We start from the raw sequence: 57,546 nt of genomic DNA, 5'->3' as shown, positions 1-57,546 counted from the left end.
CTTTTGCCGCTACTTTTTCTTCTTCTGTCGCATTCGGCGTATTATTAATAGCTTCTTTTTTTGCAGTTACAGCATCGTCAATTGCTTTTCTTGCTGCTGCTTTCTTAACCGTATCAGGAAGAATTCCAGAAATTATTGTAGTGTTGTTGGTGGTTGCTTCATCTACTGCGTTATTTGTAGTTGCAGCATCAATTGCAGCCTTTGCTTGTTTAGCCGCTTCATCAATTTTGACTAAAGCTACATCTTTCTCTTCTTGAGTAGCCTCATTGTTATTATTTACTAATGCCTTTTGATTTAAGACCGCTATATCAATCGATTGTTTAGCATCTGATTTTTTTACTATTTCTGGTTGAATATTATTAATTGCACTAATACCATGCGCTTGAAATTCATCAACACCATCATTTGTGGTAGATTGGTCTATGAGTCTGTCAGCTTTTCTAACTTCATCTGTTACCCTTTGAATTGCTGCATCTTTTTCTTCTTGTGTTGCATCACTCAATTGATTAATTAAAGCTTTTTTCGCTTCAGCTGCTTGTTCTATAGCCTTTTTACCATTTGCTTTTTTTGTAACAACCGCATCAATAGTATTAATAATATCTATACCATTAGTTTGCGCTTGATCTACATTATTGTTTGATGTAGCTTGATCAATTAAAGCTTTTGCTTTATTTGCTTCTTCAGTAGCTTTATTCATTGCTACCTCTTTTTCTTCTTGTGTCGCATCATAATGACCGTCAATGTATACTTTACGTTGGGTTAAAGCCGCTTCAATTGCTTGTTTAGCTTCATCTTTTTTAGTAGCGGTTACATTAATTAAATTGATTTGAGAGATACTGCTTTCTTTTAGTGGAGCGATATCATTACTAATAGTTAATTTATCAATTTCAGCTTTATTCTCGTTATATTTATTTTGTAATTTGGTTAAAGCAACTTGTTTTTCTTCAGTTGTAGCTTCAGTATTACTATTGATAACACTTTCTCTAGCTTTAGCTGCTTTATCTATATCAAATTTAGCTTTTGCTTTCTCTAAGTTTAATAATAAGTTATTGATTTCTGCTTGGTTCTTTCTATCGGTTAATGGTGTAGCATCTGTTTCATTTTTTACAACCTTTGCACTTGTGAGTGCTGATTGTAGATTGTTCCATGCTTCTGTAGAATAATTACTTTGATTAACCTGACCAAGTTCAGTTTCAATTTCACTTATTTTACTATTAATGGCATCTTTATACATATTGACAGTTACAGATTGCGTTGGAGCTATTGTACTACCTTGTCTTTGATCACTCTCAGTAATAATAAATTCATTATTACCACCATATCTTAAGTAGTTGTTGTCACCAGGTGTTTGCACAGCAAAGTCTCTTGAACCATTTTTACGGTTCATGTTAATACCTTCAGTTTGATAAATTAGATTCGCATTAAAATCCTTTTTAATTGGAACTGTAGTAGGTATTGATACAGTATAAGAAATATTTCGAGTAGTATCAGTATCTATTGGATTAATATTAAGCGTAAGTTCTCTAGTACCTTCATTAAATGTACCAGTTGCATTCTCAGCTGAGACAAAAGTCACCCCTTCAGGTAATACAACTTTATATTGTGTTTTGTTAGAACTAGAGTGACCTTTGTTCTCAATAGAAACTTTTAATTTAGCATTTACAACAGGTGAACTATCAGATGTAGAGTTAGCTTGGTATTCAGTTTGAACTGCACTCACTTTTAAATAAGCACCAGTATTAACAGAAACATCCGCAACTACACCACCACCAAAGTTATTAGGACCTTTAAGTAAACGATGTCCATTATAAGTGTCATGACTGACATTCACTAAAGACTCAAATTGTAATCTGATCCTTGAAATGTTTTCAGGTACATTAAAAACACCTTTAAAAATACCGAAAGCTTGGTTACTTGTTTTAGGCGTACCTTTATACAATAATGTTGATGGATTATTAGCATCATATATATACATGCGTGCACTATTAAACCCAGAAATATTACCTATTGAGGAACCTAAGTAATGAAATTGTAATTCAGAACCAGGTGTAACATCGATATCTTGATATATCGGTCCTACACTATTATCTGGTCTTCCGTAAGATAAATTATCGCTATACTTAGATAATACAGCACCAATTTTATTATTGGTCTTATCGAATGTGATATAAGTGTATGATGGTAAGACTTTTGGTCCCCATACTAATGGTATTTGTGTTTGTTGGCTATTGACTACTTTCCATCCAGGAATCTTACTTGCTTCATCCATTGCAGATTCTGTATTTGCTGTTGGAATTTCAGCTCCGTTAGATGTATCAGTAAAGTTACCGTTAACGACTTGACCTGAGTTTGTTTCATTAATAGCCATTGGGTCTTGTTGTGTTTGAGTATTTGAAGTTACATCATTAGCATCACGTTTCGCTCGTTTGTGAACTGTTGTCGCTTTACTATCCTTATTGGATTTATTATTCTCTAGAATTGGTTGATTTGTATCAACATTATTATCTTTATCTTTGTCAGATATTTCAGTGCTATTTATATTTTCTGAGCTATTTGTAGTTTGAGTTTTATTTGGAACTTCAGTAGTCTCACTAACAGCCTCTCTATTTAAAGTAGTATTATCATCTGTCTTAGATTCACTTTTAGATGAATCTTTAATAGCATCTGGTTGATGTTGATTTAAGTTTTCCGTATTTTTTGATTCAGTAATTTTTGGTTGAGCTAATTGACTATGCTCATCTAATTCAGCTGCATGTCCTGTGTGAGTGATAAATGCTAGAGTAGCAATCACTGTTGAGAACGTCCCAACTGTAAATTTACGTATACTGAATTTTTGTTTTTTAAATAGATTCATTAAATATCCTCCTTGTAGTCTGATCTTGATGTCTTTGATTTAATGAATTTGTCAAAATATAGTCTGTACACTATTTGACCACTTACGAAATTATTCTATCACTATTGATTATTGTACGCTAGTGTATATTTAATTATTCTTTTAAAAATATTATAAAATATGATCACAAAAAAAGAGACTGACATATTAGTCAGTGATATGCTCCCTTCAAAGTAGACATTGAAAAAATGAAAAACTTTGAAGGGAGCTTTTTTATGACAAGCCATCCTAAAGTAGATGTAGACTTACTACTATATATATTTCAAGAATATGAAAAAGGTGTTTCATTCCAGTATTTAATCGATACATTAAAAATAGATACTGAAGGAAAAGAGATTAAAAAACAATCTCCTAAATCTGAGGTGTATATCATGAAAGCAAGACAAACCACATTCGAAGAACGTGTCGCAATTGTTGAATATTACTTAAATCACAAACAATCTTATAGAGAAGTTGCAGAACACTTTAATATCACATACGGCCAAATTTATCAGTGGGTCCAAAAATATCAAGCTAATGGAAGTGATGGATTAGTAGATGGCCGTGGCAAAGGCAAACCGCAATCTATATTGACATCAGAAGAGCAAAAAGAAGCAGAAATCAGAGTATTAAAAGAACGTAATCGATTACTAGAAATGGAAAATAATGTTTTAAAAAAGTACAACGAATTAGAAAGGGAGATGATTCGTAAAGACAACAAATCACGTCGTACAAAACAAGCGAAACGTTAAAGAATCAATATCCGATTCGACAATTATGTCATGTATTAGGTATTTCTAGGTCAAGTTATTATAAGTGGTGCCATCGTAAACCTACTAAACGAGAAATGGACAATGAACAACTTAAACAAAACATTGAAACCATTTATCATAAGTATAAGGGCATATATGGATATCGCCGTGTTTATATCTATATTAGAAAATATTTAAATAAAAAAGTAAATTACAAACGTGTTTACCGTTTGATGAAAACACTCAAATTAGCTGCAGTAATACGATTTAAGCGCAAACCTTACCGTCGTTCAACACCACAAATTACAGCAGTCAATATACTCAATCGCCAATTTGAAGTTGCATCACCGAATACAACTTGGTTAACAGATGTCACAGAATTAAAATCAAAGATGGTCGTAAAATTTATCTAAGTGCTATTTATGATCTAGGGACTAAGCGAATTGTTAGCTATGAATTAGACTTATCTAATAATAATATGTTAGTTTTCAGCACATTGGAGAAAGCAGTCCAACAAGTTCAAAATACCAAAGGTATATTGTTTCAAAGTGACTGTGGTTTTCAGTATACTTCCAAGTTATTTAAATATAAGTTAGAACAAAACGGTATGTTTCATAGTATGTCTCGTGTTAGTAGATGTATAGATAGTGATCCTATGGTATGGGTTTGGGGGACGATTAAAAGTGAGATTTTCAAAGGCAACAAACGATTTATTTTTAATAATGTTGAAGAGGCAAAGCAACAAATAGAAAAATACATTCATTTCTTTAATACAGAAAGAATCACATTAAAAATGGCCGATTTTGTCTAAAAACAAAATCAACCATTCATTTTAATTATTTAATTGTCTACTTGACTGGGTGCAGTTCACAGCCTCTTAATGTTAATTAGATGCTATCAATAACTGTACCTTCAGTACCCCACTCATTCATGCCACCTTCAACATTAATAGCATGTACACCTTGATCTTCTAAATATTTTACAACTTTTGCACTACGCATTCCTGCGGCACAAATAATATAATATGTTTCACTTTTATTAAAATGATTTAAGTTGTCAGGAATTTGATCCATAGGAATTGTTTTAGCTCCAGGAATGACTCCCATTGTAGTTTCTTCATCTGTACGAACGTCCACAATATTCACTGGATTAGATTCTAATACTTTTTCTTTTAATTGATCTACTGTAATAGATTCCATTATTAAAACTCCTTATATTATTATTTTGCAACGATGTTAACAAGTTTTTGAGGGACTGCAATTACTTTTTTAATGTCTTTACCCTCAATCGATAGTTTAACATTTTCATCTTGTAATGCTAATGTTTCCATTTCATCTTTAGAAGTATCTTTAGGAATATTTAATTTTGCTCTTACTTTGCCGTTCACTTGTACTACAATTTCAACCTCTGAATCTACAAGTAATGATTCATCATATGTTGGCCATGGTTGATAAGTAATAGTGTCTTCATTACCTAAACGGTTCCATAATTCCTCACCAATATGTGGCGCAATTGGAGCCAGCATTTTTACAAAGCCTTCAGCATATGGTTGATAAATCGTTTCTGCTTTATAGCAATCATTAATAAATACCATTAATTGACTTATCGCAGTATTAAAGTTTAATGTGTTGAAGTCTTCTGTAACTTTTTTAACAGTTTGGTTATAAACTTTATCTAATCCATTATCATTATTTTCAACTATTTTATTTGATAATGAACCGTCTTCATTGATGAATAGTCTCCAAACACGGTCTAAGAAACGTCTTGAACCATCAAGACCATTTTCACTCCAGGCAATAGCTGCATCTAATGGTCCCATAAACATTTCATATAATCGCAATGTATCAGCACCGTGTGAATCTACAATATCATCTGGATTAACTACGTTGCCTTTAGACTTACTCATTTTCTCGTTACCTTCACCAAGTATCATACCTTGATTAAATAATTTTTGGAACGGCTCTTTAGTAGGTACTACACCTAAATCGTAAAGAACTTTGTGCCAGAATCTAGCATACAGTAAGTGAAGTACAGCATGTTCTACCCCACCAATGTATAAATCTACTGGTAACCAGTGTTTTAATTTTTCTGGGTCAGCTAACATATTACTATTATGAGGATCGATATATCTTAAGTAATACCAGCAACTTCCTGCCCATTGTGGCATAGTATTAGTTTCACGACGACCCTTCATGCCTGTCTTTTCATCAACAACATTCACAAACTCATCGATATTAGCTAATGGAGATTCACCTGTACCAGAAGGTTTAATCTCATCAGTTTCTGGTAGTAAAAGTGGTAATTCTTCTTCTGGAACTGTAGTCATAGTACCATCTTCCCAATGAATAACTGGTATTGGTTCACCCCAATAACGTTGTCTGCTGAATAGCCAATCTCTTAATTTATAATTTACTTTTTTCTCTCCAGCACCATTCGTTTCTAGTAATTCAATTGCTTTAGCAATAGCCGCTTCATTATCTAAACCATTAAGTTCTCCTGAGTTAACATGTTGACCTTCACCAGTATATGCCTCTTTTTGCACATTGCCGCCTTCAATTACTTCGATAATAGGTAAATCAAATTTAGTTGCAAACTCGTGATCACGTTCATCATGCGCGGGCACAGCCATGACTGCGCCTGTACCATAGCTAGAAAGTACATAATCCGCAATCCAAATTGGTAATTGCTCACCTGATAGTGGATTTATAGCATAAGCACCTGTGAAGACACCTGATTTATCTTTGGCTAAATCTGTTCGTTCAAGGTCAGATTTTTTAGATGCGTCTTCTTGATATTTTTTTACTTCTTCTAATTTATCTTCAGAAGTAATAACATTTACGAGATCATGTTCCGGACTTAATACTAAGAAAGTTGTACCGTAAATTGTATCTGGTCTCGTTGTAAACACATCAATACTAGCATCTTCATTTTCAATTTTAAAAGAAACACGCGCACCTTCTGAACGTCCAATCCAATTACGTTGCATGTCTTTAATAGATTCTGGCCAGTCAAGTTCATCTAAATCTTCTAATAATCGGTCAGCATATTCTGTAATTTTTAATACCCATTGCTTCATAGGTCGTCTATATACTGGATGTCCTCCACGTTCAGAAACTCCATCAACAACTTCTTCATTAGATAGAACAGTTCCTAACGCTGGACACCAGTTGACAGCAACTTCATCTACATAGGCTAAACCTTTATTATACAGTTGGATAAAAATCCATTGTGTCCATTTGTAATATTCAGGGTCAGTAGTATTTACCTCTCTATCCCAATCATAACTGAAACCTAATTCTTGTATTTGACGTTTAAAAGTTTGAATATTTTGCTTTGTAAATCCCCTAGGATCATTACCAGTATCTAATGCATATTGTTCGGCAGGTAATCCAAAAGCATCCCATCCCATTGGATGAAGTACATTATAACCTTGCATACGTTTATATCTAGACACAATATCAGTAGCTGTGTAACCTTCTGGATGCCCTACGTGTAAACCTGCTCCAGATGGATAAGGGAACATATCTAATGCATAAAATTTCTTTTGTCCTAGATTATCACTCGTTTTAAACGTTTTGTTGTCTGCCCAATAATTTTGCCATCTTTTCTCAATTTCCTTGTGATTATATCCCAAATCTTTTTCCTCCTATAAATAAAAAAACACCTCAAACTATTATTTATTAAAGGGACGACTTTTAGCCGCGGTACCACCCTAATTCACAAAAATTGTGCACTTTATAATAGTAAGAGATGTTTATAATTTAATCGAATAACGGTAAGTTCACTTAATTCTTAACACTAGTTCTCACCACCACTAGCTCTCTGATGAAAAGTACTTAAGTTACTACTCCAATACATTTTAATATTATGAGATTCAAGCACTAATTGCAAGTGGTAGTTACTATTTTGTTTAAACTCATGTATAAATAAAACTTCTATCTTGATTGTCGCGATTGTTTTCCTTTTGGCAGCCCTTTATCAAAGATTGAAAGGAAAATAATCCCTACAATTAATAAGAACATGATGCCAATGAACATCGCACTCATATTAAAGGTATCAACTAATACCCCACCTATTAATGGCCCAAATGCTTTACCAACAGTTGAAGCTGAATTTACGACACCTTGATATTGACCTTGTTTTCCTTCTGGTGCTAAATAATTAGCTATAGTTGGTACTGCTGGCCAAACAAACATTTCACCAAAAGTTAATATAATCATTCCTATTAAAAATACAGTAAATTGTTCGGCAAAACTAGTTACAAAGAATGAAAGCATAAAAATTAAAATACCAACTAACATTTGATATTTTAAATTACCTTTTAATAAAATAATTGCTGGTCTTATTAACGGTTGAGCAACTAAAATCATAATACCATTCACTGTCCATAATATACTGTATTGCGACATAGAAATATTTAATTCTTGAGTGAATGATGCAATTGTAGTTTCCCATTGAATGTAAGCAATCCAACAAATAGCAAACATTACACACAGTAGTAAGAGTGCAATGAAACGTTTTTTATTCTCTTTGCTATGGATATCTAGACTATCAGGTGTTCTGATTTTAGCATGATATTCAAGATTAAATTGAGTTATCGCTACAATTCCAAACAAGACGTACATAATCAAGTTTGCTAAGAAAATATAATTAAAGCTTAATTCCGCAACGAAACCACCCATAGCTGCACCGGTTGCTACACCAATATTTTGAGCTAAGTATATTGCATTGAAAGTCGTTCTCCCCCCGTTAGGCCAAACTGCACCAGCCATTGCATATATCGCGGGAACTATCATTCCGCCACCAAAACCTAACAATACTAACCAAACAGCATACCATGGCCATCCATGGAAGAAGTTTAAAAGCGTAGTACTGATTAAACATGTAACGGTACCGATCATAATTGTTCGATAACCACCTAATTTATCAAATAATGAACCTCCTAGTAAATTTCCGACTACCATTCCGAATGAATTAACCATTAGAACAATCGCAGCAATAGTCAGGCTCTTACCAAGCTCTTCTTTCATATAAATTGTGTTTAAAGGCCATAAAAAGCTAGAGCCAGTTATATTTAGCGCCATGCCTATAACTAGCCACCATACTGATCTAGGTATATTCATATTTTTAGTCCCCTCTTTATATTTTTGTTGAACTACATTAAACACTATAACATTAAAGTATGTTAAAATCTTTACTTAGAACTAAGTTAGATAGAAAGGAAAATGTGTTATGGGTAACTATTTCCCGTATGCCTTTGAAAATAAACGATATCATACATGGAATTACCATTTAAAAAATAAATTTGGTCAAAAGATTTTCAAAGTAGCACTTGATGGTGGATTTGACTGTCCTAACCGAGATGGCACAGTTGCACATGGTGGATGCACGTTCTGTTCAGCCGCAGGTAGCGGTGACTTTGCTGGTAACAGAGCTGATCCAATTGAAGTTCAATTTCAACAAATTAAAGATAGGATGCATGAAAAATGGAGTGAGGGTAAATATATTGCCTACTTCCAAGCTTTCACGAATACGCATGCACCAGTAGAAGTATTAAAAGAAAAGTATGAGCCTGTCTTAAAAGAAGAAGGTGTTGTAGGTTTATCTATAGCAACCAGACCAGATTGTTTACCTGATGATGTAGTAGAATACTTAGCCGAGTTAAATGAACGTACTTATTTATGGGTAGAATTAGGTTTACAAACTGTACATCAAGAAACTTCAGACTTAATTAACCGTGCTCATGATATGCAAACTTATTATGAAGGCGTTGCTAAATTAAGAAAACAAAACATTAATGTGTGTACTCATATTATTAATGGCTTACCTGGTGAAGACTATCAAATGATGATGGAAACTGCACGTGAAGTAGCTCAAATGGATGTTCAAGGCATTAAAATTCATTTACTTCATTTATTAAAAGGGACACCAATGGTTAAACAATATGAAAAAGGAATGCTTGAGTTTATGTCTCAAGAAGACTATACCAATCTAGTATGCGATCAATTAGAAATTTTACCACCTGAAATGATTATTCATCGAATTACTGGAGATGGTCCAATTGATTTAATGATTGGTCCTATGTGGAGTGTTAATAAATGGGAAGTTTTAAATGAAATTGATGATGAATTAGCACGACGTAACTCCTATCAGGGTAAACATTATACATCTGAGGTAAAGGTTAACTCATGAAATTAGAACGTATTCTCCCCTTTTCAAAAACGTTAATAAAAGATCATATTAAACAAGATAGTATTGTCATTGATGCTACTTGTGGGAATGGTAATGACACGTTGTTTCTTGCACAACAGGTTCCAAATGGTCATGTTTTTGGTTTAGATATACAAGACTCAGCAATTCAGTTAACTTTCGAAAAAGTAAAAGAATTTCATAATGTAACATTAATTCGTGATGGTCATGAAAACATTAAGAACCACATTGACATTAAATTTAAAGGTCAAATAGATGCAGCGATATTTAACCTTGGCTACTTACCTAAGGGTGATAAATCAATTGTTACGAGACCTGAAACTACAATAAAAGCAATTAATAACATTTTTGATTATTTAAGTGTTGAAGGTATTATCGTGTTAGTTATATACCATGGGCATGCTGAAGGAAAAATTGAACGAGATGCTTTATTAGATTTCTTAGAACATTTTGATCAAGAGAAAGCTCATATTCTTAAATATCAATTTATAAATCAAGTGAATCACGCGCCATTTATATGTGCGATTGAGAAACGCTAAACCTAACATCATACATCTTCTCTGACATAATTTTAAATAATATATAAAATCCACTCCATAGTTTAATTATGGAGTGGATTGTTTTGTCGAAAAATCTCTCTAAATTAAATTCAAAACAATATAAACTAAAACATCAAATCGATTAAATACGCATTAATGAGTTTAGACTATTTTCAAGTATTTCATATCGTTTCTTAATAGTAGAAGTAATAAAATTTAGTAGTTCATCTTTAAGTTCTTGCTTTTCTTTATTAAAATGAATAATTACAGTTCGTTCATCATCTAATGGTCTCTCTTTAAATATCCATTCAGATTGAACAAGTTTGTTATATGTACGTGTACGTTTATACGATTTAATATTAACGTAACTATCCATTTCTTTTAACGTCATGGACCCTTTGTCCCATAAAGTTAGTAAAATGAGAACCTCTTCTTTGGTCAAATCATAAGTTTCATAAATTACTTTAAAAATCGAATTGATTTCTTTACACACTTCTTCAAGCTGCAAAATCATAGAAACATTCTCGTCTGCTTGATTATTCATGTTGCTCCCTCCCTAAATAATTGTACACATCCCGATTAAATAATTATAGAATTAACTATCATTATATATTTACCCAATTATTCTCGTTGTAATTAAACAATTTATAATAACTCCAAAAAATTAACTTACATTAAAGCATATGTTAAATTACTTTAAATTTTTATTGGTAACTCAACTAAATATAATTAAAATTAAAAACATATAATATTTAAATTATATTATATTTTTACTTTAATTTAAAAGATGTTAACTTCTAAATATTGAATTATCTTTGTGCATTAATCAATTGCATTTCATATAATTGTTTATCAAAAAGGAGCCAGAACAGAATTCTCATCGAATTCTTAGTCCCAGCTCCTCAAGGATAACTAGAAATGAAGAAATATTATAAATCGTTTCTCAATTTGATCAATTACGACGAATTTGCGTTGTAGTCATGAAATATTACTTCATCACACACTCTGATTTTTAAACTTCTTCGATTTCTTCTTCATTTACTATAAAACCCATTGTATTCACACTATTATTTAAAAACGTCAACACGTAACGCATCACTTGATCACGTTCAGGTTCATTATGAATTTCATGATAGAAGCCTTCCCATACTTTAAAATAAAATTCATTAGTGTTTAAATTATTTTTAAGTTCATTGAATGAGCGTAATTCCAATAATTTATCTTCCGTTCCATACATTAGTAACATTGGCATAGATTGTATATCTTTGAAATGTTGAATTGTATCTTTCATTGTTTCCAACACAATGTTATACCACTTGTAGGTTACTTTTCTTAACATTAATCCATCTTGTTTTGTTTCTTCAATAACTTCATCATTACGCGTTAAATCTTTAGTTTCAATACCTAATTTGAATCGTGCGTCCTTAGAACCTTTACCTACATTTGAAATTAACATATTTTTACGTGTCTTATTATTTCTTTTAAATTCTAACAATGGAGAAAGGAGTAACATACCCTCGATAGGCAATTCTGTTTTTTCAAGTACATTTAATAATATTAATCCACCTAGTCCAACACCCATGACAAAAGTAGGAATCTTGTATTCATTAGCAATTCTAACCCATTCTATTAGTGTTTCATGATAGATATCAAAATGCTCAATTTGTCCCTTGTTTGCTCTAGAAGTTTGACCTTGACCAGGTAAATCACCCATTATAACGTGATAGCCATTACGTCTTAACATTGTAATGACGTATGCATATCTGCCAGTGTGTTCTAAAATGTTATGTACTATAACCACGACACCTTTAGCATCGTATTCAGTTTCCCATTTCCACATATGTATAATTCCTCTCTAACTTATATTTCAATAAATGTATTATATCAGATTATTGGTTTGGACTGGTGTAAATCTTAAAGACAAAGTGATTACAAATTTTAGTTCGATATTGTAATTATACCTTTTTTTATAGTATTCAGATAATTGAAAACGCTTTCTACAATCACCTATTCATGCTAAACTATTATTAAATTATAAGTTTTATGTAATATGGAGGAATGGGATATGTCACTTTTTAAGAATTTTTTTATTGCATTATCAAATAGCACTTATTTAAATGAAACAGCAAAAAAAGTAGGTCCTAAAATGGGTGCAAATAAAGTTGTGGCTGGTAATACTATCGAGCAATTAATTGACACAATTGAGAGACTCAACGATAAAAATATAGCAGTTACAGTTGATAATCTTGGCGAGTTTGTAGGAACGGTTGAAGAGGCTACTCAAGCTAAGAATGAAATTTTAGAAGTTATGCAAGCTATTAAAGATTATAATGTCGATGCTCATATGTCTGTAAAATTAAGTTCTCTTGGTGGTGAATTTGATACTGAGCTAGCTTATAATAATTTAAGAGAGATTCTACTTAAAGCCAACGAATTTGATAATATGCATATTAATATCGACACTGAAAAATATGACAGTTTACAGCAAATTGTTGAAGTGTTAGATAGACTTAAAGGGGAATTCAGAAACGTTGGAACAGTAATACAAGCTTACCTTTATGATGCAATTGACTTAATTGAAAAATATCCTAATTTGCGCTTAAGATTAGTTAAAGGTGCATATAAAGAAGATGAACAAATTGCATATCAAACTAAAGAAGAGATTGATGCAAATTATATAAAAATCATTGAGAAACGTCTTTTAAATGCGAAAAACTATACATCAATCGCTACACACGACGATCAAATAATTAACCACGTTAAACAATTTATTAAATCACATAATATTGATAGAGATCAATTTGAATTCCAAATGTTATACGGATTCCGTAGTGAATTAGCTGAGGATATTTCTCGTCAAGGATACCATTTCACAATTTATGTTCCTTATGGCAATGATTGGTTCGGTTACTTCATGCGTAGATTAGCTGAACGCCCTCAAAACCTTGCTCTTGCATATCAAGAATTTGTATCAACTAAAACATTGAAGAAAATTGGTCTTTTCACTAGCCTAGGCATTGGAGTTGCATTTATTATTTCTGGTTTTACAAGATTATTAAAAAGATAAAAAAATAAATCCTCGACACTGCTAGTGCTTTGTCGAGGATTTATTTTTTTAATTAAAATTGTTTTAATAAATTTGCCATTTCAATAGCACTTACTGATGCTTCAGCACCTTTATTACCCGCTTTAGTTCCAGCTCTTTCAACCGCTTGTTCAATACTTTCAGTGGTTAATACGCCAAATATAACTGGAATATCGCTTACATCATTCGCCTTTGATACTCCTTTAGCAACTTCATTACATACATAATCATAATGAGATGTTGCACCTCTAATTACACAACCTATAGTGATGACTGCGTCATATTCACCCTTCTGAGCTAGTTTTTTAGAAACTAAAGGAATTTCAAATGCACCAGGTACATAAGCAACATCTATATTACTATCTTCCACACCGTGACGAACAAGTGTATCTTTTGCACCATCTAATAAACGGTTCGTTATAAAATCATTAAATCGACTTACAACAATAGCTACTTTTAGATCTGTTCCTACCAATTTACCTTCAAAATTCATCTTTATTCCTCCTAAATTAAATGTCCCATTTTTATTTTTTTAGTATTCATATAATCATGATTATGTTCTGTTTCAGCTACAATAATTGGTGTGCGGTCCGCAACTTTAATACCATACTCAGATAATCCCTCAAATTTTTTAGGATTATTACTTAACAAATTCACTTGTTGTACATTGAAATAATTTAAAATTTGAGCTGCTATATGATAATCCCTCAAATCTTCGTCAAATCCTAAAGCTAGGTTGGCAGTTACTGTATCATGACCTCGTTCAATTAATTCGTATGCTCTTAATTTATTGATTAACCCTATGCCTCTTCCTTCTTGAGGCAAATAAATAATCATGCCACCATGCTCATTAATATATTTCATCGCTGATTCTAGTTGTGCACCACAATCACATCTTTGACTATGGAAAATATCCCCTGTTAAACATGCAGAATGAATACGCACATTTTCTGTGGTACGTGGTTCTCCTTTAGCAAGTACAACAATTTCTTCTTTAGTTAATGGTGATTCGAATCCATACATTTCAAAAGTTCCATGATCTGTCGGCATATTAACTTTTGCTTTTAACTCAACACTAGTGTCTTTGTCTTTTTGATAATTAACTAAACTTTCAATAGTAATCATTTTAAGACCATGTTGATGTTTAAACGCTTCTAGTTGTTCACCTTTAGCCATTGTCCCATCTTCATTCATGATCTCACATATAACACCTGCTGGAACTGCTTTCGTTAGTTTCGCTAAATCTACAGCTGCTTCTGTATGACCAGTACGTTCCAACACACCGTTTTCTTTAGCTATTAGTGGAAAAAGATGTCCAGGTTTATGGAAATCTTCAGGCCCAGATTCTGGATTAATTAAAGCACGTGCCGTTGCCATTCTATCAAATGCACTTATACCGGTTGATGTTGTAACGTGATCGATACTTACTGTGAAATTAGTTCCAAAACCATCCGTATTATGTTCTACCATAGGCAGGAGTTTAAGTTTGAGTGCCAAGTCTTTACTAATTGGTGCACAAATTAGCCCTCTACCTTCTTTAGCCATAAAATTAATAGTATTATCATTCATCCATTGTGTTATAGCTACAAGATCTCCTTCATTTTCACGATCCTCGTCATCTACAACAATAATACTTTCACCACGTTTTAAAGCATTTAATGCATCCATAATATCGTCAAATTCCATCTATAATTACGCCTCCTAAAAGCCAAATTCTCTTAACTTATCTAATGTAAGCTTTGACTCATTTCTACTTATCATTCGTTCAACATATTTAAAAAGAACATCCGTTTCTAAATGAACTTGGTCGCCATTTTGTTTAGAAGATAAAATCGTTGAACGTCTTGTTTCAGGTATTAAATGAATATCAAAACTATCATGTCGTAAATCGAAAATTGTTAAACTCACACCATCCACAGTGATTGAACCCTGTTTGACCATTTGATTAATGATATTTGTAGATGCTTTAATCGAAACTATCCTTGAATTAGGAGTTTCCTTAACTTGTGTTATAACACCTTTGTCATCAACATGACCTAAAACAAAATGACCTCCAAAACGTCCATTTCCTGACATTGCTCTTTCTAAGTTGACTTCATCATTTTTATTGATTTGAGATAGATATGTTTTATCTTCAGTACCTTTTATAACTTGAACAGAAAAATAATTCCTTGTGAAGTCAATCACTGTTAAGCAAGCTCCATTCACACTAATAGAGTCACCGATGTTCATGTCTTCTGTGATAGTTTGACAAGCTATATCCAATGTTCTAACCGATTGATGAGTACGAATATTTTTGACAGTACCTATTTCTTCAACAATACCTGTAAACATAAGTTGTCACTTCTTTCGCAAAATCATTTTTAAATTTTGATTAATTAACTCAGTAGAAGAAATTTCAAATTGAGTGGTTTCATTTAAATCAATAGTATCCGCAGTTTGAAAGAATTGATTTTTTCCAGAACCACCTATTATTTTCGGGGCGTAATAAATAATAAGTTGATTAATAAAATCAGTTTGGAGAAATTTGGAAGTTATACGAGGACCAGCTTCAATTAATAATGAACCAATACCTCGCTTATATATATCTGTAAGAATATCTTTTAAATCGCATTTATCTATACAGACAACCTTTATGTTTCGATTTGGACTTTCAAGCGTTTGATTTTCAGTGTAAATCCACACTTCACTCGACGAATCTTGAAAAAGTTGTTTCGTAAAGTCAACATTGCCACTTTTAGAAAGCACTATTCGGATTGGATTTTTACCATTTGGAATACGAGTCGTGTAAAGTGGGTTATCAGCATTAATTGTGCCATTTCCTGTCAACACAGCATCATGCGTATGTCTTAAATGATAGACATCTTGTTTGACTTCTGAATTAGTAATCCATTTACTCTGACCTAAATCTGTTGCTTGTTTACCGTCTAATGATACAGACACTTTCATCGTAATTTCAGGGATTTGCTCTGACTTAGCTTTAAAAAAGTCTTTATATAAGGCAGCTGCTTCTTCAGAGTATTGATGTTCTACATCAATCCCAGCTTGTTCTAAAATAGCGTCCCCTTCAGAAGGTAATGTCGTATCTTTAACAGCGTAAATAACTTTGCTTAGTCCAAATTCAATAATCTTGTTCACACATGGTGGTGTTGAGCCAAAGTGGGTACATGGTTCTAGCGAAATATAGATTGTGCCACCATTTGCTTCCTTTCCAGCCATATCAAGTGCTTGTACTTCCGCGTGCTTCTCACCTTGTTTTAGATGAGCACCGAGTCCAACTATTCGGCCGTTATTAACAACGACCGCACCAACTGGAGGATTGATACCCGTTTGTCCTTTAACCATTTGTGCGAGTTGTATAACGTATTTCATAAAATTACTCAATAAATCACCTCATAATCAAAACTCCCTATACCAATAAAGTGCTTAAAGGCATAGGGAGACCAAATATATTCAAATAAGCTTACAACATTAGTAAATGTGTATGCTAAATAACCATCATAATTATCAAATAATGACGACTCATTCTTTCTCCCATCCAGACTTTCACTGTCGGCTCTAGAATCTCACTAGATCAGCCATCAAAGTTATTACCTTTTACTTTGACAGGTCGCAGGCTTATATTACTGCCGGTTGGGAATTGCACCCCGCCCCGAAAGAATTCATATGAAATTGTGATTGTTTGAGTTAACGTAGTTTAATAACTACAACATTAATCATACGCTTATTGTTTAAAAATTACAAACCGTCAACGCTGCATATTATTTAACAGAGTAACTAATAATGGAATTTAGTTATTTAAGTGTAAATGTCTACATTATGAACTAAAATGGTCAAATTTACTTTGGTTTTCATATAAATAATTTACAGAATTGACCGCTTGATCAACGATCATCTTCACTCCATTACGCAATTTATTAACGCCATTAGTTACTTGCCCAATAGCTATCATATTGTTGAGAGTTCCATATCTTGGACTTATGACTTGATTGGTTTCTGGAATAATTTGTATACCTCCCATTGGATGTGGTTGAACAATTTGTCTGTTTTGTAGGTTAAGAATAAGCTGATCTTCCTCATCTAAATCTGATAAATGTGTTTTTGATCCAGTCGAATTAATAATGACATCATATTGATAATAATAATCATCATTGTTAAATTCCAATAAATAATGGTTGTCTTTATAAGTAATATCTTCTAATCCGCTTTTAACAATTAATGATTGATTATTTATTAAGTCTATAATTAACTCTGCAGTACGAGGTGGCATAGGGTTAGAATTTAATTGAATAATTTTTGAGAAACGTTTATCAAAGTCTTGCTGATCTTCTCGACTAAAGCTATTCCATATCCAGTTTAGATTTTCTTTAATATTTTCTATTAAACTTTGAAACACACCAATTTCATCAGGTCTATCAAGATCATACTGTAAATCTTGAATTGTATTTCCTGTGCGACGATATACTAGTTTCTCTAAATCAATATTATGATTCTTACATTCTAATTGGAATAATTCAAAAGCTAATTCTAAAGGTACATTTCCATAATATTGCGACTTCAATTCATTAAACTTTTGCTTAGTTAAATGTTTAAACTCAACATCTATCATATTTCCTCTAACACTAGGTAAATGTGCTGAGCGACTAGTCATAGTTATTGGTAATTTAGGATGATGTGTAGTCACGTATCTAACTACATCTAAACTGGCTAATCCAGTGCCTATAATTGCAATATCGTCTGATTGAGACACTTCATCTAATGTATTATATGTAGGATAAGGTGTTTGAATATAACCTTTATTCCCTTTTAGTTTATATGGATCATGATATGCGAATGTGCCAGTCGTTAAGAATATATAATCATACTCTTTCCATTCACTCATATCTTCTGAAGTACATACATAGTATGTTAATGTAGTCTCATCAATTTCTGAATTTGTAAAAATTTCGCGAACTGGATGCTTAATAATGGTTAAATTATCAAATAACAAGTCGTAGTTAGATAGGTATGACTTCATATAATGACCAAATACAAACCTCGGAAGATATTTAGGATTATCGAATTTAAATTCTGATTGCTCTTGATACCATTTCCAGAACTCTTCTTCATCATCCAAATTCAAACTCATTTGCTTAGTTGGCAAATTAATTAATAATTGGCTGCTGTCATTTTGAAAAGGTACACCCTGCCCCATATTCTTATCATGATCATATACATCAACCTCAAGATTTTTAAACGCTTCATTTTTGACTAATTGCCTTAGTACACTAACACCAGCTGTGCCCATCCCTATAATTGCTACACGCATATATTCATCATCCTTTTAATTTTCTCTAACAAGAATTTTTAATAATTTAATTATATCAATATCATAAATTGCTTAAAATAATTTATACTTATATGCACTTAACATTCTCCATTTTTCTTTATCCTATATTGATATGTTAATATTGAGTTAATGAGGTGAACTAAAATGAAATTTCTCTTAAAAGTTTTAGTAGTATTTGTTATAGCATTTAGTTGGATAACTCGAAAAAATAAAGCCAAATAAATGTTTGTGAACATAAAATATATTAAAGAAAAAGCCAACGTCATCACTTGCTTGAATCAGTGTGATCGTTGGCTTTAGTTTACTTACAATTATTTATTTTTGATGTTTATTATCATCTTTGTATACGTATAATTTAAAATATTTACCTTCTGTTTTCATCTCTTTATAGAAATCTGCGATAATTTGAGCATTACTTTCTGCCCATTTAATATCAGTAGCATATTGATGTTCACCTGGATTTTTAGGATTCCATCTCATACTGTATAGCGTATTTTGATCATCATGTGATAGGAAGTGTTGGTGAATAAAATCAGCACCACCTTTGATGGCTTTCTCTGGAGTATCCCAACCGTGTTTTTTTGCGTATTCTGAACCAGTTTTAATAGGATCACTATCGAGAGCACCTACACCATAGAAGTTATAATATTTTTTACCATCAATTTCTACACCCTTGGCTAATTCACTTTTAACTGAACCAGTTTCTAATAAAGCATGAGAAATTAAATAAACTTCATTCACATGTTTCTCTTTAGCAGCACTAATAAATGCATCAGTATGCTTTAATAACATAGGTCGATCGAATAACATACGCTTAATACGGTTTTCATCAATACCTTGATATTTAGATAAATCTAAAAATTGATACTTTTGTTTGTCATCATCAATGAACTTACTACTGTCCATTGCAGCTTTTATTTCATTATCTGAAGCATCTCTCCAAGCAGTATTATTCTTGTTAGAGACTTGTTGACTTGTGTAATTATCAATTTGTTTATCGGCAGCTTTATTTAGTGTAACGTTTAAATGCTCTACTTTTTCTTCTTCATTTACTTTTTTAAAGAATATTTGATCTGAAATCATAGTAAAGAAAATAAAACCTGCTGCGACTAAAACAATCAATAACCCCACTAGGCTAATAATTGAGCCTTTTTTGTGCTTCGTCATATTCACACCTCTTAGGTCAATGTTGTTTTTTCTTTAAAATCTTTATGATAATAAAGTTTAACATTATTAATTCTTATAAACAATTTTATACTTGCGATGTTACATATTCATAAAATAAAAGTAATCAAAATGAAACTTTGCAAAATAAAAAGTAATGAAACATATAGAATTTCATTACTTGATTCTCTAAAGCATAACTATTTATTGTTAGTTATCTTTGCGATAATCCATCATTATAAAACTAGCTGCTTGAGATCTATTCTTGTAATAATATTGATTTAAATCAACTGTTCCTTCTATTTCACCATCTCGATACATCATTTCATTTGTGAAATTGTTAATCATTACAAATTCAGAACGATCCCTAATTATGTCTAAATCATCATTTCTTGCAAAAAAATGCTCTAAATTTAAATGTGCGTAATCCAAATTTATACCTCCCACGTTACAAATTGACTAGAACTTAAATATATTTATGAATGTTAGGTATGTTCATAATTAATTGTCGCATTACTGAGTTACTTATGACTTAAACCATTATTTTGCATACTTTCATTATTCTATGTTTACTATTTAACACCCTTTTTTCAAATTACGCAAATGATAATTTAAATAAGTTAGTTTAAATTTTAGATATCCGGAAATTTTGTTTAAGTACTTAACCTAGGAGCGAATTCCAAGTACAATGAATTTTGATGACATATATCATAAATATCATAGAATTATTCATTATTTGTTAAAACGTTATTACGTCAAGTATAATTATGATGAATTTTATCAGTTATTGCTAATTAAACTGTGGCAATTATCTAAGAATTACAATAAGAATTCAAATATTTGTTTATCCTCTTATCTCTATCAACGGCTCAATTTTTACTTAATTGATTTATTTAGAAAAGAAAATGTAAAACCAGAAATAGTTGAAGTCGATAATTTACAAACTCCTCAAATTACTTCTATTAATACAGAGATAACTTTCTTCGACTATAATGACATTTCCAAAATTTTAAATGCACAAGAACTCGCATGGTATAACTATTTTATTCAAGGCTATAAACAATTCGAAATTGCCGACTTAATGCATGTCTCTTTATCGAGTATTAAAAAGTATAAATCCTCTTCTATAAAAAAGCTCACCGATTATTATTTTAAAGGTGAATAATATGATTCCACACAATTCTTAACATTTGCTTTATATTCAAACATTGCAACATAGTGAACATAAAACTAAATGCTGCTTTTCGACTTATGACATGGTGCTACCTTTTCCAATTAAAAAGGTACTAATTTATTATTTCGAACAGCATAATCAATCGTATTTGCAAAGGCTAAAGTTGGCAAAACGATTATTAGCAATTAATAAATTAGTACCTTTATATATATCTGACAAAGTTGTCCTCTTCCCTATTAAACATCAACGTGCACCTTTACAAACTTACATCAACGCATTAACAATTATTGGATTAACTTCTACTACAAATGGCGTCATCATTACTTTTGAAAACAATATCCAATTACAAGTTGATGAACCCTATTCGTTAATTTATAAAAAATGGCAAGAAAGTACATTATTGTATCATTTAGTACAAAAAACTATGCAGATTTATTAAATTTATATTCTAATAATTTTTTTGTAAAAAATGCAGTAACTGATTTAATGAGTAATAAACTTACGATTGCAAGAAGTACTGCACCTATTAAAATTAAGATCACATTTATAACTGGCATTGAAACTTGTGGGTTTATAAAATAATTCGCTGCAGTAAGACTTGTAATAAACCCTGTTAAAAATAACCCTAGCAAGAAAGCATAAATGAGTACAATTCCAATTAGTAAAAATAACAATGTGGAGCTTGCCACTTCTTTTTGTTTAAATATGTTATTTTTTAAAAATTGATTTGCGTACTGAATTGGTTTGCGATATTTCTTTGACTGAATATCCCCTTCATTACCCTCAACCTCATTATAGTAATGCGTTAAATTATTTTGTAATAGCTTTTTTTCCTTTTTATTTAAAAACCACAATTGTTTTTTAACTTTCTCTTCAAATTCTGTATATTTCATACTATGTGGTTATCTCCTTCTAATATGATTTCTTTTAAATTTTAGCGAAGTTCTTAATTACTTACAAGTTAAAAAACATAAGCTTTACTATATAAAAATACTCCGTTTCTGAAAGAGATTGATTTAGAGAATCTATACACAGACATGAAAATGTTAATTGTATGTAGAAGTTCTAATCAATATCTTATATTACGGAGTTATTTTTAATTTTTAAATTTTAAAGGATAGATAAACCTGAGCTTTGAATATCCTTAGCGAAACCTTTTACAGTATCAACTGATAATTCATTAATATCTCGACCTAAATTAGTATTTACTTTCTTAACTACATCTGCTGGACATGTAATAATGTCGGCACCAATTTCATTTGCCTGAATAACATTAAATAATTCACGACAACTTGCCCACAATAATTTAACGCCTTCTTTACTATGCGCCACATCTACTGATTCTTTCATCAAAGGTAATGGATCAACACCAGTATCAGCTATTCTACCCGCAAATACTGAAATATATGTAGGTACTCCTTCAGTTACCGCTTCAGTAATTTCTTTTACTTGCTCAATAGTGTACACTGCAGTAACATTTAAACGCACATTGTCCGCTGATAATTTTTTAATTAACGGAATTGTTGATTCACCTTTAGTATTCACAACTGGAATTTTGACAAAAACATTATCACCATATTGTTTTAATATTTCAGCTTCTTTTTCCATAGTTTCTAAATCATCAGCGAATACTTCAAATGAAATAGATGCATCTGGAATTTCTTTAACCGCTTCTTCAGCGAATGATTTATAGTCTGTTACACCCGCTTTAGCCATTAAACTAGGATTAGTAGTGAAACCGTCTACCTCTTTATTTTTATATGCTGCTTTCATTTGTTCAATATCTGCGCCATCTGCAAATACTTCGACATTTAATTTTGCCATTACATTCTTCCTCCTTTATTTACGATTACGATGATAGTTAAATTACATCACAATAGATTTCTTATATGTATATACTTCTTTTCATATGATGATCAGACTATTCCGCATCAATAAAATATTTATAAATTATTTATATCATTCTTAGAAACACTTGGCGAATGTTTTGCTTTTTAACAAAATTAATTATCAAATTCACTAGTCACTATTAAATGTTAATTAAAATATGGTAATATGATTAGATGATATTAGGTAGGAGGAACATTATGTCTAAGCCAAAAAAATACTTCTATATCTCAATAATTTTACTCATCATAAGTTTTTATTTTAATACATTCAACCCACTATTAAGTCAGCAAATTACTTCTGTTAAATATTTACTTATTGCGTGCAGTATCATTAATGTGATTATATTAATTGCTTCTATTATATTCTCAGATAAAGCGATTAAACATTTAGGTGATAAACAAGGATGGATAAGAATTGCGAGTAAAATTTTGCCAATAATCATTTTATTGGTGATTGTATTCCATATCTATGCCTCAATTAAGACATTTGGTATATTGTCGTAAACTTTTTTAAATGCCAGAACTAACTTTTTAATTTAAAAATAATTAACGATTACTGTTTAACGTAATAAAAATAATGAATAGGTGTGACAAAATGCAATATTTATTTGTGTTTATTGGGGGCTTATTTGGAGCATTACTAAGATATGTCTTATCAACTCTTAATGCCGATTCTGGATTACCACTCGGTACATTAATTGCGAATATTGTGGGTACATTTTCAATGGGATATTTTTCTTCGTTATCCATTCAATTTTTTAAAAACAACCCACTAATTAAAAAAGGTGTCACAACGGGACTACTAGGTGCTTTAACCACCTTTTCAACCTTCCAATTTGAGTTAGTTACAATGTCACAAAATAATAGTATCGCTTTGCTCTTTATCTATGGCTTAACCAGTTATATAGGAGGCATTCTTTTCTGCTGGTTAGGTGTTAAATTAGGGGGGCAACCTACATGATACATATACTACTTATTATGGTAGGTGGTGGCATTGGTGCTGTTATCAGAGCTTGGTTAACAGATGTCTTTAAAAGTAAAATAACGTCACCTATACCGATTGCAACTTTAATAGTCAATCTCGTTGGTAGTTTCTTAATTGGCTTCGTGTATGGGATAGCTCAAGATTATCAATTATTTTCACTGTTTTTTATAACTGGCGTTCTTGGAGGATTAACAACCTTTTCAACTCTGTCTTATGAAATCGTCCAATTTATTTCGCCAAGTTTTAAACCTGTTCAATTTTTTAGTTATTCTATTTTACAATTTGTAATAGGGTTTATCTCTTGCTTTATTGGTTATTCGATATAAATAAATACACTTCATAGTTTTAAGATTAAATCTTGCAACTATGAAGTGTATTTTTATATTTTTATTAATGTCCCTCAAATGTTGCTGGATCAGGACCAATGCGTTGATCTTTGTTTAGAGAATCAATTTGTTCCATTTGTTCATCTGTTAGTTCGAAATCAAAAACATTAATATTTTCCTCTATTCTTTGAGGTGTAACTGATTTAGGAATAACGATGACACCATGTTGCATGTTCCAACGAATGACGACTTGTGCTGCCGATTTATTAACTTCTTTGCCAATTTGATTAAGTGTTTCATCACCTAAGATTTGGGCATTCATAAATGGTGACCATGACTCCATATGGATATTTTGTACTTCTAAATATTTACGTAGTTTATTTTGAGTAAAATATGGGTGAAATTCTACTTGGTTGATGACTGGCTTAATAGAAACTTGAGCTAATAATGCTTCAAAGTGTTCTGCATTGAAGTTACTTACACCAATATTTTTAACCTTATCATCTTTATATAAATCTTCCATACCTTTCCATGTATCAATCATTATTGCTTCATTAGTACCAGGCCAATGAACAAGATATAAATCTAAATAATCTAGTCCTAATTTATTGATACTTGTTTCATAAGCATTTGCAACATTTTCGCGCCCAAAATCTTCAAAATATAGTTTTGATGTAATGAATAAATCTTTACGTTCTAACCCAGTAGCTTCTAGACCTTCTTTAATTCCTAAACCAACTTGTTCTTCATTACCATATACTTTAGCTGTATCAATACTACGATAACCTGAGACAATTGCATGCTTAACTGCCTCCTTACATTCATCGTTATTTTCTACTCTAAAAGTACCAATTCCAACTTTAGGCATTGTGTGACCATTATAAAATTCAATTGTTTCCATAAAAGAAACCTCTTTTCTTTATATTTTAATAATTACTACTCTATTCCCATAATTGTCATTATTGAAAACTTTAATATTAGTTTAGTTTATTATTTTAATAAGCTTCTCCTCAAAATTAAAAAATCCGAGATATAACCTTATCTCGGATTAATACTAATTAAATGATTCAATTTTATCCATAACATTTTGTAATTCATCTACGTTATATTGAATACGTCCATGGAATACAAATTTATTAAAGAACTCATCTAATTGATCAGGTCCAACTAGAACTTTAACACTTGAACTTTGTGCATAATTTGAAATCGTTACGTCTCCATCGTGTTTAGGATTAAAGTATAAAATCGCAGTTGGCGTATATTTAGCCCCTAATTGTGTTTGCAAGTCTGACGCTAGCTTTTCAATTGAAGTAAGTTGTTCTGAGTAATTAACGAATGACAATGAAGATTTATCTTCATTTTGATCGAGTACTAGTGTTTGAGGTGACTTAACATCTAAATCCAAAGTACTAAATACTTGTTCCATCATAGGCAATTCGTTAAATTGCTTACCACTTATACCTTGATAAACATGCCCTTTTAATAGTTGAGAATCTATAATATATAGGCCTGTACGCGTAAGTACAAGGTGACTAATGCGTTCAATATCATTGAATTCATTACTTGGTAAAAAGATGTTTGCCATAATATGCATATCTTCAGGTCTAATACGTTTTTCTTTCACTAAACGATCTCTAATTCCAATTAAGCGCATATCCGTAACATATTCACTTTTGTTTTTTGAGAATAGTTTCAATGCATCAATTTCACGATCTTTACCGCTTACAGTTGCATCAAAATCTTCTTTTTGTTTAGTAACTTGCTTTTTATTTTGTATGCGTTCTTTCTCTAGGGCTTCGTCATGTGACGCTTTCATTTGCTTTTCTTTTAAGTCGTATTCTTCTTTTGTTTTCTGTTTAATATTGTTTTTACTTTTAAGTGTAACTAAGAATAATATTAAACAGATAATTGCAACTACAATTGCTACGATTAAACCAATTTCGATTGGTCCAAATGAATTCATTAAATCAACGCTCCTTTAATCTATCAGTAAATCTAATTATAATGGAAACTATCTATAATTTCGACAATTTCTTTATATTATTTAAAGCGTTTATTAAGCTTGAACAGCATCTTTTAATACATTGACTTTATCTAATTTCTCCCATGGTAACAATACATCTGTTCTACCAAAGTGACCATAAGCAGCAGTTTGTTTGTATATAGGATGCTTTAAATCTAACATTTTAATGATACCTGCTGGACGTAAATCAAAGTTAGCTCTAACAGCTTCAACAAGTTGAGCTTCAGAAACTTTGCCCGTTTTAAATGTATCAATTGAAATTGAAACTGGTTCAGCCACGCCAATAGCATAAGCAAGTTGTACTTCACATTGGTCTGCTAGTCCTGCAGCAACAATATTTTTAGCTACATATCTTGCCGCATAAGCTGCTGATCGGTCTACTTTAGTTGGGTCTTTACCACTAAAGCAACCTCCTCCATGACGTGCATAACCACCATAAGTATCAACAATGATTTTACGTCCTGTTAATCCAGCATCACCTTGAGGTCCACCGATAACAAATCTTCCAGTAGGATTGATAAAGAATTTCGTTTCATTATCAATTAATCCTTCAGGAACTGTTGGGTATATGACATGTTCTTTAATGTCACTTTGAATTTGTTCTAATTCAATGTCATCCGCATGTTGAGATGATACTACAATCGTGTCAATACGCTTAGGTTTATCTGATTCGTCGTATTCAACTGTTACTTGAACTTTACCATCCGGTCTTAAATAGTTTAAAATTCCATCTTTACGTACATCAGATAAACGTTTAGCTAATTGATGAGATAAAAAGATAGGTAAAGGCATATATGTTTCTGTTTCATTTGTAGCATATCCGAACATTAAACCTTGGTCACCGGCACCAGTAGCTTCAATCTCTTCTTCTGAAATATCATTTCTGTATTCAAGTGCTTTGTCAACACCTTGTGCAATATCAGGTGACTGCTCATCGATTGCAGTTAAAACTGCCATAGTTTGGTAATCATAGCCATATTTAGCACGAGTATAGCCAATACCTTTAATTGTTTCTCTTACAACTTTAGGGATATCTACATAGGTTGATGTAGATATTTCACCTGAAATTAGAGCCATTCCAGTTGTTACAGTAGTTTCACAAGCAACACGTGCATTGGGGTCATCTTTTAAGATTTCATCTAAAATGGCATCAGATACTTGGTCAGCAATCTTATCTGGATGTCCTTCTGTCACTGATTCTGAAGTAAATAAACGTTTATTGTAAGTCATGATTTGCTCCTTTTATAACTATATTTACGAAAATTCTCTTTTAAATGTGAGCTCAAAAATAAAAGAGCCTTCTTCACTATTCAAGACAGAGAGAAGGCTCTTAAACGTCCATTCGCTCTTATCGTTCAGACGAATATATGTCTGCAAACGGTTTGGCACCTTTCTTTTAAAAAAGAGGTTGCTGGGTTTCATTGGGTCCATGTCCCTCCACCACTCAGGATAAGAGAATCCGTTAAGAACTATACTACCTAATTCATTTATTAATGTCAATTTTGTTTTTAAATGGTTTTTGTTTTTTCCAGGTGGAATAATTACGGCATTATGTTATACTATTTTCATGTAAAGGCTTACAATATTGAATTTCTATAACACACGCTGGAGGGATTGGGTATGTCAGTAGATACATACGGCGAAACACCTAAAATTAAAAAATTATTGGAAAAAGAAAGCTCTCTTTTTCAGCTTTCAACAACTCAACTTTATTACAAAATTATGGATAATAATGAAGGAGAATTAACTGAACTTGGTGCTATCAATGCGAGCACAGGTAAATACACTGGACGTTCACCTAAAGATAAATTCATTGTTACAGAACCTTCTTATAAAGATAATATTCATTGGGGAGATATCAACCAACCTATCGATGAAGAAACTTTCTTAAATCTCTACTCTAAAGTTTTAGACTATCTTGATAAAAAAGACGAACTTTACGTTTTTAATGGTTATGCAGGTAGTGACAAAGACACACAATTGAAACTTACAGTTATCAATGAACTTGCATGGCACAACCTTTTTGCTCAAAACATGTTTATCCGCCCAGATTCTAAAGAAGAAGCTAGTAATATAAAACCTAACTTCACAATTGTTTCAGCACCTCACTTTAAAGCTGATCCTGAAGTTGATGGAACTAAATCTGAAACTTTTGTTATCATTTCATTCAAACATAAAACCATTTTAATTGGTGGTACAGAGTATGCTGGTGAGATGAAAAAAGGTATCTTCTCAGTAATGAACTATTTGCTTCCAATGCAAGATATTATGAGTATGCATTGTTCTGCGAATGTTGGAGATAAAGGAGACGTAGCCTTATTCTTCGGATTATCAGGTACAGGTAAAACAACTTTATCAGCAGCACCTGATAGAAAATTGATTGGTGATGATGAACACGGTTGGAATAAAAACGGTATTTTCAATATTGAAGGTGGTTGTTACGCAAAAGCAATCAACCTTTCTAAAGAAAAAGAACCTCAAATTTATAACGCGATTCAATACGGTACTATATTAGAGAATACTGTGGTTAACGAGCGTGGTGTTGTTGATTTCGATGATAATTCATATACTGAAAATACACGTGCTGCTTATCCAATTCATCACATTGATAATATTGTATTACCATCTAAAGCAGCACATCCTAATACAATAATTTTCTTAACTGCTGACGCATTTGGTGTACTTCCACCTATTGCTAAATTAACTAAATCTCAAGCGATGTACCATTTCTTAAGTGGTTTCACTTCTAAATTAGCTGGAACTGAGCGTGGCGTTACTGAACCAGAACCATCATTCTCAACTTGTTTTGGTGCACCTTTCTTACCACTTAATCCTATTAAATATGCAGATTTATTAGGTGAGCTAATAGATAAACATGAGGTTGATGTATATTTAGTTAACACTGGCTGGACTGGTGGTAAATACGGCGTAGGTAGACGTATTAGTCTACATTACACTCGTTATATGGTAGATCAAGCAATTAAAGGTAAATTGAAAAATGCAGAGTTCACAAAAGATGAGAAATTTGGTTTAAGTATTCCTACTGAAATGGAAGATGTTCCAAAAACAATACTGAATCCAATTAATGCTTGGAGTGATTCTGATAAATATCGCGCTCAAGCGGATGACTTAATTAAACGTTTTGAAGAAAACTTCAAGAAATTCGGTCCAGAAGTTGAAGAAATTGCTAACACTGGTGGCTTTAACAAATAATTAATATTTATTAAAAAGACAATGTATAAGGCATACTATACTGAAACCTTATACGTTGTCTTATTATATTTCTTCACATTTCGTCATCCATTGATGCACATAATCGAGCGCTAATTTCATTGCTTGTGGTCTAGGTACATGCCCTTCATCAAGTTGATAAAATGTATCATGAACAACACCTTTTAATTTCAATTGTTCTTCCAAGTAATTGGCATGATGAATACCTACTTGTTTATCCTTGCCACCATGAACGATTAAAATTGGTGGACTATTAGAATCAATAAGTTTTATCGCATCTCTTTGGTCATAAGATTCTTTATTTTTGGAAGGATGTCCTACCATTCGACGCAACATCCCTCTTAAATCAGTACGTTCTTCATACATCAAGTGCATACTTGATACACCACCCCAGATGATGTAACTATCGACTGGGTAATCTTGATATGTAAGTAGTCCTTGTATTCCACCTCTTGAAAAACCAATCATGTGTATATATGCATTAGGAAATCGTTGTTTAAGTATCTTTATGAGATAGGTAACATCTTTTAAATCAGCGTTAGCAAACTCATCTCTACCTTCACTTCCATTACTTCCTCTATAATAAGGACCTACAACTAAGGTATTATCATTTGCAAACTGCATTAGTCTTGCTGCACGTACACGTCCGACTTGTCCCTTACCTCCTCGCAAATATACTACGATTCTTTTTACTGTCTTCGTTAAAGGACACATCTGTAATGCTTTTACTTTTAAGCCATCAACTTTATAAGTAATTTCATCGAATTGGTGTGTTCTTGATGCTATAGGCATTTTCTTAGTCGCGATAATATCCAAGTTCTATCATCCTCTCAACACATTTAAGAATTGCATTATCTTGTATTAAATAACTTTGTTTATCTAATGGAATAGAATTAATATTATCAAATAATAATGGCCCTCTCGTTTCTAAATAATCACTTTTCTCTTTAAATGATTTAACCTTCACGATATATACATCTTTTTTGAAAATTGAGTTATCGAATGTATGAACCTGATATTGAGCAATATAATCTATCGTTTCAGGTATGCCTCCTGTTTCTTCAAAAAGCTCTCTCTTGATAGCTTGTATGCTTTCTTCTCCTTTTTCAACCTTACCACCCGGGAACTCGATGCCACGTAATTTATGATGGGTAAATAGTAACTGACTCTGATATAACGGAATAGCTAAAACATGATTACCATCTGGATGGTCGTTGTTCGTTTTGTAACACATTGTGACACGTCTATTATCTTTATCTAGAAACTCCATGTTCCATACTACTCCCTTCAATATGTTAAACTTATTTATAATCGTATTACTTGTTGGAGGCCTATAATGTTAAAAAAATTATTTCTTGGAATAATCCATATATATCAACGCTATATTTCACCTATGACACCACCCACATGCCGATTTTATCCTACGTGTTCAGAATATACACGAGAAGCGATTGAAGTTTACGGCCCACTCAAAGGCGGCTACATGGGAATACGTCGCATTCTTAAATGTCATCCACTACATAAAGGTGGATTTGATCCAGTTCCTTTAAAAAAGGATAAACATAGACACTAATTTAATTTAAGTAATTTTGATTTATCGATTTGAGGGGGGGAAAATGAAATCATCCCCTCTTTTAATTTACCGACACCTTGCGTGAAATCGTCAGTAAAATAATAACCATCTGGAGTTACATCCCCAGGATAATCACCTTCTCGAGCTAATAATGCAGTAAAGTAACGACTTAGTCCATATTCGTACATTCCACCTATAACCACTTTAATATCAATTGATTTCAATTCACGAATCAATGATTGTACTCTATCAAGACCACCAACTCTAAATGGTTTAACAATCACTACTTTAACCGGGAATTGGTTAACAATTGAAATAATACTATTGATATCAGTAGCTTTTTCATCGAGTGCAATTGCAGGGTATTGTGTATGATCAATGTGTAAAGTTGAAGAAAGCGATTTAAATGGTTCTTCTATATAAAGTATATTTTGGTCATTTATAGATTCTAATTTTTGAAAATCAGAAACATCTAGTGACTCATTAGCATCTAATGCTAATTCAAAATCATAAGGCAATATGTCATCTAAAAGTGAGATGTCATCATTCAGTTGACCTGTCCATTTTAACTTTATACGTTTGGGTTGAGTTTGTTTTAAATAATCAAGTTGTTGTGCACTTATGCCACTTATCGTTGCACCATACGCTACTTTAAACTTCGGTAAATCATGATACATCTGATAAATCGCCATAACTACAGTACTTCTCGCTGTGGGATAATTGTCAAGTATATCTAAATATGGTTTCCAATCTTCATATTTATGAACAGACTTTTTAACAATACTTTCTGACCATTGTGAAAGTATTTCTTGCACAGTTTCAATCGTTTCTTCGTTGTACCAATTTGTTTCAAATGCATTGCACTCTCCAAAAAAAGATTGATCCTCTTCACTTAAAATTTCAACAATAAGTGCTTTTCGGTATGTCAATTTAACTTTGGGAGTTACAATTGGATCTCTAAATTCATGATTGTAAAGATAAAAATTTACTGCTTTAATCCTCATATTATTGTCCTTTATTAATCATTTTGTTGCGTTGTAATTTACCTGTAGAAGTGTACGGTAAACTTTCAACCTGATGAAAGGCTTTGGGTACTTTATATTTTGCCAAATATGTTTTCAAATATTTAGTTAATTCTATTTCTGGAATTGTATCATCCGAAACATAATATAGTACTGGTATTTGACCCCATGTCTCATCCTCTTGCGCTACACATACAGCGTCATTAATATCTGAATGTGTTTTAGCAATTGATTCAATCTCATATGGATAAATATTTTCCCCACCACTTATGATCAAATCTTTGCGACGATCATAAACCATCACAAATCCTTCCTCATCAATTTCTGCTATATCACCAGTCTTAAAGTATCCATCCTCAAAAGTATCGCTCAACCCTGCTGGATATAAATAACCGTTCATTACATTATTCCCTTTTATGAGAAGTTCGCCATGACCTTCACTATTTGGATGTTTAATACGTACATTAACGTTTTCACTTGGTTTGCCGACAGTATCATACCGTTGTGCAAGCATCTCGGGTGTAGCAGTTAGAAATTGAGAACACGTTTCTGTCATTCCAAATGAATTGTATATCGGTAACTGATAATTTAGGGCTTCATCAATTAATGTAGTTGATAATTTGGCACCTCCAAGTAATATTTTCTCAATTGAGAACGGTTGGTTTAATCCTGCATCCATAAGCCATTTAAGCGTTTGTGGGACTAGTGATATATGGGTAGGTCCTTCTTCCTTAATGATCGATAACATCGTTTGTGTATTATATTTTTCCAATATACGTACCGTAAAACCCTCAATTATAGAACGTAATAAAACACTGAGACCTGAAATATGATATATCGGTAAAACAGATAACCATTTAGTGGTTTCATCATATCCTAAACTTTCTTTACACCCAATTGCACTTGCATAATGATTTTTAAAGGTTTGTGGTACTGCTTTTTGAGGACCTGTCGTTCCAGATGTAAACATAATCGAAGCAATTCGATCATAATTACATGTTTGATTATTGATACGTTTTGAATATTGTTCTATTTCAGATATATGTATTACATTAAAATCCGACAAGTGAAATGGTTGCGTCGTTAATATTGTTGATACATTGATGGAATTCATTTGATTTATCATTTCAGTTTCTGTTAATCGCGTGTTTAGCATTGCTATTTCAACATTAGCTAACCAACAAGCGTTAATCAGCGTGATAGACGCAATATCGTTTTTAATATACAATCCTACTCTATTATTATTTAAAGAAAGAATTTGTTCTGATATTGAAAATGCTTTATCATACAATTCCTTAAAAGTTATAGAATGATTTCCATCTGTAACTGCTACCTTATCTCTATTTTTAATACTTTGCTCTTTTAACCAAAAATCCACTGTTCATTCCTCCATATAAATACATTATAATTATAACGATAATTTAGTTAGTTAGCATTGGTTGTGTTTAAGAAGCAGCATATTTCAGTGATATTAGCTTATTACAAATTGACATTTTGGAAAATTTCAATCATTAAACAATGAATTAGCTTTATTTTTTAAATTAAAAAAGAGTTTAAAGTGATGATTACCACTTTAAACTCAAATAAGCTATGATATTCAATTATTGCCTAGCCTCATAGTAGGCTGGCTACTGATTTCAATGTATTTCGTTTTATAAGTTCCACGCATTGTCGTTGATATATGAATATTATAATATATTTATATAATAATTTAAATATTAAAATATAATTATTCTTAAATTTTCTTATCTCGATTCATAATCTAATAGTTGAATGTCACCAACATGATTAAAAACTGAACTTGTTTATTCCGTTTATCTATGTTTTTAATACTCTTAAATATTAATATGATATGAGAAAAGAGCTAGCGTATCCACTACACTAGCTCCTTTTTCTGCTTGTTTTGAAATTTTCATTTTAAACCCTCGAAATTCAATGTATTTCGTTTATAAACTCAACGCACTATGTTGAGCTTAATATAATATTAAAAGATATTTTTTATTATTAATTCTAAAATTTAGTTTTACCCACGCACTTCATTAAAAAGTTGCTTTTCATCACAATTTCAACAATAAAAAAATCAAGGTCAACGTGCCAGAAATTTTACTTTCTAGGCACTTCTTTGACACTTGCTCACTCTAAAACATATTGTGATAAGCTTTTATTATGGAGAACAAGGGATTCGAACCCTTGAAGCGCTTATGGCGCTTACACACTTTCCAGGCGTGCTCCTTCGGCCAGACTCGGACAGTTCTCCTCAATATTAATAACTAAATTACATAAAAAAACAGAAGCGATATTTCACTTCTGTTTGTATGACTCCTACGGGACTCGAACCCGTGTTACCGCCGTGAAAGGGCGGTGTCTTAACCGCTTGACCAAGGAGCCATGGCTCCGCAGGTAGGATTCGAACCTACGACCGATCGGTTAACAGCCGATAGCTCTACCACTGAGCTACTGCGGAATAATATAATGGAGCGGGTGATGGGAATCGAACCCACAACATCAGCTTGGAAGGCTGAGGTTTTGCCATTAAACTACACCCGCATATTAAATTAAAAGTTTATTTGGTGCGGCCGAGAGGACTTGAACCTCCACGGGATTTCTCCCACTAGGCCCTCAACCTAGCGCGTCTGCCATTCCGCCACGACCGCTGGCAAAACGCAATAATTACTATTAACTATCGAGAACATAAATTATTGTAAATGTTTTGTAATGAAATGTCAATAACTTTTTAACATATTTTTAAATACGTTTTACAATCAATTAATGTTTAACTCTTTTAATAAAGCAATTATATATACTATACATGTTTTTATAATTAATGTCAACATTTAATAAACAAAAATATTCAGATCTACAATTAATGTAAAAGTAGACCTGAATTTCAATTTTAGTTACTTAGTAGCTAAGTTAAATGTTCGATTAGTGACAACTTTCCATTGCAAATTCCACACCTCATCTTCCGAACATCTACTTTCCTTATCCTTAAATATTTGCAACCACATGATTGACATTTATATAAATAATTAGCACGGGCTTCATATGATTGAATAGGTTTACAAAATCTCGGAGCACCGACTTGCTTACTCAACATTTTAAAGTCTGGATCTTTATGTTTATAACCTTTTCCACCTAAATGCAGATGATAGTGACATAATTCATGTTTAATTATATCGATTAATGCATTTTTACCATAATATTGATATTGTTTAGGATTAATTTCAATGTTATGTGAATCTAAAATATAACGTCCACCTGTAGTACGTAGCTTATTATTAAACAAAGCATTATGACGAAAAGGTTCATTAAAATATCGGTTTGAAATGCTTTCAACCATATTTTGAAGTTCATTATTATTCATATGGATCAATCATTGTTAGAGAAACTTTTCCTTTATTTTGATCAATATTAAGAATCCAAACTTCTACTATATCTCCAACACTAACTATATCCATAGGATTTTTGACGAATTTTTTTGATAATTTAGATACGTGTACTAATCCGTCTTGTTTCACACCTATATCTACAAATGCTCCGAAATCAACAACATTTCTTACTGTTCCACTTAATTTCATACCTTCTTTTAAATCTTCAATAGATAGTACATCAGATTTTAGGATAGGTGTTTCAAACTCATCACGAGGATCTCGATTAGGTGCCGTTAGAGATTTAATAATATCCTCTAAGGTTGGTACTCCAACATTTAATTGTTCAGCTATTTGATTTGTGTTTATTTTGGATAATTCATTTTTTAACTTGTCAGTACCTAAATCATTGATATCAAAATTTAAAACAGTCAATAATTCATATGTCACATCATAACTCTCAGGGTGAATTGATGTATTATCAAGTGGTTCAGAGCCATCTACAATACGCAAAAATCCTATACTTTGTTCGAATGTTTTAGCACCTAATCGTTTCACTTTACTTATTTCTTTATTGTGCTTGATTGCTCCATTTTCTTCACGGTAATCAATAATGTTTTGAGCTATTGCGCTAGATAGACCAGAAACATACTGTAATAGAGATTTGGATGCTGTATTTACATCTACACCGACTTGGTTTACGGCTGTTTCAACAACAAATGTTAATGCACTTTCAAGTTCTTTCTGATTTACGTCATGTTGATATTGACCCACACCAATAGATTTAGGATCTATTTTAACTAATTCACTTAATGGGTCTTGAACTCGTCTTCCTATTGAAACAGCACTTCGTTCTTCAACTTGAAAATTAGGAAACTCAGATCTAGCAATTTCTGAAGCAGAATACACTGAGGCCCCCGCTTCATTGACAATAATAAATTTAATATCTAAATTATATTTTTTGATAACATCAGCAACGAAATGTTCAGTTTCACGACTTGCTGTACCATTACCAATTGCAATAAGTTCTATATTATTTTCTTTAATCATTCGGACAATTTCTTTTTCAGATGCTTCTACTTTAGATTTAGGTGGATGTGGATAAATTACACTTTTATCAACAAAAGTCCCATAAGGATTAATGACTGCTAGTTTACATCCTGTTCTAAATGCTGGGTCAACTCCTAATATTTGCTTACCTTTCATAGGCGGTTGCAACAATAAGTGATTTAAATTTTCACTAAAGACCTCAATAGCATGTTGTTCGGCTTTCTCAGTTAAATCAGCGCGTATTTCTCTTTCAATCGAAGGCATTATTAATCTTTTTAAACTGTCTTCAATTGCTAATTTTATATAATCTCCATGTGGATTATTATTTTTAACCTCATTTTTTTTCAATAGCACTTGCTACTTGTTGAGTATCAAATTCTACTTTGACTGAAAGCACTTTTTCTTTTTCACCACGATTCATAGCTAGCACTCTATGATTAGCAACGTTCTTAATAGGTTCCACATAATCATAGTACATTGCAAATGTTTCTTTTTCATCATCCGCTTTTTTCTTCTTAGCCGTTACAATATTTCCTTGCCTATAAATATCTTTCAATATACGACTGCGATACTTAGGATTATCTGAAACGTGTTCAGCAATGATATCTAACGCTCCTTGAATTGCCTCGTCAACAGTAGCTACTTCATCATTAATATACGCCTCAGCTTGTTGACTCAATTCACCCTGTTGACCATCACTAATCGATTGGGCTAAACTTTCAAGTCCTTTTCGCTTAGCTTCAGTTGCTCTTGTTTTCTTTTTTTGTTTAAAAGGTCTATAAAGATCCTCGACACGCTGCAATTTGGTTTGTTTAAGAATATCTTCTTTTAATTCATTTGTTAATAAACCCTGTTGTTCAATATTATGTATAACTTCATCTTTTCTTTTCTGTAAATTTGCAACATATTGATATTCGTCAGAAATTTGTTTGATTTGAACTTCATCCAAACCACCCGTTGCTTCTTTACGATATCTTGCTATAAAAGGAACAGTATTATTTTCTTCTAGCAATTCTAATACGGATTTTACTTGTTTTTCAGAAAATTGATATTTAGAAACTATTTCATTCATTAACATTTTATCCATTTATATAACCACACTTTTCAAAAATTCTTATTTCTCTAAGTATACAATATTTAATTTTAAGCATTGCTTTTTTAATTCAAAAGTAAAAAAGGAGTCGGATAGAATTCATAGTGAATTCATTGTCCCACCCCCACATAGATGACTAGAACTGAAAAACTACTAGTTGAACTTCTTATCAATACGTGCAACAATTGCGACTGTCCACTATAGTTTTATATAATTAATGTTCTAGACTCTAAATGTAATATTTTATTGTTTAGCAGCTTGTTGCAATTTCTTAATTGCAGTTCTTTGTAAGCGTGATACATGCATTTGACTTAATCCAATACGTTCCCCAGTTTCTTTCTGGCTTAATCCTTCTATGAACGTGCATTGAATAATTTCTCTTTCTCTATCTGAGAGAATAGGCAAAATACGTTCAAGAATCATACGTTTTTCAGTTAAGTCATAATTATCATCTTTTTGCCCCATGATATCTAATAGAGTTACTGTTGAACCATCTTTATCTGCCTCAATTGAATGATCAACACTAAGCGCGTTATAGCTTTGACCCATTTCCATAGCTTCTAACACTTCTTCTTCTGAAACTTCTAAACGGTCAGCAATTTCTGCAATTGATGGAGATCTTTCCAACTCATTTGTTAGTTCATCGCTTACTTTTTTGATACGTGGGCCTATTTCTTTTATTCTTCTAGGAACATGAACACTCCAAGTTTTATCCCTTAAATATCTCTTAATCTCACCAATAACGGTCGGTACTAAGAATGCTTCAAATTTGCGATCAAAAGACAAATCAAATCTGTTAATAGCACCTATTAAACCAACCATACCAACTTGAACTAAATCTTCATGATGTGATTGTCCTTTAGAATACTTATAGGCTAAAGATTCAATTAATTTTCGATAATGATTAACTAATCTATCTTGAGCTTCTGTATTAGCGTTATCTTGATGTTCTTTAATCCATTGGTTAATTTGCTCAGGTGATACATCATTAACTGATTTCGACTCTTTCGTCATTATTTGGCACCTGCTCTTTTTTTATATACTTAATCATGCTGATTGTTACACCAGATTCTTTAAAGACTTTCACTTCATCCATCAAGGATTCAATTAAGAATAAACCAAGTCCGCCTTCACGTAAGAAATCGATATTTTCATTCTCATCGTAAGGTCCTAGCTGTGATTTAGTCGTTTCATAATCAAAACTTTCACCTTGATCAGAGATAACTATTTTTATTTTATCATCAAATAACTCAAAACATAAATTAATCATACCATTTATTTCATCATTTTTATAAGCATGCTTCACTGCGTTAGTAACGGCTTCACTTACTGCAATTTTAGAATCTTCTATATCGTCGTAAGATGCGCCTGCTCTTGAGAATACACCTGATAGAGTTAAACGAATTAAACTCACATACTCAGCAGAGGCAGGTAATTTCATCTCGATATAATCATTTTTAATAGGCAAGTTACTCTACCTCCGTTCCTTCATTGACATGCATTAAGTCCTTAAGGCCAGTAATATCAAATAATCTTCCGATTCTATCTGATACACCTAAAATATATAATTCTTTATCATTTTGATTCAAAGCTTTTAATGTTCCTACAAATAAACCTAATCCTGTAGAATCCATATAACTAACGTTTGTCACATTCACGTGAATATCATGAGTACCTTCTTGACGCATTGGCATCAAAACTTCTTCTAATTCAGGTACTGTATAAACATCTAATTCCCCAGCCACAATGACTTCATAATATTCAGCATGTGTTATCGTCTCAATGTTAAGGTTCATAGTTCTTACACTCCTAGTTTAGTCTTTTGTTACTAATAATATGTATACTTTAGTAAGTATACCCATAGTTAGATTTATATAATCTAAAAATTTAATATTTAATTTACACGTTTTATAATCATAATAGTCATATCGTCACGTTTGTTAGGGTTTTGTATTTTTAATATAGCTTCATATAATATTTGTACTATATCTTGTGGATGCATATGCTTATACTTACGTATGAGGTTCAACAATGTGTCTTTAGCTATGAATTCGCCATCTGTGTATCTTGCTTCTGTAACACCATCAGTAAATATGATAACTAAATCATCTAAATGAATGGGAATTTCTTGTTGACTATAACGAGTGTGCTGACTTACACCTAAGACTCTTCCTCTAACTTCAATTTCTTCAAATGTTTCAGTTTCCGCTCTATATATATATCCAGGTTCATGACCTGCAGAACTACAATAAAGTAGATGGTTCATTTCTTCATATAATCCGTAAAACATGGTCACAAACATATTTTGATTTACGTTTTTCTCCACAACACGATTAAGACGTTTCAATCCATCACTTGGTAATTGGGAATGCCCATAGGAGTCCATTCCGAATTTAATCATACTCATAGCTAATGCAGCTGGAATTCCTTTACCTATAACATCAGCAATAGCGAAACTCATCGTTCCATCTCTATGATCAATTAAATTAAAATAGTCGCCACTCACTTTTTGAGCAGCAACAGAAATCACACCAATCTGTATACTATCAAATTGAGGGATATCAGTTTTTAACATTGTCTGTTGAAGCCTAGAAGCTAAATCAATTTCTTTATCGTGGAATTGCATTTTATCAACTAACTTTTGGTAGTCACGATAACTATATCCAAACCCTTTTACAACCTCTTGTAACACATCTAATGTATCAAAAATTTGTTGTTTATTTAAATTTAAGGAGGTTACATATGATTTGTGTATATTCACAATATCTTCAGGTAGAATATCTTTTTTAATTACTTCATCTGTAAAATCATTACACTTTTCTAGAAATTGTTGTTTATTTTGCGTAACTAAACTTTCATCAATAAGTTGCTTATAATGCTGCTTACATTCTTCCACAAATCTGCCTCCTCGCTTCAATATATCTAACACTTAGAACTTTTTTATATGCATTTGATATTTATTAATAAAATTCATTATTGTTAAAACCATAATATTAAATAATATACTTTATATTTAAAAAAGACTTTAGGAATTACCTAAAGTCAACAACTAAAGACTATCAATTAATCTAGTACTTATCTTCAAATAGGACTAATATGTATTAAGTACATGGAAATTAAAGTACGAAAATTCGAATAACTGAATTTAAAATATTGTCTTTAATAGTTAAAATGAAATACTTTTGAATTATACATAAATTAAGTTATGTGTTTTGCGTTTTAACTTCATCATGCAGTCCTAGACTAATGTCTAGTGCTTCATCTACTTCTTGCATTTTCTCATCAGATAGATATGTTAATTTTTCTTTTAGTCGTTTTTTATCTAATGTTCTAATTTGCTCGAGTAGAATTACTGAATCTTTATCAAGTCTGTATTTCTTTTTCTCGATTTCAACATGTGTGGGTATTTTCGCTTTATTAATCCTTCCCGTAATCGCAGCAACGATTACGGTAGGACTATATTTGTTGCCAGTATCGTTTTGAATGATAACTACAGGTCTGACTCCCCCTTGTTCTGAGCCCTGTACTGGTGACAAATCAGCTAAATATACATCGCCTCTTCTAATCATTCACTTTTATAATTAGAAATAATGTACGTTTCGTTGCAATCACAAGCTTCGCATTCTAGAGGAAAAGCTTCTGTCGCTAGGGAGAGATTTAATTCAGCCATTTGTGAATAGCCTTCTTTTAAAGATTGTTCAAGACTGTGACTTCTATTTTGATTGAAAGTAAGCATAATATGAACCTCCACTTGATACCAAATAAGACATTATAAACTTTAATTAATTTTATAATAACAAATTTCATTTCAAGTGACTATACTATTTTAATAATTCATTAGTTACATGCATCTGGTCATCAACTTGATAGATTCTAGGTAAACGTCTACCTAAATTACATAAAACTTCATAGCTAATCGTGTCTTGTTTTTGAGCTAAAGTTTCAGCTGATTGAGGTGAATCATAAGTATTATCTAGAAGTGTCACAGTGTCCCCCTCTTTTACATCATCTGGCACTTTAATTATCATTTGATCCATACATACTCGACCTATGACTTCACATTGATGGCCTTTGACATTAACAAATGACCCTTGCATTGAACGTAAGTATCCATCTGCATATCCAATTGGCAAAATCGCGATCTTTATATCTTCAGTTGCTGTATATGTACTGCCATAACTTACCGATTCTCCAACTTTTAAATACTTAGTTTGGACAACTTGTGTTAATAATTGCGCACTTGGTTGTAATTCAGTTTCAACTTTTTCTTTTACGTACTCTGACGGATAATAACCATAAAGTGAAATACCAAGTCTAACTGCATTACATAATTCAAAGTTTCTCAATAAAGAACCAGCTGAATTTTGAGAATGTATGAATTTAGGTTTCTCAGCTTGAGTTACTAAGGTTTCAAATTGTTCATATTGATGATCCATTGAGTCGCCAGGTTCATCAGCATTAGCAAAGTGCGTATATACACCTTCGAATACTAAATGAGAATGACTTTGAATTAAGTCAATGACTTCTTTATATTCTTCCAGTGATTTAATTCCAAGTCTGCCCATACCTGTGTCGAGTTTCACATGTAGCCATAAATTCTTTTCATTATCATCAGTAATTAATTCTATTGCATGTTGTATCCATTGTAATGATGGTACAGTCAAAGCAACTCTGTGTTGAATAGCTTTATTTATATCTTCAAGAGGAATGACACCTAGGATAAGTATTTGAGCATTGATTCCATGCATACGTAATTCAATAGCTTCATCAAGAGTTGCTACTGCAAAAAAGTCAGCACCGTTTTTCATTAAATGTTGTGCGATTTTAACGCTACCTAAACCATAACTATTAGCTTTTACTACTGGTATAACTGTTTTATCGCTATGCAACGTTCTAACAGTATTATAGTTATTTAAAATCGCTGATAAATCTACGTTTAAATAAGTTGATCTATAGAATTTATCTGACATACGTAATCCTCCTCTTAATTAGTAAAAAAATCTTGTTTATTATTGATTTAACTCGTTCAATATACGAGGTAGAAATTATTTTTATTATAATACTGTTAATCTCTCTTTTCTAACAAAACTTGACTCATCGCATAATGTTCTGTATGAGTTATTGAAACATGTACGATAAAACCATTGTAATCTATACATGGTTTACCTTTTATATCGTTGTAACAATTAATGTCTTTGAATGCCACTGTTTTTCCTAAGCCTGTACCTAATGCTTTACTGAAAGCTTCTTTGGTTGCGAAACGACCAGATAAATATTCAAATTTTCTCTTTTCACTTTTAAATGAATGAAATTGATGTTCCTCTTCTTGTGTTAAAATTCTCTTTACTAACTTGTCTTTTTGTTTCTCAAAAGCTTTTTTAATTCTTTCAATTTCTATTAAATCAATACCTATTCCATGTATCATGCTAACCCCTCACTCACTAGGTATATTTGAATGATCAATTTTCGTATTCATTTCACTAATATCATTTTGCTGAATATTTTTCTTTTTTTGTATCATTTGTTTAAGTTTTATTGCATCTTTCTTTGCAATTAAGTCTATTTGAGAAACGCCTCCTGCAGTCGACAAATGCAATGATGCTAACTTATATTTTCTCATTAAAAAACCTTCTTCAATATCGATATTCTGAATTCGATAAAATGGAATAATTTTAGTATTGATAAAAATAATGCCTCTTCTTATATAAATTTCATCGTTTGAATAAAAATATCGAAAATTTTTATATTTTAAAAATGGTGTTATAACTATAAAAACAACACAACATAAAATGATTAGTGCTATCGCAAGACTTACAAGTAATGCGCGACTCATTTCCTCAATGTATAAATCACATAAAATACTTGCTATTATCACTATAATTGTAAAAATAATGGTAGTAATCATTGAAGCAATCCTCATCACTTTAGGGCCGTTTTTATTCATATAATTATAATTAGACATCGTACTCACCTCTTAAATACGCATCAACGTAGCGTTGCGATGTATCTTCTCTTATGAACTTTAATTCCATAAACTCAAATATTGATCCCTTAGCAATAAGGAAATATAAATTTGCTAAATGACTTCTTTCGAGAAAAGGATGTTGGCTCGTTTCTATACCTATAATTTTATCCGTTTTGAAGTAATATGTTTGAAAACCAAAAGTGCTTACACGTTTCAAAGTTATTTCATCATTCTCTATCACTAAGCCAGCATTTTTAACGTAGATATATGCATGATACATCATCACAATAATTATCATCAAAGCGATTAAAAAGCTCCATGCACTCCAAAAATAAGTTCCGATACTAGCTAAAATTAAAATGATAATACTTGGTATAAAGAAGTGACGATGAAATCCTCTCCATGGCATAACGTTTTCGACCTTATTAAACTTCATTTCTGGTACGAGCTTTCCAATAATTTCATATGCTTCTTTTTGTTTTATAAATGGTAATATCATAATTTTACCATTGTCACTTGCATCATCATTAGACTCTATATCCATATCACTCGTGATAATAAAGTGTATAGAGGTATATCCAAATATTTTTCTTAAGAAAGATTGTTTCTCTAACACTGCTTGTAGTCGATCAGTTGGAACTGTTAGATTTTTCACATTAAAAAGACCATAACTAATTTTAAGATGATTCCCCTGTTGTACAACTTTGTAGTTATAATAACGTATAATCGTAATTATAGTTCCTAAAACATAACTAATGATTAAAATCGATGCAACAACAAACAGCACAATAATAAATACAGAATTTACCCAATGCCATAGATTAGACGTCCATTTATCCCAAGGTATAATATCTTGAAATGCACCTACTATTGGCGAAACGGCAGCAAAGGCCACACCTATTGCCCCACTCGTCATAGCCATTAGAATTAATGAAGTTAAGGACATATTGAACACATGTTCTGAATTACTTTCTGTTACACTTGTCGATGCATTATATTGCTCCGTTTTTAGTTCATTTTCATCCGATTCATCATTGATTAAATATTCTTGAGTATCATTATTTAATTCTTTTTGTCTCATACGTATGGTTTGTTCAATGAACTCACTCTGTTTCTTCGTTATTGTTGCCAATTCAATGCCATCACTTGGCGTTTTAATTTGTAAACTAACGCCACCAACGATTTGGTTAATCGAACCCTGTGTTGTATCTAATGACTGAATTCTACTTAGATTTAGTTCTTTTCTTTTTTTATTTAACCATCCAGATGTAACAATAAATTGGTCGTTTTCAATCCAATATCTTGTAACTTTAATTTCTAAAAATCGATGTATAAACGTCAATATAAAGATAAACAAGAAGATTGATGGCCCAATATAATGACGAATTTCTGTAAAATCAAAATTCCTTATATTAAAACCAACTAATATGATAAATGTAAAAATATTTCGTTTAATTACATCTATTATCCCTGTTATGTATGAAATTGGATGCAATTTTTGAGGATTAAACATCTGAATCAGCACCTCGCAATGCTATAAAAATATCTTCTGATAATTGGTTCATTTCTTCTTCTGAGACAATTGGTAATTTTAGTTCATGTCCTGCTGTTACAAAAATTAAAATATTTAAATTTAGTAGCTTTAAAATAGGATTACTTTTAATTTCTAAAAATTGTAGCCGTTCAATTTTAGTCATTTGGTGTTTTTTTAAAATAAAAGACTTTTTAACTTCGACATTTCTATCATTAACCCTATAAAAACGATATTTATAATTAATAATGGGTTGTAATAGCAAACGAATAACCGAAATGAAGACTAAGAAGATAAGTATGTAGACAATAAAGTGGTACCAATTAAAATATCGCCACATTGAGAATAGTGCAACAATGATAATCAGTTCTATTAAAAATAAGATACCACTATTAAACCAGTGGTATGTCAGTGCATTCTTAGGACTTTTATGAAATGAACTTTCTACCTTCATAATATACTCCTTTGCAATTTTATTTTATTATATCATATTTAGTGTGAGGCTTACTGACCTTGCTGAATATGCGAAATTGTTAAATTACTTCTACTATTTAATCAAATTTAAAACCACCTCAAAAGCATGAGATGGTTTGATTATAAAATCCAATATTGAATTATTTTATTTTTGTAAATCTGCGAATGTTCGACCTTTCATCGTAGATCTACCTTTGTCTTGTCTTTCACGACGGTCAGGTTTTTTACCTTTTTTCTTATTAAAGTTACCTTTTGAACGTTTGTTTTTATTATCGAACTTGTTATTACGTTTTCCACCACGACGTGATCCATTACCTTTACCTTGGCGATTTTTACGTGCTAATGGTTTTTCAAATGTTAATTGTACTTCCACTTCATCATTTGCTTCTACTAATTCTTGTAGTAATGATGCAACTAATTCAGTACTATCATATTCTTCTAATAACTCGCTTGAGATACGTTTCAAACGTGCTTCACTTTCTCGTGACATCCAATTTTTCACTTTATCTTTAATATCATCTTCACGCGCTTTTAATACTTCTTTGCGGTGAGGTGGTCTTAAAGCGTTCATGCGTCTTCCATTTGCATCTTCTATTTGACGGATGTAATCCATTTCAATTGGATTTACGAATGTAACAGCGATGCCTTCTTTACCAGCTCTTCCTGTACGTCCGATTCTATGTGTATAGCTTTCAGTATCTTGAGGAATGTCAAAGTTATATACATGACTTACACCTGAAATATCTAAACCACGTGCTGCAACGTCTGTAGCAACTAATATATCGATTTGATCATTTTTAAATTTCTTCAATACTTCTAAACGTTTAGCTTGTGTGATATCACCATGTAAGCCTTCTGCTTTGTAACCTTTAGACAATAAAGCACTTGTTAATTCATCCACACGACGTTTTGTTCTACCGAAGACAATGGCTAATTCAGGTTGGTGTACATCTAAGAAATTAGTAAATGTATCGAACTTTTCAAGTTCTTTCACAATTGTATAATATTCATCAATTTGAGGGTCTGACATTTCGTTGTTCATTGTCTTAACGATTTGAGGAGATTTCATGAATTGTTGTACTAAAGATTGGATTGCTTTAGGCATTGTTGCTGAGAATAACATTGTTTGTCTTTGCTCAGCTGGAATTTTATCCATAATGAATCTCATATCATCGATGAAGCCCATGTTCATCATTTCATCTGCTTCATCCAAAATTAATGTATGAATACCATTTGTTTTTAATGTACGTCTATTTAAGTGGTCAATGACACGTCCTGGTGTACCTACAACGATTTGTGGTCCTCTTTTTAAAGCTTTAATTTGTCGATCGATTGGCATACCACCAAATACCGTTACAACTTGTACATTTTGACCACGACTAAATTCTCTTAATTGTTCAGCTACTTGCATAGCTAATTCTCTTGTAGGTGCTAATATTAAAGCTTGCACACCTGATTGACCTACAACTTTTTCTATTAAAGGAATCCCGAACGCTCCCGTTTTACCAGTACCAGTTTGAGCTTGTCCAAGGATGTCTTTTCCTTCTAATGTATAAGGGATACTATCTTTTTGGATAGGTGTGGGTTCCTTAAAGCCCATTGCTTCAAGGGTCTCAACTGTTTTATCCGAAATCCCTAGTTCTTTAAAATTTTGCAATATAATTCTCCTTTTAACTTTCTTATTTATCAATATACGTTTGTGTATATAAGGTCCTCTTATTACGTCAACTTCTATATAGTACCACCTAAAATTACATATCGCAATAAAGCAATTTTATAGATAAACTCGTTTTCAAATCTATTTTCATATAATAGCGTTTACATTTTTCACTTATTATTTAAATTTTTAAAGTAAAAAAACAAGCCACTAAAGGATTTAGATTCCTAATTAGTGACTTGCTTAGCATGATAGTAATTTTGAAAATAATTAAATCAATTTATTTACAACTTCTTCAAGTTTATTTCCTCTTGAACCTTTTACAAGAACTTTGTCGTTAGCAACTAAGTTATTTATTAAATATTGAGTTAATTGTTGTTTATCAATAAAATATTCAACGTGGTCAACAAATTGACCTCCTATATCACTAATATACTTTGCATCTTTGCCATATGTTAATAAAGTATGGATGTTTTTACCTTCTAAATATGCGCCTACCTCTTCGTGCATTGAACGACTATTTTCCCCTAATTCAAGTGAGTCAGCAAGTACAATAATTTTTCTACCTTCCATTTGACTCAAAGTATCAATTGCGGCTTTCATACTTGTAGGACTGGCATTATAAGCATCATTTATGATAGTAATATCATCATCAGTAATATGGCGTTCCATTCGCATACCAGTGAGTTGAACATGATTAATGTTATGTTGAATAGTCTCATATTTAAGTCCTAGTTCATGACCAATAGCAATTGCGATAGCTGCATTTTTCATATTATGGATTCCAAGAATAGGTAATTTATAATGTTCATTACCGTTAATAGAGAAAGCAATGCCATCATTTTCACTATGTTCTACTTCGCATACTAAAGCATTATCTTGTTTCAAACCTACACTTAAACATTTAGCATGTTTGATTTCTTTAACATGTGGTTCAAGCAATGGTTCATCACCATCATAGATGAATGTTCCCTCTTTTTTAAGTCCAATTGTTATTTCAGATTTAGCTTTAGCAATGCCTTCACGAGAACCTAAATCTTGCATATGTGATTCACCAATATTTGTAATAACAGCAATATCTGGTTCTGCTATATTAGCAAGTAATTCTATTTCATGGAATCCAGACATACCCATTTCTAATATTGAAATCTCTGTATCTAAATCAAGCTCTAAAATAGTTAATGGTAAGCCTATTTCATTATTGTAATTACCTTGCGTTTTTTTAACTTTAAATTCAGTGTGTAATACACTCTCAATCATATCTTTTGTAGTTGTTTTACCGTTTGAACCAGTAACACCTATTACTTTAGGGTTCACATGTTTAAGATATGCTTTAGCTAATTGTTGTAACGCAATTAATGTATTGTCTACCCATATAATAGGTCCTTCCACATTATCATCAATGTCATGGCCTTTTTCATAGAAAGAAGCACCAGCGCCATCTTTTAACGCCTGTGAAACAAAGCGATGACCATCTACGTTCTCACCTTTAAATGGTATAAATAACATATTAGTTTTGATTGCACGTGAATCGATCGTCACACCTTTGATGGTTTGTTGTAAATATTGTGAATCAATATCACAAGGTATCCATTCCTGAATTTGCTGTAAAGAAACTTCTATCATTTATGAATCCCTCTCTTAGTCAATTGTGTATTTGTTTTTCTTTTTATCCTCGTGACGTTCTTTAGCTAGGTCAATTAATTTTGTGATTAGGTCAGAATAAGATAAGCCCATATTCTCCCATAAACTTGGATACATACTAAATGCTGTGAATCCAGGCATTGCATTTGTTTCATTAATAAAAATTTGATTGTCTTCAGTAACAAAGAAATCCGCACGTACTAATCCCGAACAATCTGTAGCTTTAAATGCTTCCAATGCCATGTTTCTTAATGTCATTTGTACTTCTTCATCTAATTCTGCAGGAATTTGTAAACTGATTTTACCGTCTTTATATTTTGATTTGTAATCATAGAATGCAACATCTTTGATAACTTCTCCTGGCCATGTTGTTTCAGGATAGTCATTGCCTAATACAGCTACTTCAACTTCACGAGCATTAATACCTTGTTCAATAACAAGTTTACGGTCAAATTGGAAAGCTTCCTCAATACCTGATTTTAATTCATCCTCATTATTACATTTACTAATACCTACACTTGAACCAAGATTTGCAGGTTTTACGAATACTGGATATGTAAGTTTATCTTTAACGAGTTTAATAATGTTACCCTCATATTTTTCATATTCACTTCTTAAGAAACTAATGTAAGGTAATTGAGGCAATCCTCTATGTTCAAATAATTGTTTCATGACAAGTTTATCCATTGAACTTGATGCAGCTAGTACACCATTCCCAACATATGGTAAATCAAGAACTTCAAATAACCCTTGAATTGTTCCATCTTCACCATTAGGGCCATGAAGTAATGGGAATATAGCATCATAAGGTTTACCATCGCTACTTTCTTTAAGCAAAATAGTGATTTCGCCCGCTTCTATATCTGTCATATTTAGGGATTCAATTTCTTTAATTTCCTCAGTGATATTTTCTTTTTTCTTCCATAAGCCATCATTCGTAATATAAATGATATCCACTAAATATCTTTCTTTATCAATTGCATTAAGAACATTTTGCGCAGTCAATTTAGAAACATCATGTTCAGCACTTTTACCACCATATACGATACAAATGTTTTCTTTCACCATAAGTAGTTCCTCCATTAAGAAAGATCATAACTCAATCATTTATGAGAAGTATTAAACTATTACGTTATTTCAACTTCTTACAAATGTCTATATCTCTTTCAATTCATTTTTACTTTTTCTTTTTAGTTAACTATCAATATTTTATAAATTTTATTTAGTTTAAACTATGCTTTCTAAAGATCAATATTATCACAGTCTAAAGTGATTTTGCATTTATCAACTTAAATCTAATTATGTTTAAATAATTTTTTTGGTTTTTATTAGAATAATTTACCAATCATAATTCAAACACAATTTTAGATAGAATTTTTAGTTTTCTATATTCTGCCTGTTATTTTCTAGCAAATTAATATAAAGTCATGTAAAATTTGTATATAATATTAATCGTTCGATTATAAGAATTTAAGGAGTTTTCTCATGAAATATTCATCCCGTCAACAGCCTTCAAAACATTGGCTACGTAAGATAGACTGGATACTTGTAGCATTATTAACCATACTTGCCATTATAAGTGTTACTACGATTAGTTCAGCTATGGGTGGAGGACAATATAGTGCAAACTTTAGTATTCGCCAAATCATATATTACATATTAGGTACTATTATCGCATTAGTTATTATGCTTATTTCACCTAAAAAGATTAGAAATAATACATATATTCTTTATTTTATCTTTTGTGTACTACTTATCGGTTTACTCATATTACCTGAAACATCTATTACACCAATCATTAATGGTGCTAAAAGTTGGTATTCATTTGGACCAGTAAGTATTCAACCCTCAGAATTTATGAAGGTCATCTTAATTCTAGCACTAGCAAAGAGCGTTTCTAACCATAATCGTTTTACTTTTAATAAATCTTTTCAAACTGATTTGGTCTTGTTTTTTAAAATCATAGGAATTTCAATAGTACCAATGGCTTTAATCTTATTACAAAATGACTTAGGTACGACGCTTGTGATTTGCGCTATTATTATAGGAATAATGTTAGTTAGCGGTATTACATGGAGAATCTTAGCACCATTATTTATAGCCGCTTTTGTTTTTGGAGGAACTATTATATTAGCTATCATTTATAAACCAACGTTAATTGAGAGCCTTCTAGGTGTGAAAATGTATCAAATGGGGCGAATTAATTCTTGGTTGGATCCATATTCATATAGTGCTGGAGACGGTTATCACTTAACAGAATCTTTAAAAGCGATTGGGTCTGGTCAATTATTCGGTAAAGGATTTAATCATGGTGAGGTTTACATTCCTGAAAATCATACAGATTTTATATTCTCAGTAGTTGGAGAAGAAATGGGATTTATAGGCGCTGTAGTTTTACTACTCATCTTTTTAGCATTAATTTTTCATTTAATTCGACTTGCTACGAAAGTTGAATCTCCATTCAGCAAAATATTTATCATAGGCTATGTATCACTACTTGTCTTCCATATATTACAAAATATAGGTATGACAATCCAATTACTACCTATTACCGGTATACCATTACCATTTATTAGTTACGGCGGTAGTTCACTATGGAGTTTAATGGTTGGTATAGGTGTCGTCTTATCTATACATTTCCATCAAAGACAAACAATGCCTAATAAAGAAGCGTAATCACATTTAAAAGTGATTACGCTTCTCCCTTTATCAATTGCTAGCAGACTATTTAAGTTCTTGGCGCACAGGTGTTGTAGCTGGCAATGTATTAATAATGTCTAAACGAGTTTTAGTTTTTTTAATATTCACACCTAATGACGATAATAATTTAACAACATTTTGCAATTTATCCGAATTACTCATGGCTTTCACCTCGTTTTATGACTTCAAAGTTATACTACCCCAATTATCGATGTTTTACTACATTAATTCAGCATAAAATTGATATTTAACAAAATTATTTTAATTTATCAACCTAATACCTTATAACCATCATCATAAATTTCTTTTTCAATACTATTTAAATTCGTTGGTGTTTCATAAGAAATTTTAACTAATTGGTCATTTAGTTTTACAATTACTTCATCTACACCTATCATCTTCTCAAGTCTATGTTGGAGCGAATTAGCTTGCTCTTCAGTATTTAATTCACTAATTCTAATTTCACTAAAGTTCATTTAATTAACCCCTAATCTTTCATTAATTTTTGAAATGTCACTAACAATTCTTCCATCGCTTCTTCTTGAGCGCCGTTATTCACTTTATCCATGATACAGCTTTTCATATGATGATCTAGCAACTTAGTGGCCACACTATTTAATGCAGATCTTGTAGCTCTAATTTGAGTTAGCACGTCATCACAGTATACATCTTCTTCAATCATGCGATTAATCGCTCTAACTTGCCCTTCAATACGATTTAGTCTTGATTTTAAATTCATTTTAATTTGTTTGGAATGATGTGCATTTTCATGATTATTCAAGGTCGTCACCCTTTCTAATAGTACTATCATATCGTATAATTTACCTTCATATTCGTCAAACACTGTAACTTATTTTCATGAAAAAGAGTCATGCTATTTAGTTAATGCCATGATACAATTAAGTTTAAGAAAGTACTAGACTTATCTTATTCTTGCAAGAATTAAAAAATAAACAGGAGGCGTACTATGGTAGAAATATATTCAATGTCTTTCACGCATTCCTCATTGATTATTAATATCATTTTAATTGCTGCCTTTATATTAAACTTAATTTTTGCGTTTGTTATTATCTTTATGGAGCGCCGTAGTGCTGGTTCAATATGGGCTTGGCTACTTGTTTTAGTATTTTTACCAATTATAGGGTTTATTTTATATTTACTATTAGGACGCCAAATTCAAAGCAATCGTATTTTTAAATTGAAAAAGGAAGACCGTAAAGGGCTTGCTATGATTGTCGATGAACAAATTGAAGCATTAGAAAGCGACGATTTCTCAAAAGGTAATCATCAAATTGTTAAGTTTAAAGAAATGGTACGCATGTTACTTTTTAACAATGCTGCATTCCTTACTACTGATAATCAAATCAAGATTTATACTGATGGCCATGCAAAATTTGATGCATTATTAAGTGATATTAAAAATGCAAAGGATTATATACATATTCAATACTATATTTTCAAAAGTGATGAATTAGGTCATCGAATTCTCTCAGCACTTGAGGATAAACTTGATGAGGGCTTAGAAGTTAAAATGTTATACGATGATATGGGATCAAGAACTTTAAGAAAAAAAGATTTAAAACACTTCCGTCAAAAAGGTGGACATGTTGAATCTTTCTTCCCTTCTAAACTCCCACTTATAAATCTCCGTATGAATAACCGAAACCATAGAAAAATAGTTATTATTGACGGTAAAATTGGTTATGTTGGTGGTTTTAATGTAGGCGACGAATATTTAGGTAAAGATAAAAAATTTGGATATTGGCGGGACACTCATTTGCGATTAGAAGGAGATTCTGTAAACGCACTTGAACTGAGATTTATATTAGATTGGAATTCACAATCAAACCGTGATTCAATCGAATATGAAGATCGTTATTTTCCTGATGTAGACTCTGGTGGAACAATAGGTGTACAAATTGCCTCAAGTGGTCCTGATGAAGATTGGGAGCAAATCAAATATGGTTATTTGAAAATGATTTCTTCAGCTAAACAATCTATTTATATTCAATCACCCTATTTTATTCCTGATCAAGCCTTCATTGATGCAATTAAAATAGCAGCTTTAGGTGGTGTAGAGGTCAATATCATGATTCCTAATAAACCTGATCATCCTTTTGTTTATTGGGCTACCTTAAAAAACGCAGCTTCTCTATTATCAGCTGGTGTGAAAATCTATCATTATGATAATGGTTTCTTACACTCCAAAACATTAATTATTGATGATGAAATTGCTTCAGTAGGTACTGCCAACATGGATAATCGTAGTTTTACATTGAACTTTGAAGTAAACGCATTTATCTATGATGAAGCAATTGCAACTCAACTAAAAGAAGCATTTATTCAAGATATGAAAGTATCCTACCGACTCACTGAAGACTTATATAATAAACGAAGCCTGTGGATTAAATTTAAAGAAGGTATATCTCAATTACTTTCACCTATTCTATAGATAATTTAGATATAGTAGTTTAAAAAATTACATTGAAAATATTATAGACTTAAAATAATACTTTAGTCCCGAACTTATCTGAACAATAAGGAGATTAAAATGAATGTAACACGACAAATAGAATTAGCGCATCGTTATATGAAAAATTTTCATAAAAATGATTATTCTGGTCATGATATTGCACATGTAGAACGTGTAACGTCACTAGCTCAAACAATCTCTAAATGCGAGCAACAAGGAGAATATTTAATTATCACATTATCTGCATTACTTCATGATGTCATTGATGATAAGTTAACAAATAAAGCCAATGCTTTAGATCGTTTAAAAACATTTTTAAAGAACATTCGTGTATCTTTTGATCAACAAAAAAAGATTATTTACATCATTCAGCATTTAAGTTATAGAAATGGACAAAATAATCATGTAGACCTTCCTATTGAAGGACAAATTGTAAGGGATGCTGATCGACTAGATGCGATTGGTGCTATTGGTATTGCTAGAGCATTTCAATTTTCAGGCCATTTTAATGAGCCAATGTGGACAGAATCACCACATAGAGACATACCTAATATTGAAACGATTACTAATTTAGAACCTTCAGCTATACGTCACTTTTATGATAAATTATTAAAATTAAAAGATTTAATGCATACTGAAACTGGTCGAAAATTAGCTAGAGAAAGACATGCGTTTATGGAACAGTTTTTAAATTAATTTTATAAAGAATGGCATATATAAAAAAAGGTCGATACCCTACGTAAGGATATCGGCCTTTTTACTTACTAGTTTCAATTAAACTAATTTATTTTTTCTTTTTATTATTCTTAGAAACGACTTGAGTGTTTTTACCTTTTTTATTTGAGTTACTATTATTTTCCTCAAATTTTTCAATCATTGGTGCAACTTCTCTTCGAGCAACTTTTTCATAGTACATATTGGCGAAGTATGTTTGAACAATCAAGAATGCCGCACTGACTGACCAATATAAACCTAAAGCTGAAGCCGAACTTAATGAAATCCAAATAATCATGATTGGTGATACAATCATCATCATATATGTCATTTGACGTTGTTCTTGAGGCATTTGCTTACTTGATACCCAAGCTTGGATAAAGTAAAGCACACCGGCAATAATAGTAATCCAAATATCAGGATGTATTAAATTAAACCATAAGAAGTGAGGATGTTCTGCAATACCGCCACCAATACGGTAACGTAATACAAAGTATAATCCCATGACAACTGGCATTTGAATTAATACAGGTAAACATCCTAATGCACTCTTCATTGGATTAATATCGTATTTCTTATAAACTTCCATCATTTCTTGGTTTGCTGCCATTTTCTCTTCTTGAGTACGTGCACGTTTAACTTTCTCTTGCACGCCATCAACTTCTGGTTTGGCAACTTTCATTTTTTCACGCATCAAATGACTATTTTTATAGTTTGATAGCATGAATGGTAACAAGATAATACGTATTACTAAAACTAATACGATAATTGCAATACCGTAGTCATCGTTAAATACTGAATGGCCTAACCAATGTAATACTTTAGACATTGGTTCTACGAATGTATTATAGAAAAATCCATCTCTATTACTAGATTTAGAATAGTCACATCCGGCTAAAAAGACCATTACCCCTAATAACAAAGGTAGTAACGCTTTCTTCTTCATTTTTACACCTCTATTGATATATTCACATAGAGATTATTTTATCATAGTAACCGTGTACTGGAAAACAAAAAAAGAAAAATTTTATTATTTATTTGAAATAACTTTTCATTTTAGTAACAGTCTTGTCAATATTATGACTACGTGCAATCGCTGAAATAACTGAAACACCATCTGCACCATTTTGAGAAATAGGTTCAATATTGTCTTCTGTTATGCCTCCAATTGCTACCATTGGTAACGAAGGATTGATGTTCTTTAATTTAGCAATCATTGAAGGACCTACTGGTGCGTTAGCATCATCTTTAGAGATTGTTGCAAACATAGGTCCAACTCCAATATAATCAACATGTTCTAAATCCGAATGGTAATATTCTTTCTCATTTCCAATGCTAAGCCCAATGATTTTATCTCTAAAACGTTCAGCAAAAGACTTCACATTTACATCATCTTGCCCTACATGAATACCGTCTGCATTTATTTTTTCAGCTAAATCAACATCGTCATTTACAATAAATGGTACTTGATAGTCATGACATAGTTTTAATAAATCAATTGCTAAATCTTCTTTCGCAACACCATCTAATGATGTTGGCCCCTTTTCACGGAATTGAAAAAGGGTAATTCCAGCTTCTAAAGCTTGCTTTAGTATTACTCTAATATCTTTTCCTTCTGGAACATCTTGCGTACCGCAAATAAAATAAACGTTTAATAATGATGAATTAAACATATTATTCAACCTCTTGTCTTTTGACTTGGTGTTGGTAAGTATTAAAGTCAATGTTATACATTTGATCTAATAGTTTGGGTAAAAATGTACCTGGTCCATTCACTTGTTGATCCTTTTCAGCAAGTTCAGCTGCAATATTATAAATGCTCACTGCTTCTTCTAACACTTGTAGTGTTGGATTTTCTTCTCTAAATAAGAAACTCGCTACAATACCACCGAGTAAACATCCAGCACCAGTAATTTTAGCTAATAAAGGTGACCCATTAGATAACTTGACAACTTTGCCACCTTGGACAACAACATCATCTTTACCTGTTAACACGATGGCTGTATTCAATTCCTCATGGACTCTCTTAGCTATTTCAACAACATCTAAGTCAGTTTCACCATCTGTACCTTTCATCGTTGTAGTCGCATCTACTAACGTTAAAATTTCTGAGGCATTTCCTTTAATTACTGATACTTTCACTTCTGATAAGAATTTTTGGCAAAATGCTTTACGATATGAAGATGCACCAACTGCCACTGGATCAAATACAATCGGTGTTCCTTGTTGATTCGCAATTTTACCAATTTCCAATATGTCTTGTTCATTTGCTTTAGTCATCGTGCCAATATTAATAAGTAATGCACCAGCGACTTTATAAAATTCTCTCGCTTCTTCAGGTGCTTCACTCATTGCTGGGCTCGCGCCGATACTGAGTAAACCATTGGCTGTAAAATTCTTCACGACATCATTTGTATAACACACAACTAGAGGGTTCTCTTGTCTCAAACGTTCTAAGTTATTCATCATCTAAACCTACTTTCTTCATATAGGCAAAATGGTTTACCGGCCCTCTACCCTGACCAATCTCTGGCGTATATTGAATACTTAATGAAATAAATTTCTTAGCTTTTTTTACCGCTTCATAGATTGATTTACCTTTTGCAAGTTCTGCAGTAATTACCGCTGAAAATGTACATCCGGTGCCGTGAGTATGTTTTGTATCAAAGCGTTGATCTTCAAAAGTATATACATCATCCTTAG

Annotated in this window: 57 protein-coding genes, 5 tRNA genes, 2 pseudogenes, 2 riboswitches and 1 other annotated feature (1 of these 67 running past the window's edge); of the genes and pseudogenes, 14 read left to right on the top strand and 50 right to left on the bottom strand. The window is 31.8% G+C overall.

Annotation, left to right across the window (positions count from 1 at the left end; all coding sequences use genetic code 11):
• A partial coding sequence (locus tag HMPREF3265_RS10450) for a SasC/FmtB family protein (protein ID WP_141764280.1) occupies positions 1-2,854 on the bottom strand: 2,854 nt, incomplete at its 3' end.
• A gap of 227 nt (positions 2,855-3,081) precedes the next feature.
• Between HMPREF3265_RS10450 and HMPREF3265_RS12290 the strand changes: the two are divergent.
• A pseudogene (locus tag HMPREF3265_RS12290) lies at positions 3,082-4,435 on the top strand (IS3 family transposase).
• A gap of 76 nt (positions 4,436-4,511) precedes the next feature.
• Here HMPREF3265_RS12290 and HMPREF3265_RS10435 read toward each other — a convergent pair.
• The 3 genes from HMPREF3265_RS10435 to HMPREF3265_RS10425 form a co-directional block, all read right to left on the bottom strand.
• Positions 4,512-4,823 carry a rhodanese-like domain-containing protein gene (locus tag HMPREF3265_RS10435; RefSeq protein ID WP_070861645.1) on the bottom strand — a complete coding sequence of 104 codons (312 nt, stop codon included), beginning with the start codon at positions 4,821-4,823 and terminating at the stop codon, positions 4,512-4,514.
• Positions 4,824-4,843: 20 nt separating this feature from the next.
• Positions 4,844-7,258, bottom strand: coding sequence for a leucine--tRNA ligase (gene leuS, locus HMPREF3265_RS10430; protein WP_070861644.1), 2,415 nt, complete (start codon positions 7,256-7,258; stop codon positions 4,844-4,846).
• 47 nt (positions 7,259-7,305) lie between these two features.
• Positions 7,306-7,491, bottom strand: a binding site (T-box leader).
• Between the two features lie 68 nt (positions 7,492-7,559).
• Positions 7,560-8,747 carry an MDR family MFS transporter gene (locus HMPREF3265_RS10425; protein WP_053025165.1) on the bottom strand — a complete coding sequence of 396 codons (1,188 nt, stop codon included), beginning with the start codon at positions 8,745-8,747 and terminating at the stop codon, positions 7,560-7,562.
• Between the two features lie 109 nt (positions 8,748-8,856).
• Between HMPREF3265_RS10425 and HMPREF3265_RS10420 the strand changes: the two genes are divergently transcribed.
• On the top strand, positions 8,857-9,816 hold the full coding sequence (locus tag HMPREF3265_RS10420) for a tRNA modification radical SAM protein MnmL/YtqA (RefSeq protein ID WP_037552288.1): 960 nt from the start codon (positions 8,857-8,859) through the stop codon (positions 9,814-9,816).
• Positions 9,813-10,373: a tRNA 5-(aminomethyl)-2-thiouridylate-methyltransferase MnmM gene (locus tag HMPREF3265_RS10415; RefSeq protein ID WP_070861643.1), complete on the top strand. Its 561-nt coding sequence runs from the start codon at positions 9,813-9,815 to the stop codon at positions 10,371-10,373. The genes HMPREF3265_RS10420 and HMPREF3265_RS10415 overlap by 4 nt, the downstream gene beginning before the upstream one ends.
• Positions 10,374-10,515: 142 nt before the next feature.
• Here the strand turns inward: HMPREF3265_RS10415 and HMPREF3265_RS10410 are convergent, their stop codons facing one another.
• Both HMPREF3265_RS10410 and HMPREF3265_RS10405 read right to left on the bottom strand, forming a co-directional pair.
• The gene (locus HMPREF3265_RS10410; RefSeq protein WP_070861642.1) at positions 10,516-10,917 is read right to left on the bottom strand and encodes a transcriptional regulator, SarA/Rot family; all 402 of its coding nucleotides are present in this window, start codon (positions 10,915-10,917) and stop codon (positions 10,516-10,518) included.
• A gap of 468 nt (positions 10,918-11,385) precedes the next feature.
• Positions 11,386-12,213: an alpha/beta fold hydrolase gene (locus HMPREF3265_RS10405; RefSeq protein ID WP_070861641.1), complete on the bottom strand. Its 828-nt coding sequence runs from the start codon at positions 12,211-12,213 to the stop codon at positions 11,386-11,388.
• Positions 12,214-12,438: 225 nt separating this feature from the next.
• Between HMPREF3265_RS10405 and HMPREF3265_RS10400 the strand changes: the two genes are divergently transcribed.
• A complete protein-coding gene (locus tag HMPREF3265_RS10400; RefSeq protein ID WP_070861640.1) occupies positions 12,439-13,440 on the top strand; it encodes a proline dehydrogenase family protein in 1,002 nt (333 codons plus the stop codon).
• A 52-nt stretch (positions 13,441-13,492) separates the two neighbouring features.
• Here HMPREF3265_RS10400 and ribE read toward each other — a convergent pair whose 3' ends face one another.
• The 7 genes from ribE to HMPREF3265_RS10365 form a co-directional block, all read right to left on the bottom strand.
• Positions 13,493-13,951 (bottom strand): 6,7-dimethyl-8-ribityllumazine synthase, encoded by a 459-nt coding sequence (ribE, locus tag HMPREF3265_RS10395; protein WP_070861639.1) that lies wholly within the window; start codon positions 13,949-13,951, stop codon positions 13,493-13,495.
• A gap of 11 nt (positions 13,952-13,962) precedes the next feature.
• Complete coding sequence (locus HMPREF3265_RS10390; RefSeq protein WP_070861638.1) at positions 13,963-15,144, bottom strand: bifunctional 3,4-dihydroxy-2-butanone-4-phosphate synthase/GTP cyclohydrolase II; 1,182 nt, start codon at positions 15,142-15,144, stop codon at positions 13,963-13,965.
• Between the two features lie 15 nt (positions 15,145-15,159).
• Entirely contained in the window at positions 15,160-15,792 is a 633-nt protein-coding gene (locus tag HMPREF3265_RS10385) for a riboflavin synthase (RefSeq protein WP_070861637.1), read from the bottom strand.
• Positions 15,793-15,798: 6 nt separating this feature from the next.
• Positions 15,799-16,842 carry a bifunctional diaminohydroxyphosphoribosylaminopyrimidine deaminase/5-amino-6-(5-phosphoribosylamino)uracil reductase RibD gene (gene ribD, locus HMPREF3265_RS10380; protein WP_070861636.1) on the bottom strand — a complete coding sequence of 348 codons (1,044 nt, stop codon included), beginning with the start codon at positions 16,840-16,842 and terminating at the stop codon, positions 15,799-15,801.
• Positions 16,843-16,980: 138 nt separating this feature from the next.
• Positions 16,981-17,122, bottom strand: a riboswitch (FMN riboswitch).
• A 153-nt stretch (positions 17,123-17,275) separates the two neighbouring features.
• On the bottom strand, positions 17,276-18,766 hold the full coding sequence (locus tag HMPREF3265_RS10375) for an FAD/NAD(P)-binding protein (protein WP_070861635.1): 1,491 nt from the start codon (positions 18,764-18,766) through the stop codon (positions 17,276-17,278).
• A gap of 336 nt (positions 18,767-19,102) precedes the next feature.
• Positions 19,103-19,954, bottom strand: coding sequence for a peptidoglycan release complex glucosaminidase SagB (locus HMPREF3265_RS10370; protein ID WP_037552266.1), 852 nt, complete (start codon positions 19,952-19,954; stop codon positions 19,103-19,105).
• Positions 19,955-20,161: 207 nt separating this feature from the next.
• On the bottom strand, positions 20,162-20,383 hold the full coding sequence (locus HMPREF3265_RS10365) for a hypothetical protein (RefSeq protein WP_011275450.1): 222 nt from the start codon (positions 20,381-20,383) through the stop codon (positions 20,162-20,164).
• 256 nt (positions 20,384-20,639) lie between these two features.
• On the opposite strand from HMPREF3265_RS10365, the gene HMPREF3265_RS10360 reads away from it, so the two are divergent.
• Both HMPREF3265_RS10360 and HMPREF3265_RS10355 read left to right on the top strand, forming a co-directional pair.
• Positions 20,640-21,116, top strand: a complete 477-nt coding sequence (locus HMPREF3265_RS10360) for a sigma-70 family RNA polymerase sigma factor (protein ID WP_053025177.1) — start codon at positions 20,640-20,642, stop codon at positions 21,114-21,116.
• A 25-nt stretch (positions 21,117-21,141) separates the two neighbouring features.
• Complete coding sequence (locus tag HMPREF3265_RS10355) at positions 21,142-21,564, top strand: competence protein ComK (protein ID WP_070861634.1); 423 nt, start codon at positions 21,142-21,144, stop codon at positions 21,562-21,564.
• Here the strand turns inward: HMPREF3265_RS10355 and HMPREF3265_RS10350 are convergent.
• Both HMPREF3265_RS10350 and HMPREF3265_RS10345 read right to left on the bottom strand, forming a co-directional pair.
• Positions 21,548-22,018 (bottom strand): hypothetical protein, encoded by a 471-nt coding sequence (locus HMPREF3265_RS10350; protein WP_070861633.1) that lies wholly within the window; start codon positions 22,016-22,018, stop codon positions 21,548-21,550. The genes HMPREF3265_RS10355 and HMPREF3265_RS10350 overlap by 17 nt on opposite strands.
• Before the next feature lie 217 nt (positions 22,019-22,235).
• Complete coding sequence (locus tag HMPREF3265_RS10345) at positions 22,236-22,949, bottom strand: transaldolase (protein WP_070443032.1); 714 nt, start codon at positions 22,947-22,949, stop codon at positions 22,236-22,238.
• Positions 22,950-23,212: 263 nt separating this feature from the next.
• Here HMPREF3265_RS10345 and HMPREF3265_RS10340 point away from each other — a divergent pair, with 263 nt between their 5' ends.
• The 3 genes from HMPREF3265_RS10340 to HMPREF3265_RS10330 all read left to right on the top strand — a co-directional run bounded on the left by HMPREF3265_RS10340 (position 23,213) and on the right by HMPREF3265_RS10330 (position 24,325).
• Positions 23,213-23,518, top strand: coding sequence for a hypothetical protein (locus tag HMPREF3265_RS10340; RefSeq protein ID WP_053025181.1), 306 nt, complete (start codon positions 23,213-23,215; stop codon positions 23,516-23,518).
• Between the two features lie 91 nt (positions 23,519-23,609).
• On the top strand, positions 23,610-23,975 hold the full coding sequence (gene crcB / locus HMPREF3265_RS10335; protein WP_070861632.1) for a fluoride efflux transporter CrcB: 366 nt from the start codon (positions 23,610-23,612) through the stop codon (positions 23,973-23,975).
• Positions 23,972-24,325, top strand: a complete 354-nt coding sequence (locus HMPREF3265_RS10330) for a fluoride efflux transporter FluC (protein WP_053025183.1) — start codon at positions 23,972-23,974, stop codon at positions 24,323-24,325. The genes crcB and HMPREF3265_RS10330 overlap by 4 nt, the downstream gene beginning before the upstream one ends.
• A gap of 64 nt (positions 24,326-24,389) precedes the next feature.
• Here HMPREF3265_RS10330 and HMPREF3265_RS10325 read toward each other — a convergent pair whose 3' ends face one another.
• The 3 genes from HMPREF3265_RS10325 to metK form a co-directional block, all read right to left on the bottom strand.
• Positions 24,390-25,226, bottom strand: coding sequence for an aldo/keto reductase (locus HMPREF3265_RS10325; RefSeq protein WP_011275442.1), 837 nt, complete (start codon positions 25,224-25,226; stop codon positions 24,390-24,392).
• A 153-nt stretch (positions 25,227-25,379) separates the two neighbouring features.
• A complete protein-coding gene (locus tag HMPREF3265_RS10320) occupies positions 25,380-26,288 on the bottom strand; it encodes a hypothetical protein (protein WP_016931383.1) in 909 nt (302 codons plus the stop codon).
• Positions 26,289-26,381: 93 nt separating this feature from the next.
• Positions 26,382-27,578, bottom strand: coding sequence for a methionine adenosyltransferase (gene metK, locus HMPREF3265_RS10315; protein WP_011275440.1), 1,197 nt, complete (start codon positions 27,576-27,578; stop codon positions 26,382-26,384).
• Between the two features lie 115 nt (positions 27,579-27,693).
• Positions 27,694-27,804: riboswitch (SAM riboswitch) on the bottom strand.
• Positions 27,805-27,968: 164 nt separating this feature from the next.
• Between metK and pckA the strand changes: the two genes are divergently transcribed.
• Complete coding sequence (gene pckA, locus HMPREF3265_RS10310; protein WP_037558865.1) at positions 27,969-29,561, top strand: phosphoenolpyruvate carboxykinase (ATP); 1,593 nt, start codon at positions 27,969-27,971, stop codon at positions 29,559-29,561.
• Positions 29,562-29,624: 63 nt separating this feature from the next.
• Here pckA and HMPREF3265_RS10305 read toward each other — a convergent pair whose 3' ends face one another.
• Positions 29,625-30,395, bottom strand: coding sequence for an alpha/beta hydrolase family protein (locus HMPREF3265_RS10305; RefSeq protein WP_053025185.1), 771 nt, complete (start codon positions 30,393-30,395; stop codon positions 29,625-29,627).
• Positions 30,376-30,849 (bottom strand): RNA deprotection pyrophosphohydrolase, encoded by a 474-nt coding sequence (gene ytkD / locus HMPREF3265_RS10300; RefSeq protein ID WP_016931380.1) that lies wholly within the window; start codon positions 30,847-30,849, stop codon positions 30,376-30,378. The genes HMPREF3265_RS10305 and ytkD overlap by 20 nt, the downstream gene beginning before the upstream one ends.
• Before the next feature lie 66 nt (positions 30,850-30,915).
• Here ytkD and yidD point away from each other — a divergent pair, with 66 nt between their 5' ends.
• Positions 30,916-31,152 (top strand): membrane protein insertion efficiency factor YidD, encoded by a 237-nt coding sequence (yidD, locus tag HMPREF3265_RS10295; protein ID WP_016931379.1) that lies wholly within the window; start codon positions 30,916-30,918, stop codon positions 31,150-31,152.
• On the opposite strand, the gene menC is transcribed toward yidD, so the two are convergent.
• From menC to HMPREF3265_RS10180, 23 genes and pseudogenes are all read right to left on the bottom strand, one after another.
• On the bottom strand, positions 31,149-32,156 hold the full coding sequence (gene menC / locus HMPREF3265_RS10290; protein ID WP_016931378.1) for an o-succinylbenzoate synthase: 1,008 nt from the start codon (positions 32,154-32,156) through the stop codon (positions 31,149-31,151). The genes yidD and menC overlap by 4 nt on opposite strands.
• Position 32,157: 1 nt before the next feature.
• A complete protein-coding gene (gene menE, locus HMPREF3265_RS10285; protein ID WP_016931377.1) occupies positions 32,158-33,552 on the bottom strand; it encodes an o-succinylbenzoate--CoA ligase in 1,395 nt (464 codons plus the stop codon).
• Between the two features lie 789 nt (positions 33,553-34,341).
• Positions 34,342-34,431: transfer RNA gene (locus HMPREF3265_RS10280), tRNA-Ser, on the bottom strand.
• 59 nt (positions 34,432-34,490) lie between these two features.
• Positions 34,491-34,562: transfer RNA gene (locus HMPREF3265_RS10275), tRNA-Glu, on the bottom strand.
• Position 34,563: 1 nt separating this feature from the next.
• Positions 34,564-34,638, bottom strand: a tRNA-Asn gene (locus HMPREF3265_RS10270).
• Between the two features lie 9 nt (positions 34,639-34,647).
• Positions 34,648-34,721, bottom strand: a tRNA-Gly gene (locus HMPREF3265_RS10265).
• A gap of 21 nt (positions 34,722-34,742) precedes the next feature.
• Positions 34,743-34,828 (bottom strand) — tRNA-Leu (locus HMPREF3265_RS10260).
• 254 nt (positions 34,829-35,082) lie between these two features.
• Positions 35,083-35,538 carry a SprT family protein gene (locus HMPREF3265_RS10255; protein WP_049426538.1) on the bottom strand — a complete coding sequence of 152 codons (456 nt, stop codon included), beginning with the start codon at positions 35,536-35,538 and terminating at the stop codon, positions 35,083-35,085.
• A pseudogene (locus HMPREF3265_RS10250) lies at positions 35,531-37,679 on the bottom strand (Tex family protein). Before HMPREF3265_RS10250 ends, HMPREF3265_RS10255 begins: the two are co-directional and overlap by 8 nt.
• A gap of 249 nt (positions 37,680-37,928) precedes the next feature.
• On the bottom strand, positions 37,929-38,699 hold the full coding sequence (gene sigB / locus HMPREF3265_RS10245) for an RNA polymerase sigma factor SigB (protein WP_011275276.1): 771 nt from the start codon (positions 38,697-38,699) through the stop codon (positions 37,929-37,931).
• Positions 38,674-39,126: an anti-sigma B factor RsbW gene (rsbW, locus tag HMPREF3265_RS10240; protein ID WP_049426550.1), complete on the bottom strand. Its 453-nt coding sequence runs from the start codon at positions 39,124-39,126 to the stop codon at positions 38,674-38,676. The genes sigB and rsbW overlap by 26 nt, the downstream gene beginning before the upstream one ends.
• Before the next feature lie 28 nt (positions 39,127-39,154).
• Complete coding sequence (locus HMPREF3265_RS10235) at positions 39,155-39,481, bottom strand: anti-sigma factor antagonist (protein ID WP_070861629.1); 327 nt, start codon at positions 39,479-39,481, stop codon at positions 39,155-39,157.
• Between the two features lie 98 nt (positions 39,482-39,579).
• Positions 39,580-40,581 carry a SpoIIE family protein phosphatase gene (locus HMPREF3265_RS10230; RefSeq protein ID WP_053020219.1) on the bottom strand — a complete coding sequence of 334 codons (1,002 nt, stop codon included), beginning with the start codon at positions 40,579-40,581 and terminating at the stop codon, positions 39,580-39,582.
• A gap of 307 nt (positions 40,582-40,888) precedes the next feature.
• Positions 40,889-41,254 (bottom strand): type II toxin-antitoxin system PemK/MazF family toxin, encoded by a 366-nt coding sequence (locus HMPREF3265_RS10225; RefSeq protein ID WP_011275272.1) that lies wholly within the window; start codon positions 41,252-41,254, stop codon positions 40,889-40,891.
• Positions 41,251-41,421 carry a type II toxin-antitoxin system antitoxin MazE gene (mazE, locus tag HMPREF3265_RS10220; RefSeq protein ID WP_049426542.1) on the bottom strand — a complete coding sequence of 57 codons (171 nt, stop codon included), beginning with the start codon at positions 41,419-41,421 and terminating at the stop codon, positions 41,251-41,253. Before mazE ends, HMPREF3265_RS10225 begins: the two co-directional genes overlap by 4 nt.
• A gap of 85 nt (positions 41,422-41,506) precedes the next feature.
• Positions 41,507-42,655 (bottom strand): alanine racemase, encoded by a 1,149-nt coding sequence (gene alr, locus HMPREF3265_RS10215; protein ID WP_070861627.1) that lies wholly within the window; start codon positions 42,653-42,655, stop codon positions 41,507-41,509.
• A gap of 95 nt (positions 42,656-42,750) precedes the next feature.
• Positions 42,751-43,110, bottom strand: a complete 360-nt coding sequence (acpS, locus tag HMPREF3265_RS10210; protein ID WP_049426544.1) for a holo-ACP synthase — start codon at positions 43,108-43,110, stop codon at positions 42,751-42,753.
• Between the two features lie 9 nt (positions 43,111-43,119).
• Positions 43,120-43,647 carry a PH domain-containing protein gene (locus tag HMPREF3265_RS10205; RefSeq protein ID WP_049426545.1) on the bottom strand — a complete coding sequence of 176 codons (528 nt, stop codon included), beginning with the start codon at positions 43,645-43,647 and terminating at the stop codon, positions 43,120-43,122.
• Complete coding sequence (locus HMPREF3265_RS10200; RefSeq protein ID WP_070861625.1) at positions 43,640-45,163, bottom strand: PH domain-containing protein; 1,524 nt, start codon at positions 45,161-45,163, stop codon at positions 43,640-43,642. The genes HMPREF3265_RS10205 and HMPREF3265_RS10200 overlap by 8 nt, the downstream gene beginning before the upstream one ends.
• Positions 45,156-45,635, bottom strand: a complete 480-nt coding sequence (locus tag HMPREF3265_RS10195) for a PH domain-containing protein (RefSeq protein WP_053020220.1) — start codon at positions 45,633-45,635, stop codon at positions 45,156-45,158. Before HMPREF3265_RS10195 ends, HMPREF3265_RS10200 begins: the two co-directional genes overlap by 8 nt.
• Positions 45,636-45,800: 165 nt before the next feature.
• Positions 45,801-47,312: a degradosome RNA helicase CshA gene (locus tag HMPREF3265_RS10190; RefSeq protein ID WP_070861623.1), complete on the bottom strand. Its 1,512-nt coding sequence runs from the start codon at positions 47,310-47,312 to the stop codon at positions 45,801-45,803.
• Between the two features lie 270 nt (positions 47,313-47,582).
• A complete protein-coding gene (murF, locus tag HMPREF3265_RS10185) occupies positions 47,583-48,938 on the bottom strand; it encodes a UDP-N-acetylmuramoyl-tripeptide--D-alanyl-D-alanine ligase (protein WP_070440781.1) in 1,356 nt (451 codons plus the stop codon).
• 15 nt (positions 48,939-48,953) lie between these two features.
• The gene (locus HMPREF3265_RS10180) at positions 48,954-50,024 is read right to left on the bottom strand and encodes a D-alanine--D-alanine ligase (protein WP_053020221.1); all 1,071 of its coding nucleotides are present in this window, start codon (positions 50,022-50,024) and stop codon (positions 48,954-48,956) included.
• Between the two features lie 417 nt (positions 50,025-50,441).
• Between HMPREF3265_RS10180 and HMPREF3265_RS10175 the strand changes: the two genes are divergently transcribed.
• Entirely contained in the window at positions 50,442-51,632 is a 1,191-nt protein-coding gene (locus tag HMPREF3265_RS10175; protein ID WP_070861621.1) for an FtsW/RodA/SpoVE family cell cycle protein, read from the top strand.
• Positions 51,633-51,680: 48 nt separating this feature from the next.
• Here the strand turns inward: HMPREF3265_RS10175 and HMPREF3265_RS12490 are convergent, their stop codons facing one another.
• The 3 genes from HMPREF3265_RS12490 to csoR form a co-directional block, all read right to left on the bottom strand.
• Entirely contained in the window at positions 51,681-51,818 is a 138-nt protein-coding gene (locus HMPREF3265_RS12490) for an Lmo0850 family protein (RefSeq protein ID WP_141738622.1), read from the bottom strand.
• Positions 51,819-51,925: 107 nt separating this feature from the next.
• Positions 51,926-52,132 (bottom strand): putative copper chaperone CsoZ, encoded by a 207-nt coding sequence (locus HMPREF3265_RS10170; protein WP_070861619.1) that lies wholly within the window; start codon positions 52,130-52,132, stop codon positions 51,926-51,928.
• 11 nt (positions 52,133-52,143) lie between these two features.
• A complete protein-coding gene (gene csoR, locus HMPREF3265_RS10165) occupies positions 52,144-52,467 on the bottom strand; it encodes a copper-sensing transcriptional repressor CsoR (RefSeq protein WP_053020047.1) in 324 nt (107 codons plus the stop codon).
• Positions 52,468-52,623: 156 nt separating this feature from the next.
• Between csoR and cls the strand changes: the two genes are divergently transcribed.
• Positions 52,624-54,108: a cardiolipin synthase gene (cls, locus tag HMPREF3265_RS10160; protein ID WP_070440775.1), complete on the top strand. Its 1,485-nt coding sequence runs from the start codon at positions 52,624-52,626 to the stop codon at positions 54,106-54,108.
• Positions 54,109-54,207: 99 nt separating this feature from the next.
• Positions 54,208-54,825, top strand: a complete 618-nt coding sequence (locus HMPREF3265_RS10155; RefSeq protein WP_070861617.1) for an HD domain-containing protein — start codon at positions 54,208-54,210, stop codon at positions 54,823-54,825.
• An 88-nt stretch (positions 54,826-54,913) separates the two neighbouring features.
• Here the strand turns inward: HMPREF3265_RS10155 and yidC are convergent, their stop codons facing one another.
• The 4 genes from yidC to thiD all read right to left on the bottom strand — a co-directional run.
• Complete coding sequence (gene yidC, locus HMPREF3265_RS10150) at positions 54,914-55,789, bottom strand: membrane protein insertase YidC (RefSeq protein WP_037551964.1); 876 nt, start codon at positions 55,787-55,789, stop codon at positions 54,914-54,916.
• Positions 55,790-55,877: 88 nt separating this feature from the next.
• Complete coding sequence (gene thiE / locus HMPREF3265_RS10145) at positions 55,878-56,516, bottom strand: thiamine phosphate synthase (RefSeq protein ID WP_053025530.1); 639 nt, start codon at positions 56,514-56,516, stop codon at positions 55,878-55,880.
• Position 56,517: 1 nt separating this feature from the next.
• A complete protein-coding gene (gene thiM, locus HMPREF3265_RS10140) occupies positions 56,518-57,309 on the bottom strand; it encodes a hydroxyethylthiazole kinase (RefSeq protein ID WP_070440373.1) in 792 nt (263 codons plus the stop codon).
• Positions 57,302-57,546, bottom strand: partial view of a bifunctional hydroxymethylpyrimidine kinase/phosphomethylpyrimidine kinase gene (thiD, locus tag HMPREF3265_RS10135; protein ID WP_070440371.1) — the 3' end only. It continues 577 nt past the right edge of the window; the window shows 245 of its 822 coding nt (coding positions 578-822); the start codon falls outside the window, past its right edge — the gene reads right to left on this strand; the stop codon is at positions 57,302-57,304. The genes thiM and thiD overlap by 8 nt, the downstream gene beginning before the upstream one ends.

Origin of the sequence: Staphylococcus sp. HMSC62B09 (assembly GCF_001839115.1) — a bacterium.
GTDB classification, from domain to species: domain Bacteria; phylum Bacillota; class Bacilli; order Staphylococcales; family Staphylococcaceae; genus Staphylococcus; species Staphylococcus haemolyticus.
Note: the sequence above shows the minus strand (reverse complement) of the source record. Positions and strands in the feature narration are given on the sequence as shown.

Bases quoted from the DNA above. Each gene is read 5' to 3' on its own strand.
- ribE (WP_070861639.1), bottom strand. From the start codon at position 13,951: ATGAATTTTGAAGGTAAATTGGTAGGAACAGATCTAAAAGTAGCTATT.
- HMPREF3265_RS10375 (WP_070861635.1), bottom strand. From the start codon at position 18,766: ATGCGTGTAGCAATTATAGGGATGGGCACAGCTGGTGTTAGTGTACTA.
- HMPREF3265_RS10405 (WP_070861641.1), bottom strand. From the start codon at position 12,213: ATGTGGAAATGGGAAACTGAATACGATGCTAAAGGTGTCGTGGTTATA.
- metK (WP_011275440.1), bottom strand. From the start codon at position 27,578: ATGACTTACAATAAACGTTTATTTACTTCAGAATCAGTGACAGAAGGA.
- HMPREF3265_RS10415 (WP_070861643.1), top strand. From the start codon at position 9,813: ATGAAATTAGAACGTATTCTCCCCTTTTCAAAAACGTTAATAAAAGAT.
- menC (WP_016931378.1), bottom strand. From the start codon at position 32,156: ATGAGGATTAAAGCAGTAAATTTTTATCTTTACAATCATGAATTTAGA.
- HMPREF3265_RS10435 (WP_070861645.1), bottom strand. From the start codon at position 4,823: ATGGAATCTATTACAGTAGATCAATTAAAAGAAAAAGTATTAGAATCT.
- sigB (WP_011275276.1), bottom strand. From the start codon at position 38,699: ATGACGAAAGAGTCGAAATCAGTTAATGATGTATCACCTGAGCAAATT.
- HMPREF3265_RS10205 (WP_049426545.1), bottom strand. From the start codon at position 43,647: ATGTCTAATTATAATTATATGAATAAAAACGGCCCTAAAGTGATGAGG.
- alr (WP_070861627.1), bottom strand. From the start codon at position 42,655: ATGTCAGATAAATTCTATAGATCAACTTATTTAAACGTAGATTTATCA.
- yidC (WP_037551964.1), bottom strand. From the start codon at position 55,789: ATGAAGAAGAAAGCGTTACTACCTTTGTTATTAGGGGTAATGGTCTTT.
- ytkD (WP_016931380.1), bottom strand. From the start codon at position 30,849: ATGGAGTTTCTAGATAAAGATAATAGACGTGTCACAATGTGTTACAAA.
- yidD (WP_016931379.1), top strand. From the start codon at position 30,916: ATGTTAAAAAAATTATTTCTTGGAATAATCCATATATATCAACGCTAT.
- rsbW (WP_049426550.1), bottom strand. From the start codon at position 39,126: ATGAAATTACCTGCCTCTGCTGAGTATGTGAGTTTAATTCGTTTAACT.
- HMPREF3265_RS10360 (WP_053025177.1), top strand. From the start codon at position 20,640: ATGAATTTTGATGACATATATCATAAATATCATAGAATTATTCATTAT.
- HMPREF3265_RS10390 (WP_070861638.1), bottom strand. From the start codon at position 15,144: ATGGAATTTGACGATATTATGGATGCATTAAATGCTTTAAAACGTGGT.
- HMPREF3265_RS10235 (WP_070861629.1), bottom strand. From the start codon at position 39,481: ATGAACCTTAACATTGAGACGATAACACATGCTGAATATTATGAAGTC.
- pckA (WP_037558865.1), top strand. From the start codon at position 27,969: ATGTCAGTAGATACATACGGCGAAACACCTAAAATTAAAAAATTATTG.
- thiM (WP_070440373.1), bottom strand. From the start codon at position 57,309: ATGAATAACTTAGAACGTTTGAGACAAGAGAACCCTCTAGTTGTGTGT.
- csoR (WP_053020047.1), bottom strand. From the start codon at position 52,467: ATGATAGTACTATTAGAAAGGGTGACGACCTTGAATAATCATGAAAAT.
- HMPREF3265_RS10385 (WP_070861637.1), bottom strand. From the start codon at position 15,792: ATGTTTACAGGTATTGTTGAAGAAATAGGTACTGTCAAAAATATTCGT.
- HMPREF3265_RS10400 (WP_070861640.1), top strand. From the start codon at position 12,439: ATGTCACTTTTTAAGAATTTTTTTATTGCATTATCAAATAGCACTTAT.
- HMPREF3265_RS10420 (WP_037552288.1), top strand. From the start codon at position 8,857: ATGGGTAACTATTTCCCGTATGCCTTTGAAAATAAACGATATCATACA.
- thiE (WP_053025530.1), bottom strand. From the start codon at position 56,516: ATGTTTAATTCATCATTATTAAACGTTTATTTTATTTGCGGTACGCAA.
- HMPREF3265_RS10195 (WP_053020220.1), bottom strand. From the start codon at position 45,635: ATGAAGGTAGAAAGTTCATTTCATAAAAGTCCTAAGAATGCACTGACA.
- cls (WP_070440775.1), top strand. From the start codon at position 52,624: ATGGTAGAAATATATTCAATGTCTTTCACGCATTCCTCATTGATTATT.
- HMPREF3265_RS10255 (WP_049426538.1), bottom strand. From the start codon at position 35,538: ATGAATAATAATGAACTTCAAAATATGGTTGAAAGCATTTCAAACCGA.
- HMPREF3265_RS10410 (WP_070861642.1), bottom strand. From the start codon at position 10,917: ATGAATAATCAAGCAGACGAGAATGTTTCTATGATTTTGCAGCTTGAA.
- crcB (WP_070861632.1), top strand. From the start codon at position 23,610: ATGCAATATTTATTTGTGTTTATTGGGGGCTTATTTGGAGCATTACTA.
- HMPREF3265_RS10425 (WP_053025165.1), bottom strand. From the start codon at position 8,747: ATGAATATACCTAGATCAGTATGGTGGCTAGTTATAGGCATGGCGCTA.
- HMPREF3265_RS10350 (WP_070861633.1), bottom strand. From the start codon at position 22,018: ATGAAATATACAGAATTTGAAGAGAAAGTTAAAAAACAATTGTGGTTT.
- HMPREF3265_RS10180 (WP_053020221.1), bottom strand. From the start codon at position 50,024: ATGGTGAAAGAAAACATTTGTATCGTATATGGTGGTAAAAGTGCTGAA.
- HMPREF3265_RS10330 (WP_053025183.1), top strand. From the start codon at position 23,972: ATGATACATATACTACTTATTATGGTAGGTGGTGGCATTGGTGCTGTT.
- HMPREF3265_RS10325 (WP_011275442.1), bottom strand. From the start codon at position 25,226: ATGGAAACAATTGAATTTTATAATGGTCACACAATGCCTAAAGTTGGA.
- HMPREF3265_RS10370 (WP_037552266.1), bottom strand. From the start codon at position 19,954: ATGACGAAGCACAAAAAAGGCTCAATTATTAGCCTAGTGGGGTTATTG.
- HMPREF3265_RS12490 (WP_141738622.1), bottom strand. From the start codon at position 51,818: ATGAGTAATTCGGATAAATTGCAAAATGTTGTTAAATTATTATCGTCA.
- HMPREF3265_RS10320 (WP_016931383.1), bottom strand. From the start codon at position 26,288: ATGAATTCATTTGGACCAATCGAAATTGGTTTAATCGTAGCAATTGTA.
- HMPREF3265_RS10175 (WP_070861621.1), top strand. From the start codon at position 50,442: ATGAAATATTCATCCCGTCAACAGCCTTCAAAACATTGGCTACGTAAG.
- HMPREF3265_RS10200 (WP_070861625.1), bottom strand. From the start codon at position 45,163: ATGTTTAATCCTCAAAAATTGCATCCAATTTCATACATAACAGGGATA.
- murF (WP_070440781.1), bottom strand. From the start codon at position 48,938: ATGATAGAAGTTTCTTTACAGCAAATTCAGGAATGGATACCTTGTGAT.
- HMPREF3265_RS10170 (WP_070861619.1), bottom strand. From the start codon at position 52,132: ATGAACTTTAGTGAAATTAGAATTAGTGAATTAAATACTGAAGAGCAA.
- mazE (WP_049426542.1), bottom strand. From the start codon at position 41,421: ATGCTTACTTTCAATCAAAATAGAAGTCACAGTCTTGAACAATCTTTA.
- acpS (WP_049426544.1), bottom strand. From the start codon at position 43,110: ATGATACATGGAATAGGTATTGATTTAATAGAAATTGAAAGAATTAAA.
- HMPREF3265_RS10340 (WP_053025181.1), top strand. From the start codon at position 23,213: ATGTCTAAGCCAAAAAAATACTTCTATATCTCAATAATTTTACTCATC.
- HMPREF3265_RS10155 (WP_070861617.1), top strand. From the start codon at position 54,208: ATGAATGTAACACGACAAATAGAATTAGCGCATCGTTATATGAAAAAT.
- HMPREF3265_RS10345 (WP_070443032.1), bottom strand. From the start codon at position 22,949: ATGGCAAAATTAAATGTCGAAGTATTTGCAGATGGCGCAGATATTGAA.
- HMPREF3265_RS10225 (WP_011275272.1), bottom strand. From the start codon at position 41,254: ATGATTAGAAGAGGCGATGTATATTTAGCTGATTTGTCACCAGTACAG.